This is a genomic window from Rhizobium sp. SRI_017, from assembly GCF_057586295.1.
The window spans coordinates 55317-110229 of record NZ_JBYCZP010000001.1; the positions used below are offsets into that span (position 1 = coordinate 55317).

Annotated in this window: 58 protein-coding genes and 1 riboswitch (2 of these 59 only partly in view); of the genes, 28 read left to right on the forward strand and 30 right to left on the reverse strand. The window is 61.5% G+C overall.

All coding sequences use genetic code 11. From position 1 onward, the window contains the following. Positions 1-1590 carry the 5' portion of a 1-deoxy-D-xylulose-5-phosphate synthase gene (gene dxs / locus AC2YI2_RS00300; RefSeq protein WP_487384416.1) on the reverse strand. The gene continues 330 nt to the left of window position 1, outside the view, so the window shows 1590 of its 1920 coding nt (coding positions 1-1590); its start codon is at positions 1588-1590; its stop codon lies off the left edge, out of view. 218 nt (positions 1591-1808) lie between these two features. Here dxs and AC2YI2_RS00305 point away from each other — a divergent pair, with 218 nt between their 5' ends. Beyond that, on the forward strand, positions 1809-2696 hold the full coding sequence (locus tag AC2YI2_RS00305; protein WP_487384417.1) for an alpha/beta fold hydrolase: 888 nt from the start codon (positions 1809-1811) through the stop codon (positions 2694-2696). On the opposite strand, the gene AC2YI2_RS00310 is transcribed toward AC2YI2_RS00305, so the two are convergent. Together AC2YI2_RS00310 and AC2YI2_RS00315 are read right to left on the reverse strand one after the other, a co-directional pair. Continuing rightward, a complete protein-coding gene (locus AC2YI2_RS00310) occupies positions 2688-3869 on the reverse strand; it encodes a serine hydrolase domain-containing protein (protein ID WP_487384418.1) in 1182 nt (393 codons plus the stop codon). The two genes, AC2YI2_RS00305 and AC2YI2_RS00310, sit on opposite strands and share 9 nt — an antisense overlap. 20 nt (positions 3870-3889) lie before the next feature. After that, positions 3890-4813, reverse strand: coding sequence for a pirin family protein (locus AC2YI2_RS00315; RefSeq protein ID WP_487384419.1), 924 nt, complete (start codon positions 4811-4813; stop codon positions 3890-3892). Positions 4814-4902: 89 nt separating this feature from the next. On the opposite strand from AC2YI2_RS00315, the gene AC2YI2_RS00320 reads away from it, so the two are divergent. Together AC2YI2_RS00320 and AC2YI2_RS00325 are read left to right on the forward strand one after the other, a co-directional pair. After that, on the forward strand, positions 4903-5640 hold the full coding sequence (locus AC2YI2_RS00320; RefSeq protein WP_487384420.1) for a TlyA family RNA methyltransferase: 738 nt from the start codon (positions 4903-4905) through the stop codon (positions 5638-5640). Beyond that, positions 5637-6887, forward strand: coding sequence for a class I SAM-dependent RNA methyltransferase (locus AC2YI2_RS00325; protein WP_487384421.1), 1251 nt, complete (start codon positions 5637-5639; stop codon positions 6885-6887). Before AC2YI2_RS00320 ends, AC2YI2_RS00325 begins: the two co-directional genes overlap by 4 nt. Positions 6888-6944: 57 nt before the next feature. Here AC2YI2_RS00325 and AC2YI2_RS00330 read toward each other — a convergent pair whose 3' ends face one another. Further along, positions 6945-7904: an AraC family transcriptional regulator gene (locus AC2YI2_RS00330; RefSeq protein ID WP_487384422.1), complete on the reverse strand. Its 960-nt coding sequence runs from the start codon at positions 7902-7904 to the stop codon at positions 6945-6947. Positions 7905-7988: 84 nt separating this feature from the next. Between AC2YI2_RS00330 and AC2YI2_RS00335 the strand changes: the two genes are divergently transcribed. Further along, entirely contained in the window at positions 7989-8843 is an 855-nt protein-coding gene (locus AC2YI2_RS00335; RefSeq protein ID WP_487384423.1) for an alpha/beta fold hydrolase, read from the forward strand. On the opposite strand, the gene AC2YI2_RS00340 is transcribed toward AC2YI2_RS00335, so the two are convergent. Together AC2YI2_RS00340 and AC2YI2_RS00345 are read right to left on the reverse strand one after the other, a co-directional pair. Continuing rightward, positions 8840-9598, reverse strand: coding sequence for a crotonase/enoyl-CoA hydratase family protein (locus AC2YI2_RS00340; protein ID WP_487384424.1), 759 nt, complete (start codon positions 9596-9598; stop codon positions 8840-8842). The two genes, AC2YI2_RS00335 and AC2YI2_RS00340, sit on opposite strands and share 4 nt — an antisense overlap. Before the next feature lie 8 nt (positions 9599-9606). After that, complete coding sequence (locus tag AC2YI2_RS00345) at positions 9607-11391, reverse strand: acyl-CoA dehydrogenase family protein (RefSeq protein ID WP_487384425.1); 1785 nt, start codon at positions 11389-11391, stop codon at positions 9607-9609. Positions 11392-11564: 173 nt separating this feature from the next. Here AC2YI2_RS00345 and AC2YI2_RS00350 point away from each other — a divergent pair, with 173 nt between their 5' ends. Further along, positions 11565-12557, forward strand: coding sequence for a transporter (locus AC2YI2_RS00350; protein WP_487384426.1), 993 nt, complete (start codon positions 11565-11567; stop codon positions 12555-12557). A gap of 19 nt (positions 12558-12576) precedes the next feature. On the opposite strand, the gene AC2YI2_RS00355 is transcribed toward AC2YI2_RS00350, so the two are convergent. Then, on the reverse strand, positions 12577-13071 hold the full coding sequence (locus AC2YI2_RS00355; RefSeq protein WP_487384427.1) for an SH3 domain-containing protein: 495 nt from the start codon (positions 13069-13071) through the stop codon (positions 12577-12579). A 312-nt stretch (positions 13072-13383) separates the two neighbouring features. On the opposite strand from AC2YI2_RS00355, the gene AC2YI2_RS00360 reads away from it, so the two are divergent. The 3 genes from AC2YI2_RS00360 (at position 13384) to AC2YI2_RS00370 (ending at position 15651) form a co-directional block, all read left to right on the forward strand. After that, positions 13384-13881, forward strand: a complete 498-nt coding sequence (locus tag AC2YI2_RS00360) for a cupin domain-containing protein (protein ID WP_487384428.1) — start codon at positions 13384-13386, stop codon at positions 13879-13881. Positions 13882-13977: 96 nt separating this feature from the next. Then, entirely contained in the window at positions 13978-14943 is a 966-nt protein-coding gene (locus AC2YI2_RS00365) for a glycoside hydrolase family 25 protein (protein WP_487384429.1), read from the forward strand. Positions 14944-15060: 117 nt separating this feature from the next. Beyond that, a complete protein-coding gene (locus AC2YI2_RS00370; protein WP_487384430.1) occupies positions 15061-15651 on the forward strand; it encodes a DUF6656 family protein in 591 nt (196 codons plus the stop codon). Between the two features lie 5 nt (positions 15652-15656). Here AC2YI2_RS00370 and AC2YI2_RS00375 read toward each other — a convergent pair whose 3' ends face one another. Together AC2YI2_RS00375 and AC2YI2_RS00380 are read right to left on the reverse strand one after the other, a co-directional pair. Continuing rightward, complete coding sequence (locus AC2YI2_RS00375) at positions 15657-15971, reverse strand: HigA family addiction module antitoxin (RefSeq protein WP_487384431.1); 315 nt, start codon at positions 15969-15971, stop codon at positions 15657-15659. A gap of 9 nt (positions 15972-15980) precedes the next feature. Then, entirely contained in the window at positions 15981-16253 is a 273-nt protein-coding gene (locus AC2YI2_RS00380; RefSeq protein ID WP_487384432.1) for a type II toxin-antitoxin system RelE/ParE family toxin, read from the reverse strand. A 136-nt stretch (positions 16254-16389) separates the two neighbouring features. On the opposite strand from AC2YI2_RS00380, the gene AC2YI2_RS00385 reads away from it, so the two are divergent. From AC2YI2_RS00385 to AC2YI2_RS00395, 3 genes are read left to right on the forward strand one after another with little or no spacing between them, the layout of a single operon-like run. Further along, positions 16390-17382: an L-threonylcarbamoyladenylate synthase gene (locus AC2YI2_RS00385; RefSeq protein WP_487384433.1), complete on the forward strand. Its 993-nt coding sequence runs from the start codon at positions 16390-16392 to the stop codon at positions 17380-17382. Next, positions 17372-18790, forward strand: a complete 1419-nt coding sequence (locus AC2YI2_RS00390; protein ID WP_487384434.1) for an FAD-binding oxidoreductase — start codon at positions 17372-17374, stop codon at positions 18788-18790. Before AC2YI2_RS00385 ends, AC2YI2_RS00390 begins: the two co-directional genes overlap by 11 nt. Further along, complete coding sequence (locus tag AC2YI2_RS00395; RefSeq protein ID WP_487384435.1) at positions 18787-19170, forward strand: winged helix-turn-helix domain-containing protein; 384 nt, start codon at positions 18787-18789, stop codon at positions 19168-19170. The genes AC2YI2_RS00390 and AC2YI2_RS00395 overlap by 4 nt, the downstream gene beginning before the upstream one ends. Here the strand turns inward: AC2YI2_RS00395 and modC are convergent. The 4 genes from modC to AC2YI2_RS00415 form a co-directional block, all read right to left on the reverse strand. Continuing rightward, complete coding sequence (gene modC, locus AC2YI2_RS00400) at positions 19131-20237, reverse strand: molybdenum ABC transporter ATP-binding protein (RefSeq protein WP_487384436.1); 1107 nt, start codon at positions 20235-20237, stop codon at positions 19131-19133. The two genes, AC2YI2_RS00395 and modC, sit on opposite strands and share 40 nt — an antisense overlap. Then, entirely contained in the window at positions 20234-20926 is a 693-nt protein-coding gene (gene modB / locus AC2YI2_RS00405; RefSeq protein WP_487384437.1) for a molybdate ABC transporter permease subunit, read from the reverse strand. Before modB ends, modC begins: the two co-directional genes overlap by 4 nt. Before the next feature lie 11 nt (positions 20927-20937). Then, entirely contained in the window at positions 20938-21717 is a 780-nt protein-coding gene (modA, locus tag AC2YI2_RS00410; RefSeq protein WP_487384438.1) for a molybdate ABC transporter substrate-binding protein, read from the reverse strand. 80 nt (positions 21718-21797) lie between these two features. After that, positions 21798-23957 carry a DUF1217 domain-containing protein gene (locus AC2YI2_RS00415; protein ID WP_487384439.1) on the reverse strand — a complete coding sequence of 720 codons (2160 nt, stop codon included), beginning with the start codon at positions 23955-23957 and terminating at the stop codon, positions 21798-21800. Positions 23958-24242: 285 nt separating this feature from the next. Between AC2YI2_RS00415 and AC2YI2_RS00420 the strand changes: the two genes are divergently transcribed. Continuing rightward, a complete protein-coding gene (locus AC2YI2_RS00420) occupies positions 24243-24809 on the forward strand; it encodes a DUF6101 family protein (RefSeq protein WP_487384440.1) in 567 nt (188 codons plus the stop codon). Between the two features lie 70 nt (positions 24810-24879). Here AC2YI2_RS00420 and AC2YI2_RS00425 read toward each other — a convergent pair whose 3' ends face one another. The 3 genes from AC2YI2_RS00425 to AC2YI2_RS00435 form a co-directional block, all read right to left on the reverse strand. Then, a complete protein-coding gene (locus AC2YI2_RS00425) occupies positions 24880-26739 on the reverse strand; it encodes a calcium-binding protein (RefSeq protein WP_487384441.1) in 1860 nt (619 codons plus the stop codon). Positions 26740-27051: 312 nt separating this feature from the next. Beyond that, positions 27052-28002, reverse strand: coding sequence for a 4-hydroxybenzoate octaprenyltransferase (gene ubiA / locus AC2YI2_RS00430; RefSeq protein WP_487384442.1), 951 nt, complete (start codon positions 28000-28002; stop codon positions 27052-27054). A gap of 66 nt (positions 28003-28068) precedes the next feature. Then, the gene (locus AC2YI2_RS00435) at positions 28069-28866 is read right to left on the reverse strand and encodes a MipA/OmpV family protein (protein WP_487384443.1); all 798 of its coding nucleotides are present in this window, start codon (positions 28864-28866) and stop codon (positions 28069-28071) included. A 219-nt stretch (positions 28867-29085) separates the two neighbouring features. On the opposite strand from AC2YI2_RS00435, the gene purD reads away from it, so the two are divergent. Further along, positions 29086-30363, forward strand: a complete 1278-nt coding sequence (gene purD, locus AC2YI2_RS00440) for a phosphoribosylamine--glycine ligase (RefSeq protein ID WP_487384444.1) — start codon at positions 29086-29088, stop codon at positions 30361-30363. Between the two features lie 83 nt (positions 30364-30446). Then, positions 30447-30959 carry a plant virulence effector HPE1-like domain-containing protein gene (locus AC2YI2_RS00445; protein ID WP_487384445.1) on the forward strand — a complete coding sequence of 171 codons (513 nt, stop codon included), beginning with the start codon at positions 30447-30449 and terminating at the stop codon, positions 30957-30959. On the opposite strand, the gene AC2YI2_RS00450 is transcribed toward AC2YI2_RS00445, so the two are convergent. The 5 genes from AC2YI2_RS00450 to AC2YI2_RS00470 all read right to left on the reverse strand — a co-directional run bounded on the left by AC2YI2_RS00450 (position 30946) and on the right by AC2YI2_RS00470 (position 36168). After that, entirely contained in the window at positions 30946-31455 is a 510-nt protein-coding gene (locus tag AC2YI2_RS00450; RefSeq protein ID WP_487384446.1) for a 2-thiouracil desulfurase family protein, read from the reverse strand. The two genes, AC2YI2_RS00445 and AC2YI2_RS00450, sit on opposite strands and share 14 nt — an antisense overlap. Then, the gene (gene moaB / locus AC2YI2_RS00455; protein ID WP_487384447.1) at positions 31452-32000 is read right to left on the reverse strand and encodes a molybdenum cofactor biosynthesis protein B; all 549 of its coding nucleotides are present in this window, start codon (positions 31998-32000) and stop codon (positions 31452-31454) included. Before moaB ends, AC2YI2_RS00450 begins: the two co-directional genes overlap by 4 nt. Positions 32001-32008: 8 nt before the next feature. Further along, a complete protein-coding gene (locus AC2YI2_RS00460) occupies positions 32009-32887 on the reverse strand; it encodes a 4-(cytidine 5'-diphospho)-2-C-methyl-D-erythritol kinase (RefSeq protein ID WP_487384448.1) in 879 nt (292 codons plus the stop codon). 28 nt (positions 32888-32915) lie between these two features. Then, positions 32916-35015, reverse strand: a complete 2100-nt coding sequence (locus tag AC2YI2_RS00465) for a tetratricopeptide repeat protein (protein ID WP_487384449.1) — start codon at positions 35013-35015, stop codon at positions 32916-32918. A gap of 136 nt (positions 35016-35151) precedes the next feature. After that, the gene (locus AC2YI2_RS00470; protein ID WP_487384450.1) at positions 35152-36168 is read right to left on the reverse strand and encodes a polyprenyl synthetase family protein; all 1017 of its coding nucleotides are present in this window, start codon (positions 36166-36168) and stop codon (positions 35152-35154) included. A gap of 108 nt (positions 36169-36276) precedes the next feature. Between AC2YI2_RS00470 and AC2YI2_RS00475 the strand changes: the two genes are divergently transcribed. Genes AC2YI2_RS00475 through AC2YI2_RS00490 form a run of 4 tightly spaced genes read left to right on the forward strand, consistent with a single transcriptional unit; the run spans position 36277 to position 38427 of the window. Continuing rightward, entirely contained in the window at positions 36277-36492 is a 216-nt protein-coding gene (locus AC2YI2_RS00475; protein ID WP_487385266.1) for a putative signal transducing protein, read from the forward strand. Beyond that, on the forward strand, positions 36493-37299 hold the full coding sequence (locus AC2YI2_RS00480; protein ID WP_487384451.1) for a tRNA1(Val) (adenine(37)-N6)-methyltransferase: 807 nt from the start codon (positions 36493-36495) through the stop codon (positions 37297-37299). Positions 37300-37346: 47 nt separating this feature from the next. Then, a complete protein-coding gene (locus tag AC2YI2_RS00485) occupies positions 37347-38201 on the forward strand; it encodes a S49 family peptidase (protein ID WP_487384452.1) in 855 nt (284 codons plus the stop codon). 25 nt (positions 38202-38226) lie between these two features. Next, a complete protein-coding gene (locus tag AC2YI2_RS00490) occupies positions 38227-38427 on the forward strand; it encodes a hypothetical protein (RefSeq protein ID WP_487384453.1) in 201 nt (66 codons plus the stop codon). 14 nt (positions 38428-38441) lie between these two features. Here the strand turns inward: AC2YI2_RS00490 and AC2YI2_RS00495 are convergent, their stop codons facing one another. Further along, complete coding sequence (locus tag AC2YI2_RS00495) at positions 38442-39080, reverse strand: hypothetical protein (protein ID WP_487384454.1); 639 nt, start codon at positions 39078-39080, stop codon at positions 38442-38444. Between the two features lie 144 nt (positions 39081-39224). Between AC2YI2_RS00495 and AC2YI2_RS00500 the strand changes: the two genes are divergently transcribed. Together AC2YI2_RS00500 and AC2YI2_RS00505 are read left to right on the forward strand one after the other, a co-directional pair. Then, complete coding sequence (locus AC2YI2_RS00500) at positions 39225-40178, forward strand: glycine--tRNA ligase subunit alpha (RefSeq protein ID WP_487384455.1); 954 nt, start codon at positions 39225-39227, stop codon at positions 40176-40178. Positions 40179-40247: 69 nt separating this feature from the next. Continuing rightward, a complete protein-coding gene (locus tag AC2YI2_RS00505; RefSeq protein ID WP_487384456.1) occupies positions 40248-40961 on the forward strand; it encodes a DUF4328 domain-containing protein in 714 nt (237 codons plus the stop codon). Here the strand turns inward: AC2YI2_RS00505 and AC2YI2_RS00510 are convergent. Continuing rightward, entirely contained in the window at positions 40943-41140 is a 198-nt protein-coding gene (locus tag AC2YI2_RS00510; protein WP_487384457.1) for a hypothetical protein, read from the reverse strand. The two genes, AC2YI2_RS00505 and AC2YI2_RS00510, sit on opposite strands and share 19 nt — an antisense overlap. 296 nt (positions 41141-41436) lie before the next feature. Between AC2YI2_RS00510 and AC2YI2_RS00515 the strand changes: the two genes are divergently transcribed. The 5 genes from AC2YI2_RS00515 to AC2YI2_RS00535 all read left to right on the forward strand — a co-directional run bounded on the left by AC2YI2_RS00515 (position 41437) and on the right by AC2YI2_RS00535 (position 47567). Beyond that, on the forward strand, positions 41437-41991 hold the full coding sequence (locus AC2YI2_RS00515; protein ID WP_487384458.1) for a LemA family protein: 555 nt from the start codon (positions 41437-41439) through the stop codon (positions 41989-41991). Positions 41992-42001: 10 nt separating this feature from the next. Further along, complete coding sequence (locus AC2YI2_RS00520; protein WP_487384459.1) at positions 42002-42664, forward strand: DUF2207 domain-containing protein; 663 nt, start codon at positions 42002-42004, stop codon at positions 42662-42664. Positions 42665-42677: 13 nt separating this feature from the next. Beyond that, a complete protein-coding gene (locus tag AC2YI2_RS00525) occupies positions 42678-44651 on the forward strand; it encodes a DUF2207 domain-containing protein (RefSeq protein ID WP_487384460.1) in 1974 nt (657 codons plus the stop codon). Positions 44652-44752: 101 nt separating this feature from the next. After that, positions 44753-47056 carry a glycine--tRNA ligase subunit beta gene (gene glyS / locus AC2YI2_RS00530; protein WP_487384461.1) on the forward strand — a complete coding sequence of 768 codons (2304 nt, stop codon included), beginning with the start codon at positions 44753-44755 and terminating at the stop codon, positions 47054-47056. Positions 47057-47186: 130 nt separating this feature from the next. Then, positions 47187-47567 (forward strand): hypothetical protein, encoded by a 381-nt coding sequence (locus AC2YI2_RS00535; RefSeq protein ID WP_487384462.1) that lies wholly within the window; start codon positions 47187-47189, stop codon positions 47565-47567. On the opposite strand, the gene AC2YI2_RS00540 is transcribed toward AC2YI2_RS00535, so the two are convergent. Beyond that, complete coding sequence (locus AC2YI2_RS00540; protein ID WP_487384463.1) at positions 47568-48083, reverse strand: glycosyl transferase; 516 nt, start codon at positions 48081-48083, stop codon at positions 47568-47570. Positions 48084-48205: 122 nt separating this feature from the next. Between AC2YI2_RS00540 and AC2YI2_RS00545 the strand changes: the two genes are divergently transcribed. The 3 genes from AC2YI2_RS00545 to bluB all read left to right on the forward strand — a co-directional run bounded on the left by AC2YI2_RS00545 (position 48206) and on the right by bluB (position 51397). Next, a complete protein-coding gene (locus AC2YI2_RS00545) occupies positions 48206-49363 on the forward strand; it encodes a PA0069 family radical SAM protein (RefSeq protein ID WP_487384464.1) in 1158 nt (385 codons plus the stop codon). A gap of 183 nt (positions 49364-49546) precedes the next feature. Beyond that, positions 49547-50200 carry a ribonuclease HII gene (gene rnhB / locus AC2YI2_RS00550; RefSeq protein WP_487384465.1) on the forward strand — a complete coding sequence of 218 codons (654 nt, stop codon included), beginning with the start codon at positions 49547-49549 and terminating at the stop codon, positions 50198-50200. 184 nt (positions 50201-50384) lie between these two features. Further along, a riboswitch (cobalamin riboswitch) is annotated at positions 50385-50558 on the forward strand. A 44-nt stretch (positions 50559-50602) separates the two neighbouring features. Continuing rightward, on the forward strand, positions 50603-51397 hold the full coding sequence (bluB, locus tag AC2YI2_RS00555; protein ID WP_487384466.1) for a 5,6-dimethylbenzimidazole synthase: 795 nt from the start codon (positions 50603-50605) through the stop codon (positions 51395-51397). 217 nt (positions 51398-51614) lie between these two features. Here bluB and AC2YI2_RS00560 read toward each other — a convergent pair whose 3' ends face one another. The 6 genes from AC2YI2_RS00560 to AC2YI2_RS00585 all read right to left on the reverse strand — a co-directional run. After that, positions 51615-52106, reverse strand: coding sequence for a F0F1 ATP synthase subunit B (locus AC2YI2_RS00560; RefSeq protein WP_487384467.1), 492 nt, complete (start codon positions 52104-52106; stop codon positions 51615-51617). A gap of 12 nt (positions 52107-52118) precedes the next feature. After that, a complete protein-coding gene (locus AC2YI2_RS00565) occupies positions 52119-52724 on the reverse strand; it encodes a F0F1 ATP synthase subunit B (RefSeq protein ID WP_487384468.1) in 606 nt (201 codons plus the stop codon). Positions 52725-52807: 83 nt separating this feature from the next. Continuing rightward, entirely contained in the window at positions 52808-53032 is a 225-nt protein-coding gene (locus AC2YI2_RS00570) for a F0F1 ATP synthase subunit C (RefSeq protein WP_487384469.1), read from the reverse strand. Between the two features lie 78 nt (positions 53033-53110). After that, positions 53111-53860 carry a F0F1 ATP synthase subunit A gene (locus AC2YI2_RS00575; RefSeq protein ID WP_487384470.1) on the reverse strand — a complete coding sequence of 250 codons (750 nt, stop codon included), beginning with the start codon at positions 53858-53860 and terminating at the stop codon, positions 53111-53113. Positions 53861-53904: 44 nt separating this feature from the next. Next, positions 53905-54255 carry an AtpZ/AtpI family protein gene (locus AC2YI2_RS00580; protein ID WP_487384471.1) on the reverse strand — a complete coding sequence of 117 codons (351 nt, stop codon included), beginning with the start codon at positions 54253-54255 and terminating at the stop codon, positions 53905-53907. Positions 54256-54516: 261 nt separating this feature from the next. After that, on the reverse strand, positions 54517-54913 hold the final stretch of the coding sequence (locus AC2YI2_RS00585) for a cell wall hydrolase (protein WP_487384472.1). 737 nt of this gene lie beyond the right edge of the window; only the last 397 of its 1134 coding nucleotides appear in the window; its start codon lies beyond the right edge, outside the window; it ends in the stop codon at positions 54517-54519.

Below are 54913 nucleotides of genomic sequence, written 5' to 3' on the forward strand. Positions count from 1 at the left end.
TGCGGCGTCGAGGTCTTCTGCAGCTAGCAGCGAATCCGCAAGCCGCGTGCCAAAGGACAGGATCGCGACCTTTGAACCCTGCTTGACGATGCGGCCCTTGCCGATTTCAAGGATCGAGCCGCGAGCCGGCATTTCGACGCCGACGCCCTCGCCGCGCGGATAGCGGAATGAGATCGGGCCTTCGTCATAAGCGGCAGCGGTACGGACCATGTGCTTGAGCTCGGCCTCGTCGGCCGCGGCCATTACAACGAAGCCTGGAAGCGTCGCGAGATAGGTCGTGTCGAAGGCGCCGGCATGGGTCGGGCCGTCGGCGCCGACATAGCCGGCACGGTCGATGGGAAAGCGAACCGGCAGCTTCTGGATTGCCACATCGTGGACGACCTGATCATAAGCGCGCTGGAGGAAGGTGGAGTAGATCGCCGCGAAGGGTTTGAATCCCTGGGACGCGAGGCCCGCGGCAAAAGTTACCGCGTGCTGCTCGGCGATGCCGACATCGAATGTGCGTTCGGGAAAGACGCTCGCGAGCTTGCTGAGGCCGGTACCGTCAGGCATGGCAGCCGTGATGCCGATGATCTTCTCGTCGTGGCGGGCTTCCTCAAGCAGCGCCTCTGCGAAGACTGACGTGTAGGCCGGGGCATTCGGTTTCGCCTTGGCCTGCGTGCCGGTGATGACATCGAACTTGTTGACGCCGTGATACTTGTCGGCAGCAGCCTCGGCGGGCGCGTAGCCCTTGCCCTTCTGGGTCACGACATGGATCAGAACAGGGCCGTTACCGTTGTCGCGGACATTGCGCAGCACCGGCAGCAGATGGTCGAAGGAGTGACCGTCAATCGGGCCGATATGGTAGAAGCCGAGTTCCTCGAACAGTGTGCCGCCTGTCACATAACCGCGGGCATGTTCGACAGCGCGGGTGATGGCACGGTCGATGTTCTTGCCGAGATAGGCTGTCAATTTCTTGCCGATCTCGCGGAAGCCGAGATAGGTGCGACCGGAGGCAAGGCGCGCCAGATAGGCGCTCATCGCGCCCGTCGGCGGGGCGATCGACATATCGTTGTCATTGAGGATGACGATCAGTCGCGCATCGAGCGAGCCGGCATTGTTGAGCGCCTCATAGGCCATGCCGCCCGACATGGCGCCGTCGCCGATGACGGCGATGACGTTGCGCTTGGAGCCATCGAGTTCGGTGGCCACAGCCATGCCGAGACCGGCGGAGATCGAGGTCGAGGAATGGGCAGCACCGAAAGGATCGTATTCGCTCTCGGCACGGCGGGTGAAGCCGGAGAGTCCGTCTTCCTGGCGCAGCGTTCGTATACGGTCCCGGCGGCCGGTCAGGATCTTATGCGGATAACACTGGTGGCCGACATCGAAGATCAGCCGGTCATGCGGCGTGTTGAACACCTTGTGGATGGCGATCGTCAGTTCAACGACGCCGAGGCCGGCGCCGAGATGGCCGCCGGTCTTGGAGACCGCATCGATCATTTCCTCGCGCAGTTCGGCCGCAAGCTGCGGCATGTCCTTGTCGTCGAGCCCGCGCAGGTCTTCCGGCAGATGGACCTTGTCGAGGAGAGGAGTGGTCGATGTCTCTTTCACGATGCTTCCTGTTCGCCCCGGGCAAGGGAAACCCGAAGGACTTGAGCCCGCGGTTCTTAACTCTTCGCGGACATTTTGCAATCTGACAACGCGCAATTTATGACGTTGGCTCCGAAAGTACAAACTCTACATCGCCTTCCGCTGCAATTTGCCGCGACCTCGAATTGCCACCTTCAAACGTCCCATGTTCAAAGCCATTTCGAAATGACGGTGTAACCATGAGTACCGAGATAGACCCCCTGCTCTCCTTGCCGGCGAAAATAACCGAGACGCGCCTGGGACCTGTGGAGCATGTATCCCTCGGCGATGGCGAGCCGCTCCTCGCACTGCATGGCGGCATGGGAGGACGAGACCAGAGCCTGATCCTCGCCCGTGCCATTCTCACTGACCTCTCGGGCTATCGCGTGATCGCTGCCTCGCGTCCGGGCTATCTCGGCACGCCGCAGGCTTCTGGCGTAACGCCCGAGGCGCAGGCGGACCTCTATGCCACGCTGCTGGATGCCCTCGGGATCGAGCGGGCGGTGGTGGCCGCAGTGTCGGCCGGCGGGCCGAGCGCTGTCCAGTTCGCGCTTCGCTACCCCGAACGCTGCAAGGCCCTGATCCTGGTGTCCTGCTGCACGGGACATCTCGCATTCCCGGAACAGATGAAGCGGCGGCTGCCTGTTATGCGCTGGTTTGCACGGCTCGGCTGGCTGGCGGCGCTGATGCGCTGGAGGATACGGCGCAACCCGATCAAGGCGGCGAGCCGTGCCATCCCCGATCCGACGCCGCGCGAGCAGACACTCGCCCATCCGGTTGCCGGGCCGCTGTTGAAGGCGCTGCAGCAAAGCCCGTTCACGGAACTCGGCCGCCGCCTGCCGGGCACGCTGAACGACATTGAGCAGTTCGAGCGCATTGCTGCGCTGCCTTTCGACAGGATTACGGTGCCGGTGCTCGGCATCCATGGCATGGCCGACCGCGTCGTGCCCTTCGAGCACGGCGACCGTGCGCGCCTCGCACCGAGGGGCGAGTTGATGGCGATACAGCACGGTGAGCATGTGGCCATCTTCACCCACCTCGATGCCATCAGGGAGCGAGTCGCTGGCTTCCTGAATCGACTAGCCTAAGGCCGCGCGAATGGCGCGGATCGCGGCAAGCGCTGTCCGCGTACGCCGGGGGTTGGTGAAATCCGGCCAGGTCGAGAGCTTGACCGCGACGAAGTCGGCTTCACTGTCGATATAGATCAGCTGCCCGAAGACACCGCGGCACATCACGACCGGCTTGCCTGCCTCCTCGATCCAGAACTGGTTGTGATAGGCGCCTTTGGGCAGGACGATGCGATAATCGCTGCCGAAGAGCGCATGGTCGCCGTGCGGCAGGCTCTCGATGAAGCGCCAGGGCACGATCTGCTGGCCATGGGCGGTGCCGCCATTTGATATCAGCTGGCCGAAACGAGCATAATCCCTGAGTGTCGCGTTGAAGCCGCCGTCGGCCAGGCCGTAACCCGACCGGTCTACGGTGAAATAGGCATCTTCCTCCGCGCCCATCGGTGCCCAGAGCTCGCGGCTGACGAGGTCGGACAGAGCGAGCCCCGAGACGCTTTGAAGAATGAAGCCTATGACATCGGTCTCGATCGAGCGGTAACGGAAGGACTCGCCATGCACGGCTTCGGACTCGGTCAGTTCCATTATCATCTGCCACATCGTCTGCGGCCAGCCCTCGACCGGATCCTTCCAGCCGCAGGCTCGGTCGACCTTGGCGATGTGAGAATCGGGCGACGTGTAGGTCTCGTCGAAAAGGACGCCTGATGTCATATTCATGACCTGCTGCACCGTCGCGCCGCGATAGGCAGTCTTGGCAAGGTCCGGCAGGTATTCGGTGACAGGTGCTTTGAAGTCCAGTTCACCGCGACCGTTCAGGATAGCCGCGACAGTGCCGACGATCGATTTCGCAACCGATTGCGACAGATGCGTCGTGCGTCGCTGCATGCCGTTCATGTAGATTTCCATAACGACCGCACCCTTGCTGAGCACGAGGAAACCGTCCGTGAAGCTGGCTTCGAGGAACTGGCCGATCGACTGCGTATTGCCGTCAATCTCGAAGTCGAGTTCCAGCAGGTGCTGCGGCGCTGCGGGAAGCGGCATGGCCGGCCCGGGCCCGCGCCAGACTTCCGCGGTCGGCACCATCTGCCGGACATTCTGGAACGCCCATCGGTTATAGGGGGCGGCATCCCAGTCGCTGCGGGGAATGAGCGGCCCGCCCGGATTGCGCGGGTCGCGGTACTGGCTGAGTTCGGTCATGCTGGGATTCCTCGGGCGGATCAATCAGCGGGAAGCGGGATGAATTCTTCCTCATCGCCGGGCACGATGTCAAACTTCCCGCTGCGCCATTCTTCCTTGGCCTGCTCGATGCGCTCTTTCGAGGAGGAGACGAAGTTCCACCAGATATAGCGCTGCGATTCCATCGTCTCGCCGCCGAACAGCATGACATGGCAGGGCTCGTTGCCGGTGACGAGATCGACCGTGTCCCCCGGCCGGAACACCAGAAGCTGGTCGGCCTCATAGCGGGTTCCAGAAACGCTGAGCGAGCCGGAGAGGATATAGGCCGCACGCTCCTCCGCGCCGGCATGGAAGGGACAGGCCGAGTTCGGCTCGATGCGGAGATCGACATAGAGCGTATCGGTCGGCGTCGGCACGGGAGATGTCAGGCCCTGGAAACGGCCTATGATCACGCGGCCCGAATAGCCGCGATCGGCAAATTCGGGCATCGTCTCGACCTCCTGATGCAGGAAGGCCGGGTCCATCTCTTCATGGCTGTCGGGGAGTGCCAACCAGGTCTGCAGGCCGGACAGCGCATATTCCTTGCCGCGCAGATCGTCTGGCGTGCGCTCGGAATGGACGATGCCGCGGCCCGCCGTCATGAGGTTGAGGTCGCCCGGGCGGATCACCATGCCAGTGCCGAGGCTGTCGCGATGGCTCATCTCGCCGTCGAAGAGATAGGTGACGGTGGAGAGCCCGATATGCGGATGCGGCCGCACATCGACGGCCTGCCCCGCCTTCAGCACCGCCGGCCCCATTCGGTCGAAGAAGATGAACGGCCCGACGAGCCGGCGCTTGGCGGTGGGCAATGCGCGCCGGACCTCGAAATTGCCGATATCGGAGGTGCGCGGGATGATCAGCATCTCGACCTGATCGGCGGCAGCATGGTCGCCGGGTTCTGGGTCTTGGCCGGGGAAGAAGGACATGAGAATCTCCTGCTCAGAACGGAAATGTCTGATATAGGCGCGGTCAAACGCATATCCATCCATTCCTGCACCCCGCCCCGGAAATTGCAATGCCCCAACAACGCCTCGACCAGCTCCTCGTCCAACGCGGCCTCTTCGAAAGCCGGTCGCGGGCGCGCGATGCGATTGAGCGAGGGACAGTGACCGTTGCCGGCGGCGTAGCTGTCAAGGCCGGGCAGATAGTCGACGAGGCGATCGAGATCACGGTCGACGATCCGGCTCAGCACTATGTCTCGCGGGCGGCGCTGAAGCTGATTGCGGCGCTCGATCATTTCGGGCTCTCGCCCGAAGGCCTGTTCTGCCTGGATGTCGGCGCTTCGACCGGTGGCTTCACGCAGGTGTTGCTCGAACGCGGCGCGGCTCACGTCACGGCGCTCGATGTCGGGCACGCCCAGCTCGATCAAAAGCTGCGAAACGATCCACGCGTTACTGATATCGAGGGACTCAACGCGAGGAATCTGACTCAGGGTGACCTGTCGACACTTACGCAAGCCATCGTCTCCGACGTCTCCTTCATCTCGTTGAAACTCGCACTTCCGCCGGCGTTGACTCTCGCCGAAGCGGGCGCATGGGTCGTCATGCTGGTGAAGCCTCAGTTCGAAGCGGGACGCGAGAATGTCGGCAAGGGCGGCATGCTCAAGGACCCGTCGAGCGGACCTCAAATCGCCGCCGATCTTGAGACCTGGCTGAATTCGCTTGGTGGATGGCAGAGCTTCGGTGTAATCCCCTCGCCCATCGCGGGCGGCGACGGAACCCAGGAATATCTGCTCGCCGGAAGGAAAGCATGAGCACCGAGACTTTGGACATTGCGGCTGTTGGCGCCGAGGGCGACGGCATAGCGCGGACGCCGGCGGGGCCGGTCTTCGTGCCTTTCACGCTGCCGGGCGAGCAGGTCGCGGTGGCGCGGGTCAAGAGCCACGGCATGCCGATGTCCTGGTCGAAAACATCGCCGGAGCGGGTCGCGCCTCGCTGTCGGCATTTTGGGCCGGAGGGCAAGGGCGGCGCCTGCGGCGGTTGTTCGGTGCAGCACTGGGCGGATGCGCCCTATCAGGACTTCAAGCGTCAACTGGTGATCGATGCGCTGAGAGCACAGGGCATCGATATCGACGTCGCGCCTATCGTTGCCTGCGCTCCCGGCGAGCGGCGGCGGGTGACCATGACCGCACGGCTGACCGACAAGGGCGTCGCGCTAGGCTTCCTGCAGGCCGATACCCACACCATCGTGCCGATCGAGGAATGTCCCATCTCCACGCCCGCCATCGTCGACCGTCTTGACATGATCAGGCGGCTGGTGTCGGCGCTCGGCTCCGGGTCCGAACCCTTCCGCATCGCCATCGGTGCGACGCTGTCGGGCCTTGACGTCAACATGCTCGACATGAAGAAGCCGGACGCCAAGAAGCGCCAGGCCGCCACCGACATCATGCTGCGCGAGAAAGGCATTTCCCGCGTTTCCATCGACGGCGAGATCGTCGTCGAGCCGCACAAGCCTCTGCTCGACATCGGCGGCGTCTCGGTGGTCCTGCCGCCAGGCAGTTTCACCCAGGCCACGGTTCGCGCCGAGGAGGCCATGGCGGCGCTGGTGACAGCGCATCTCGGCAGGTCCAAACGGGTGGTCGATCTCTTCTCCGGCATCGGCACCTTCGCGCTCAGGCTTGCGCGGAAAAGCGCAGTCCATGCCGTCGAGTTCGATGCGCCGGCACTGGCCGCGCTCGATCATGCCGCGCGGCATGCGCAGGGGCTGAAGCCTGTGGGCATCGAGCGGCGCGACCTCTTCCGCCGGCCGATGTTGCCGCTGGATCTCAAGTATTTCGATGGCGTCTGCTTCGACCCGCCGCGGGCGGGCGCCGAGCAGCAGTGTCGCGAGCTTGCCAAATCCAAGGTGCAGAAGATCGCGGCCGTGTCGTGCAATCCAACGACACTGGCGCGTGATCTCCGCATCCTGATCGATGGCGGCTACAAGCTGAAAAGCGTCACGCCGATCGACCAGTTCCTGTGGTCGAGCCATGTCGAGGCGGTGGCGCTGCTGGAGCGGTGACAGCGTTTGACCAGAGCAGCATTTCGGCGCTGAGCGCCGGACACCAAAAGCTCGTGCTCAGTGGCGGACCTGCCCGGGCGGCAGGCCGAAGCGGCGCTTGAAGGCGCGATGGAAATGAGCGGCATCGCGAAAGCCCGATGCATAGGCGACGGCCTCGATGCTCCGGCCGGCGAAATTCGGCATGGTCAGTCGGTCGCGGGCGAGATCGAGGCGCGTGTCGAGCAGCCATTGGCCGAAGGTCGTGTCGTCGGCGGCAAAGCGCGACTGGATGGTGCGGGCGCTGCAATTCAACAGCCTTGCGAGCTGCTCGACGCCAAAGCCGCTATCCGTGAGATGCTGGCGGGCGAGCGCCTTGATCGTCGAGAGGTCAAGGCGTTCGGCGTCAGCGCTGCCTGTTGTGACAGTTTCTCCGATAAGCGAGAGGAGCGCGATCACCGGCCGGCTCATCATGCCGGCGACATGTATTTCGCCTGATCGCATAGAGCGGCACATCAGCCGCATCTGGAGTTCGAGATGGTGGCCAAGCTCGGTCGTAGCGATCGCGCGGTTGATGGCGGCGAGCGCGGACGGCGCCGGGTCGATGCCGAGCGTCGCCCGGTCGAAACGCAGCGAATAGAGCAGCATGCGGCGGCGGGGATCGAAATCGAGGTGGAAAGGCTTGTCGTTGTCGAGCAGGTAAGGACGGCCGGCGGCGAGTTGCCAGTCGTGCCCCGCATGGGTCGCCCCGTAACCCGAGAATTCGCTGAGATTGAGAAACAGGTTCTCATCCGGTCGGCGGCGGAGTTCGCGCGCTCCGCGATCGGCGATGTGGCCGGGTGAGGCAATCGACGCAAGGACGCCGCCGGCGACGGAGATCGCCCGGAACTCAGCGTTGAACACGATATTGTCAGGCTCGACCGGCTGGATGCCGGCATAGACGTCGCAGATCGCATCGCAGAAGAAGTCGAATTTTCTCGCGTCGTTGATCGCAGCTGTCGAGACATTGGCGATCTCAGCGGCTGTTTCGCCTGCGGTCATGACTTTTCGCCTCCAGCCAGAGCCCTCCCCCGGCAGTTGCGCTATGTTGCGCATCCGGGAGCATCTGATCAAGGGGAGGAATTCATGTCCAAGGACAAGCCGGCTTTCGTTTTCATTCATGGCGCCTGGCACGGGGCGGCGAGCTGGGACAAGGTCGTGCCGCTGCTGGAGGCGACCGGACATCATAGCGTGGCGATTGATCTGCCGGGGTCGGGGAGCAATGCGGCATCGCCTGCATCTTTCACCAGACGGCCATTCGATCCGGCCGCTTTCGGCGCAGAACCGTCACCTAATGCCGGCGTCGGCCAGGCGGTGCGCACCGCCGCGGCCATAGACGCCGTGCAGTCGGCTGTCGCGAGAGGCAATGGCAAGGTGGTGCTCGTCGGCCATTCGCTCGGAGGGATCACGGTTTCGCCGGTGGCCGAGGCGGTACCGGAATTGTTGCATGCGACCGTCTATGTCACAGCTTTCATGCTGCCTCCGGGCATGCCGGCCATCGCAATGATCCAGCATGAGAGCATGGCCGCGGCGCTGGTACCGGGGCTTTTCATGGCCGATCCGGCTGGCGTCGGTGCGCTGCGCATCAATGTCGCGAGCGACAATGCGGATTATGTCGGTCGTCTCAAAGCGGCCTTCTTCGGCGATGTTGGTCAGGGCGAGTTCGAGACCTTCCGGAAGACACTGCATTGCGACGAGCCGGCACAGGTTGCCGTTGTGCCGTCGGGAGTGACCAAGGAGCGATTTGGCAGCGTGGCGCGACACTACATCCACTGCGATGCCGACCAGGCGATCACGCCGGCGGGACAGGCGTTGATGGTGGCCATGGTCGATGAGGCCATGGGGAACGCGACCAACATCCACCGGCTATCGGCCAGCCATTCACCCTTCCTCTCGCAGCCCGCCAAGTTGGCGGATCTGCTGCTGGCGGCGGCTGCCTAGCGCTTCTTTTCGAGGAAGGACCTGTAGAGCGCGGTCGCCTCGTCGGAGCGCAGCCGCTCAAGGAAGAGCTTCATCTCCTCGTCCATCCGGGCGAGGATTTCGAGGCTGTCACCCCGCACGAGTTGGCGGGAGAGCTTCAGCGCCTGTTTCGGGCGATTGACGATCTGGCTCGCTGCGTCGAGGGTCGCCTTTTCAAGCTCCTCCTCGTCCACCACGCTCCAGATGAGGCCAGCCTCGCGCGCCTGCTCCGCAGTGAAGCCGATGCCGGCGACGAGCATGGCGAAGGCACGCTGGTGACCCATCAGACGCGGCACGATCAGGCTCGATGCGGCCTCCGGCACCACGGCGAGGTCAGTAAAGGGGGTGCGGAAGACCGTGCGCGGCGTGGCAAAGGTCATGTCGCAATGCATGTTCATCGTCGTGCCAATGCCGATGGCGACGCCATCGACGCCCGACAGCAGTGGCTTTTCGAAAGAGGCAAGCTGGTGCAGGAAGGCCTTGACGTTCCGGGCTTCGTCCGTGTCCTCGGCGATCGACAAGAAATCCGTGAGATCGTTGCCCGAGGAAAAGCAGCCTGGCACGCCGAAGAACACGACGGCTTGAACGGTGTCATCGCCATTGGCATCGCCGAGCGCCACGGCCATCGCGCCATACATGTCGCGGGTGATGGCATTCTTCTTGTCCGGCCGCGTCATGCGGATGACGAGGATGCCGGGATGGGTCGTGGGCCGTTCGAGCGTGATATCCTGGGTCATGGCAATCCTCAGCCGAGAGCAAGGCGGGCGGCGGCAAGGCTGTCGGCGCCGTTGATGACGCGGTCCTTGAGTGCCGAGGTTTCAGAGATCAGATTCTCGGCGGCGAAACGCGCCAACGCGATCCTTGTTTCATCGCGGCCATCGCCCCCCTCGGCCAGGCCGCCCTTGGCGAGATAGCAGCCGGTGAGCGTCAGACCGAAGAGCCGCTGATAGGCGGTCGCCCCCGACAGCGCCTCGACCATGCGGCCCTCGCCCGTGGAGGCGATCATCCATTCGGTTGCTCCTTCCAGATCGGCGATCGAATCGGCGAGTTTTTCCGCGGTGCGGCCGAAGCCATCGCGGTTCGAGCCACGCACCGCGTCGACGATCGCCTTGAGTTCGCCAATGAAGCCACGGATATGGGCGCCACCGGATTGCGGCAGCTTGCGGCCGACCAGATCGATTGCCTGGATGCCGTTGGTGCCTTCGTAGATCGGGGCGATGCGGGCGTCGCGATAGAGCCTGGCCGCGCCGGTTTCCTCGATGAAGCCCATGCCGCCATGAACCTGGACGCCGAGCGAGGAGACTTCGACGCCGGCATCGGTGGGAATGCTTTTGGCAAGCGGCGTCAGCAGATTGGCGCGCTCCTGCCAAAAGCGCCTCTCATCGCCTTCCGTGCGGTCCGTCATGTCGACCGCATGTGCACAGGCATAGGCGATGGCGCGCGCGCCCTGGGTCACGACCTTCATCGTCGTCAGCATTCTGACAACATCGGGGTGCTCGATGATCGGGCTCATGCCCTGACCCTGCCAGCCGGGCGCACGGCCCTGCAAGCGCTCCTTCGCGTAGGATATGGCCTTCTGCGTCGCGGCCTCAGCGATCGCCACGCCCTGCATTCCGACCATAAGCCGGGCATTGTTCATCATCGTGAACATGCAGGCGAGGCCCTTGTTCTCTTCGCCGACCAGCCAGCCGATCGCTCCGGGCTCGTTGCCGAACTTGCCGTCGCCATAGATCATGGTGCAGGTCGGCGAGCCATGGATGCCGAGCTTATGCTCGATCGAATGGACATGGACATCGTTGCGTGCGCCGAGCGAGCCGTCGTCGTTGACGAGGAATTTCGGCACGACGAAGAGCGAGATGCCCTTCGATCCGGGCGGCGCATCGGGCAGACGCGCCAGTACGAGATGGACGATGTTGTCGGTAAAATCGTGCTCGCCATAGGTGATGAATATCTTCTGGCCGAAGATGCGATAGGTGCCGTCAGGTCGGCGCTCGGCGCGGGTCTTCATCACGCCGAGATCGGAGCCGGCACCCGGCTCGGTGAGGTTCATCGAGCCCATCCACTCGCCCGATACCATCTTGGCGAGGTATTTCTGCTGGATCTCGCCGGAGGCATGGGCGTTGAGCGCCTCGATCGCGCCGATCGTCAGTGTCGGGCCTATGGCAAAGGCCATGGCGCAGGAGTTCCACATTTCGAAGGTCGCGACGAGCAGCATGTGCGGCAGGCCCTGCCCGCCGAAATCCTCTGGTCCAGTCAGCGAATTCCAGCCACCTTCGGCCCAGGCGCGGTAGAGGTCGGCCCAACCGTCCGGCGATTTCACCTTGTGGCCGTCGATGAGCCGCGCGCCCTGCTTGTCGCCGATCTCGCCGAGCGGTGCGACCTCCTCGGAGGCGAAGCGGCCGGCTTCGGTGATGATGGCATCGACGACATCCTCCGTCAGGTCGCCAAGCTTACCGGCGGCAAGTGCATCACCGAGTCCCGCGACGTGCTTGAGTGTGAACAGGATCTCTTCGACCGGTGCCTTGTACATCGATTCCTCCACATCAATCCCCGGGCAGGATAGGCATTCGCCGCCAAGAATCCAGCGGGCGATCCCTGCTCACGGCTACATACTTTTTACGTAAACGTCAATCAGCTGCATAGGCCGTTACACAACTGTCACAAAAGCTGCCTAAGGCTGGCGCGATCACATGATGGTGCCAGATGGAACTACCGCAAGCCAGCATTCCCGGCCTCGTCTGGGCCCATCGCTTCGATCGCGAAAGCGGTCTCTGCAGCCGGGTCCCTTCCGATATTCAACTCGATCGACTGACTTCCCATGACGGCTTCGTCTGGCTGCATCTCGGCCTTGCGGATATCAGGGTTCCCAGTCTGGTCGCAGGCCTGCCCGGCATGACACCGGAGGCAGAGCAGGCGCTGGTCAGCCGCGACGCCCATGCGACGCTCCATGTCACGCCCGACGTCGTCTGCGGCACGCTGGTCGATTTCCAGCGGGAGTTCGACGAGATGTCGTCGGAGATCGGATGGCTGCATTTTGCCGTAACCGACCGGCTGATCATCACGACGCGACTGCATCCGCTGCGCAGTATCGACCGCGCCCGAGCCGTCATCGAAAAGAGCGCCCGGATCAAGGGGCCGCTCGATGTGCTTGCCGCCCTCGTCACCGAATTCCAGCGCACCGTCGTCACCCTCGTCCACGAGATCAACGACGAACTGAACCTGATCGAGGACTATGTCTACGAAGACGCCGAGCGCGACGAAACCCGCAGGCTCGCGCCCGCCCGCCGGACGATCGTCAAGCTGCATCGTCACTTGCGGACCGAGCTCGCGCTGCTGCGGCGGGTGACGACAGCCGATGAAGAGGATGTGCCGGAGCAGTTTCAAGAGCTCGCCCGGCAGCTGAGTGACCGGATCGAAACTGTGGAGCGCGATGTCTATTCCTTGCAGGAACGGGCCCGGCTGCTGCACGAAGATATCGATTCAAAGGCGACGCGCCAGACGAACCGGCACCTCTACATCCTGTCGATCCTGACCGCATTCCTCATGCCGCCGACGCTGGTGACCGGCTTCTTCGGCATGAATACGGAAAACCTGCCCTTCGCCCACACGGACGGAGGGACGGTATTTGCCGCGATCATCATCCTGTTCTCGATCGCCTTTGCGTGGTGGCTGCTGCGGCGCTTCCGGATACTTTAGGCAACCGAACTGCCGGGGATTACCGGCAGTTGGAGAAGACCCCGGCGGGTGCTGTGTCGCTCGGAATGCATATACGGCCACCCCAATGGTAGCCCACGCCCTGCGGCGCGCGGACTTTCAGCCACTTATAGCCGTCAAGCCAGACGTTCGGATCCTCGATAATTTCCACCGAATCCCCCTCATAGGCGGTGCCGACCTGGGCATAATTGGCGCCCGGACCTTCGCGCAACGCGCCGCCATAGGACTGACCATAGAGATTGACCACGCTGTAATTGTTGTCCTGCTGCTGCATTGCCTCGCGTTCATTCTCGATGATCGTTTGCACTGTCGCGGTACAGGACGGATCGAGGTTGCGCCACATCGCCTGATCCTCGAAGCATTGGCTGATCGTCTGGTTGCCGCCGCAAATTTGCTGCGCGTGCTGGTTACAATATTCATCCTGCGCATAAGCGCCTGACGCGCAGACGAAAAAAGCCGACGCCATCGCCAGCAGCATGCCCGACACTTTGGTCATGATCGATCTCTTGTTGAAAAAAGCGCCAGCCGGCCTGGCCCCACCCTGCCCCCAACCACCCGACGCGTGTTAAGCATCACACTTCCGCGCCGTGGTGGAAAGCACGCTGATCCTGCCCAAGCGCCTTGAACTCGGCAAGAAGAATCGCGCTGCAATATCAAAGCACCCAAGAATAGTCGCATGCTCCGCGGCGACGGCGGCATGGCCGAAAATGCCTGATAATCAAAGCGATCGCTAAACTTCTACTTGTCGAAGTAAACGGCCCGAAATCTCCTTCTGGTAGGACGTCTTCCAGAGAAGGGGGAATCTGCCATGTCCATGCCGCAGACGGCGATCAGGCCTGACGTCAATCCGCTGTTCATTGCCAGCCGGCCGGAAGAGATCGTGCTCGCCGACGCGCCGATCAACCCCGACTGGATCGTATCAGGCGCGCCGCGCGCTCGCGCTGGGCTTCATTCGCCGAGCATCGATGGCCGCGCCTCGACCCATATCTGGGACTGCACAACGGGCAGCTTCTGGTGGACATTCGGCGATGACGAAACGGTTGTGATCCTCGAAGGCCAAGTCCGCGTCACCACCGAACAGGGTGAAAGCCGGACGCTTTGCCACGGCGACATCGCCTATTTCGCAGGCGGTACGCGTGCCCTGTGGGAGGTTGAAACCTATGTCCGCAAAATCGCATTCTGCCGCCAATTGGTCACTCCATCACGGATGCTCCGCGCCATGCTGGGTCGCCTGCGGCGCGCCGCATCCGGCCAGGTCACAACGGTTCCGGCGCTCGGAACGCTCGCGGCAGTGATCCCTGTCTGATCTCGGTGCCAGGTTGCGACATCGCGCCACCGCCAATTAAGGATTTGCTAACCATATTGCCACAGGATCGTCATAGAACGTCCGGATACGGTGGCAATGTTCAGAGTTGTACTATCAGCCCTAGCGGCAGTCGCGCTTTTTGCCTGCGGCGCTGCCCATGCCGCCGACGACGAGCCGTGGAAGGATACCTCGACGGCGCTCGTCATCGACGCCTACGAACTCAACACGATCGAGTGGGACAAGCTGGTTGCCAACAAGCGGATCGCCGGCTTCATCTCCAAGGCTTCGGATGGCCTGCCTGAGGTTTATGACTGCCGCAAGCCGCACCGCGGCGACAGCGCCAAACATTGCAAAACGATCTGGCGTAAATATGCGGTGAGCCGCGAACTCTACCAGACCCGTCGATTGCTGGCGAAGGCGCATGGCATGTTGTGGGGTGCCTATCACCTCGCGCGGCCCGGCAACCCGATCGACCAAGCCAACCACTTCCTCGACTATGCCGAACCCGCTGCAGACGAGATGATGGTCCTCGACCTCGAGGGACTCGATACGTCTGAATTCATGTCGCTCGAAGATGCAGAGATCTTCGCCGGTCACATCAAGACGCGGACGGGTCGCTATCCGGTGCTCTACACCAACCACATCACGGCGCGCCATATCGCCACGAACCGCCAGGAATATCGGGTGCTGTCGCGGCTGCCGCTCTGGTATGCGCGCTACAAGCCCGAGATCAAGGGCGTCTTCCCGATGGGCAACTGGAATAACTACCTGCTGTGGCAGTTTTCATCGGCGACGAATTGCGGCGAGAAGACCTGTCCGATGCGCATCGAGGGTACGTTGCGCGACATCGACGTCAACACCGTGCCGATGACCGCCAAGGCGCTTGCGGCGATCTGGCCGCAGGGCGGACTGATCGAAGAGCGCGCGCCTGAACTGCAGCATCTCGTGATTGCCTCGGTCTCGCTGGGCACCAGCACTCTGCCCTCGAAAGCGGCAGAAGCGCGTGCCTCGATCAAGCGGAGGCCGACGGAGGTGACCGCGCTCAACTATCAAGATTTCTGATCCGATTTCGCAAGTGCGGTAAGCCTCGCGAAACCTCGGAAATCTAGCGTCTGGCCAGTACTATTCTGCGTACCGGTCATTGTGATGCAAGCCCTTTTGACAGACCTACAGACAGCCATGAGCAAGATGCAATATGTCGAAGATATCAAGGTAGCGACCCCCAAACAGGCGATCCAGTCGGAATTCCTGCGGACGGGCCGAATTGACCGCAACCGCCCAAGCTGGTCGGATACAGAAAAGCGTTATCTGACCTATGAAGAAGTTGCCGCGCGCACGGGAAAGATCCTGACCGCGGCAGGCGGCCGCACCCATGAGCGGCTGAACGGCTTTCACCGGTCGATCCAGTTTCCAAAACTCGTCTTCCACCGCACGCTGTCGGGCACGCCGCATCTCGGCTACTGTCATGTCACGGCGTCGAAATCGAAATTCGCCGAATTCGACGACGTCAAATGGGCCTTCTACATCGCCAATTTCTTCGCCGACATCGGCGCGGACGACCTTCGCTTCGAAAGAGTGAACATGCGCGCTGAGCGCATGTATTTCGCGGTCGCCGTCGAGCATGACGACAACAAAAAGCTCGCGATCAACCGCAAGATCCGCGGCAATGGGCTGCTGTTCAGGACGGATGATCCGAAGACGGCGCTGAAGAACGTGCTGCTGCTGGGCGCGAAGCACGAGGCCCTGCGGAAGATCATCCGGGCGATCTGATAAAGCTAGGGTGCGCTTGGCACCGAATATGGCAGAACGTCGATCTCGTCGGCGCGCTTGCGGGCCTGCGCGATATCGTAGCTGTTCTGCATGCGCATCAGAGTGTCCATGGACACGCCGAATGCCTTTTCCAGCCGCAACGCCATTTCAGGCGACAGTTGCGCCCGCTCGTTGAGGAGCGCCGAAAGTGCAGGACGGGATACACCCAGCGCCTCGGCCGCACCTGTTACGGACAGGCCGAAACCTTCGATGATCTCGCCCTTCACAAATCCGCCGGGGTGGACGGGGTTCTTCATACGAATGCCCTGAATGGAACTCATCGGCAACTCCTAATGATAATCCTCATAGTCGAGGTCGATGATTTCGATCTCGGTCTTGTCGATGCGAAACGTGATACGCCAGTTTCGCGTCACGAACAGGCTCCATGTTCCCTTGCGGCTTCCGGTCAGTTGATGCGCCTTCCAGGTCGGAATTGATCGCAACTCCTCTTCGAACTCCATATCCTGCAGGAACGAGACGATGCGCCTCAACTTCGGTACGGCATCGGCCGGAACACCAGATGTATCGTCATCGACGATCAGCCGGCGTAGGCCCTTGTGCAAGACGTTCCCGATCTTCATAACTTAAGATAGGAAGACGGCCGTAAAGTGTCAAGCAACACATTACGCGCCTTCTGAAGGGGCTTGGCAATTTCGGCTCTGACCGATAACAGTCCGCGATCACTATCGCGAACCCATCATGGCTGAAATCATCGACATCATACAGGACCACGCCTTGGCACTCAGCCGGGGCTGCCAGGTTCTGGCCGATGGCCAGCCGGTGGCGATGCCGACGGAAACGGTCTACGGACTGGCCGCAGACGCGACCAATCCCGATGCGATCGCGCGGATCTACGAGGTCAAAGGGCGGCCGCGGTTCAATCCGTTGATTGCGCATATGTCCGGCTACGCAATGGCGGAACGCTATGCGCGCTTCGATCCGATTTCCAGGGCGTTGGCAGAGGCATTCTGGCCGGGGCCGCTGACGCTTGTCTTGCCGCTGATCGAGGAGAGTGCGATCCATCCGCTCTGCACGGCGGGCCTCGATACGGTTGGCGTGCGGGTGCCGATGGGCTTTGCCGGCGAATTGATCGAGGCTTTCGGCAAGCCCTTGGCGGCGCCGAGCGCAAATACATCAGGCAAGGTGAGTCCAACGTCGGCGGAACATGTCCAAGCGGATCTCGGCGACAGGATCGAACTGATCCTCGATGGCGGGTCGTCCGGCGTGGGGGTCGAGAGCACGATCATCAAGGTCGAGGGTAATGCGGTTCGTCTTTTGCGGCCCGGCGGGCTCGCGGTCGAGGAAATCGAGGCGTGGATCGGCCGTCCAGTGACGAGGCTGGAGACATCAGGGGCGACGATCGAGGCGCCTGGTATGCTTGCCTCGCATTATGCGCCGACAGCGGCCGTGCGACTGAATGCGCAACAGGTTGGCGCGGGCGAAGTGCTCATCAACTTCGGCAATCAGCGGGTTGCGGGCGCCAAGCGTGCCGCCGCTCTCTTCGACCTCAGCGCCGAGGGCTCGCTGCGCGAGGCAGCTGCTAATCTCTTTGCCATCATGAAAATGGCCGACCAGGTGCCGTCGAAGGGCATTGTCTTTGCGACGATTCCCAATCGCGGTCTCGGCGAGGCGATCAATGACCGTATCGCGCGGGCCGCCGCGCCGCGACCGGAGGAGAGCGATGCAAGCTGAGCTGATCGAACGCTTCGCGCAAATCGTTGGCGCGAATAACGCCATCACGGATCAGGCGACGATCGCGCCCCGGCTAAAGGAAACGCGTGGACTTTATCACGGTGCCTCTCCGCTGCTGCTCAGGCCGGGCAGCACCTCGGAAGTGTCTGAAATCCTCAAACTCGCGACAGAAAGCGGGACGGCGATCGTACCGCAATCGGGCAATACCGGCCATGTCGGCGGCCAGACGCCCCGCGAGGGCCGCGAGGATGTACTGCTGTCGCTGGAGCGCATGAACCGCGTGCGTGAGGTCGATCTCGCGGCCGGCACGATGACCGTGGACGCCGGCTGCGTTCTCGACAACGTGCATCGTGTCGCGGAGGAGAATGGGCGCCTCTTCCCGCTGTCGCTCGGCTCGCAGGGAAGCTGCCAGATCGGCGGCAATCTCTCCACCAATGCCGGCGGAACACAGGTGCTGGCCTATGGCAATGCGCGCCAGCTCTGCCTTGGACTGGAAGTCGTCTTGCCGACGGGCGAAATCTGGGAGGGACTCCGGAAGCTCAAGAAGGACAATACCGGCTACGACCTGCGTGATCTCTTCATCGGCGCCGAGGGGACGCTGGGCGTCATCACCGCTGCCGTTCTCAAGCTGTTTCCCATGCCGCGGGGACATCAGGTCGCCTTTGCGGGACTTGAAAGTGCCGCGAATGCTCTCGCCTATTTCAAGCTGGCGCAGGAAATCTGCGGCAATGCGCTGACCGGCTTCGAGCTGATGGTGCGGCTTGGGGTCGAGTTCACCACGCGACACATTCCCGGCGTGCGCGATCCGCTGTCGTCTCCTTATCCCTGGTACGTGCTGGCCGAGGTATCGACGACGGATGACGAGGAGAGCGCCGTCCGAATGATGGAGTCCCTACTCTCGCAGGCGCTGGAACAGGGGCTGGTGCAGGACGCCACGATCGCAGGGTCGACATCCCAGGCCCGCGCCTTGTGGCATCTCCGAGAGAGTATGTCGGAGGCGCAGAAGCCGGAAGGCGGCTCAATCAAGCACGACGTTTCGGTGCCCGTCTCGGACATTCCTGCTTTCATGGAGCAGGCGGGAAGGGCCGTGACAGCGTTCATTCCCGGTGCGCGGGTTTGCGCATTCGGCCATCTTGGCGATGGCAATATCCATTACAACATCTCTCAGCCCATCGGGGCCGACAAGCAGGCCTTCATTGGCCGCTGGCGTGAAGTGAACGAAATTGTTCATGGGCTGGTGCTCAAATTCAACGGCTCGATCTCGGCGGAGCATGGCATCGGACAATTGAAGCGTGACGAGCTCGCCGCGATCCGCTCACCCATCGAGATCGACCTCATGCGCCGCATCAAGCGCGCCTTCGATCCCGCCAATATCATGAATCCCGACAAGGTGCTGAGCCTCTCATGACAAGCCCGATCAGGCTCAATCTCCGCCTTACCTTTCCCGGCGGCGTGCCGCTCAGCCACGGCAAGGCGGAACTGCTGGAGTTGATCCGCGAAACCGGTTCGATCCGGCAGGCGGCCGCGAAGATGGACATGTCCTATCGCCGTGCATGGCTGCTGGTCGATGAGTTGAACCACCTCTTTCGCGAGCCGGCGATCGAGACGAAGCAGGGTGGCAAGAGCGGCGGCGGTGCAGCCCTGACAGCCTTCGGCGAGGAACTGCTCAAGCGTTTTCGCGCCATGGAAACGCGGACGATGAAAACACTGGCGGCCGACCTCGACTGGCTCGCCAGCCATCGATCCGATCAGGACGCTTCGTCGCCCGAAACGCCGGGCGCGCGATAGACCGAGCCACCATCCACGCTGACCGCCTTGAAGAGGGCATAGACCCGCAATCCCGGCCTCAACCCCAGCCGTTCGGCCGACAGCAAGGTAATGCGCGCCAGCAGCCGCTGACCATGGCAATCGACGGAAACCATCACGTGATGACCATCCCGCTCGAGGGCGGCGATGGCGCCGTCGAGCTGATTGAGCGCGCTGAGATCGTCATGGCGCTCAAGCGCAATCATGACATCCGTGGCCGGGACACGGATGCGGACGGACGTGCCCTCAGGAAGGTCGACAGGCTGAAGCGTGACAATACTGTCGCCGATCGCGGCCATGCTGAGACCGAAATGCGTCTCATGGCCGACGACTCGTGCTTCGAGAATCGATTGCGGGGCGATGCCGTCCTGCGCCGAGGAAAGCTCCGGAAAAACTTCCCGCGGCTCGCCCTCCGCCCGCACCTTGCCGTCTTCGAGAAGCACCACGCGACTGGCAAGCCGCGCCACCTCGTCGAGAGCATGGCTGACATAGATGACCGGGATTTTCACCTCGTCGCGGATGCGCTCGATATAGGGCAGGATTTCCTGGCGTCGTGCCCGATCGAGGGCCGACAGCGGTTCGTCCATCAGGATCAGGCGCGGCGCCGAAAGCAATGCGCGGCCGATCGCGACACGCTGCTTTTCGCCGCCGGACAATGTTGCCGGGCGCTGTGAAAGCAGCTTTTCAATCCCGAGCAGCGCGACGACCTCGTCCTCAGAAATTTGGCGATCGCCTCGCGGGGCGAAGAACCGGCCGTAGAGCAGGTTCTGACGCGCGGTGAGATGCGGAAAGAGCCGGCCTTCCTGAAAGACATAGCCGATGCGGCGGCGATGGGGTGGCACGAAGATGCGCCTGGCGGTGTCGTTCCAAACCGTTTCACCGAAGGTTATGACGGCATCGTTCGGTTTGGTCAGGCCTGCGATCATCTGCACCAGCGAGGTCTTGCCTGAACCCGACGGGCCGAAAAGCGCGGTGACGCCGCTGCCTGCCTCGAAGGCCGCATCCAGCACGAAATCGCCCTGGCGATGTCTGACCCGGGCGGAGATCATGACGCGGCTCCGATGCGCCGGGCGACCCAGCGCGAAACGAAACTGGCGAGCATGATTGCTGCGAGCGAAATCATAACGGAAAAGAGTGTGAGCCGGTAGGCCATCGGTTCGCCGTCAGGGTCCTGAAGCGCGGCATGGATGGCGGAAGCGAGCGTCTGCGTCTCCCCGGGAATGGCCGAGACGAAGGTGATCGTTGCGCCGAATTCACCCAGCGATCGGGCGAAGCAGAGCACCATGCCGGCGATGATGCCAGGCAGGCTGAGCGGCAGGGTGACGGTGAGGAAAACCATCAGCGGGTTGGCGCCGAGCGTGCCGGCGGCCTGTTCGAGTCTGCGGTCGATCGCTTCCATGGAGAGCTGGATGGCCTGCACCAGAAGCGGAAAGCCCATTACGGCCGCCGCGACAGCGGCGCCTGTCCAGCGGAAGGACAAGACGATGCCGATGCTTTCCAGCGCGCCGCCGAACAGGCCCTTGCGACCGAACGCCATCAGCAGGAGATAGCCGGTGACAACAGGCGGCAGGATCAAGGGCGAGGCGACGATTCCGCTCAACAGTGCCTTGCCATAGAACTGGCCGCGCGCCAGAAGCCACGCAACCAGTATTCCGAAAGGAAGACTCCAGGCGACGGCAAGGGACGCCACCTCGATGCTCAGCCGGATGGCCGTCCACTCTTCCTCACTGAAATTCATCTACCAAGCATTCACGAAGATGCGAGTGTCGTAAAGCCCGCATCCTTGAAGATCTTGGTGGCTTCCGGGCCAAGCAGGAACTTCACGAACGCGTCCTTGTCGGCATTGTTTGAGCTTTCGATCGGCGCAACCGGATAGACGATCGGCGAATGGCTGTTCTCGCCGAAGAAATCAATCACCTTGACTTCCTTGTCAGCCTTCGCGTCGGTCTCGTATGCGATGCCGAGCGGCGCTTCGCCGGAAGAAACCAGCTTGAGTGCCGCGCGAACGTTTTCGGCGCCAGCGACCTTCGACTCGACGTCCTTCCAGACGCCGTAGAACTTCAACGCCTCCTGGCCGTATTTGCCAGCGGGCACGCTCTTCGGCTCGCCCATGGCAATGCGGTTGTTGCCGAGCGTTGCGGCGAGCGGGAAGTCCTTCGCGATTTTCAGAGAGACAGTCGAATCCTTGGCTGCGACGAGCACCAGCCTGTTGCCGAGGAAATTGACGGCGGCTTCCTTCTTCACCGCGCCCTTCTCGACGAGATAGTCCATCCATTTGGTGTCGGCCGAAACGAAGACGTCGGCCGGAGCGGCCGCCTCGATCTGCTTGGCGAGCTGTGAGCTCGATGCATAGGAAATCGCAACCTTCGATCCGCCACCGGCTTCGAAAGCCTCGGCTACCTTGTCGAGCGAGCCCTTCATGCTGGCTGCCGCGAAAACCACCAGGTCCGCAGCGGCAGCCGGCATCGCTGTGCCGACCGTGATCGCGGCGGTAGCAATGAATGAAAGCAACAGGTTCCGGCGCTTCATGGATATGATCTCCCGATTCCGTTATATCTCGACGGATATAGCGACGGCCGCGCAAAAGCAAGCCCTCGGGGCTTGCTCGTTCAGCGCTTCAGCTGGGCGATGGAAAGGAGCGTGTCGGCGCTGATCGTGGTGCTGCCGGAGAACAGGCTCAACGTGGGATCGCTGTTGCTTTCGTTGGCGAGGTCATACATCGCCGTAAAGCGGCTAATGAACTTTTCGAGCTTGTCAGGGTTCTGCAGTTCTTCGAGATCGAGATTCTTCTCGATGAGCGCTGCCTGCTTTTCAATGGCCATCGAGGATATTTCACTCGGCAAGCTGAACGCGGTTCGGAAGACTTCGAGCAGAGCCGTGTCGCCCAGAATGTCGTAGGGATTGTTGATGTCGGGCATCATGCGCTTGAAATAGAGCGCGAGGCGAGCGCCGGCGCTATCCTCGCCGACGTCCTCCTCCAGCGTCTGCTGGAGATAGAGATAGTCCGTCATCTCCATGCCGTAACGGCCCTGGATGCCGCTATCCTTGACCGCGATGTCGCCGTTCTTGTCGAAATTGAACGAGGACAGGATCTGGGCGTAGCGGTGGTCGCTCTGCTGGTTCACGAAGCTCTCGGGGTCATCGAGATCCGATGAGAAGACCTGTCCCATGAAGTCGTCCGTCACGTCTTCCGAGTCGATGCCGTTCGCTTCCAGCACGAAATCCACAAGGCGACGGTCCGCCAGGAATTCCTTCGCGGTCTGAATGTTCTGGATGGTCTCTGTGTAGTATTCTGCTTCCTTGTCGGCGTCCTCGCGGTTTTCGTCATTGCCGAAGCGCGTCTTGATGATGATGTAGTCCTTGGCGGTCTGGGTCAGCAGCAGCTGCGACTGCGCGAGTTGCGGCGCTTCCTTCTGACCCTCGGCATCGAAGTTGAAGGCGGCGGCCAGGTCGCGGTAGCGCGTGTCCTTCTGCTTGTTGGCAAAGCTGGTCGGATCCGAGAGGTCGCTGGTCAGCACCTGCGCAATGACCTTGTCCTTGACCTCATCCGGATCGAAGCCAAAGGCGGTCAGCACGAAATCATAAAGCTTCGGTGTTTTCTGCAGTTCCTCGACGCTGTCCATCGAGCCGATGAAGTTCTTGTAGTATTCAAAGAGCTCGGCGTCCTTAGCTTCCTGCTTGTCGTCATAGCGCGTCAGGTACTGCGCGGATGTCTGCGTCGTCTGTGCGGCGGTCTGGGCCGTCGCGCCGGTGAGTGTGCCATCCGCCGCGAAGCCAAATGCCTTCGTTAACGTTTCATAGGCTTCGCCGCCCATGGTTGTCGCATAATTGTTCGGATCGGTGAGGTCGCTGGTCAGGATATTCTTGATCGTGCTCTTGAGTGTGATGTCCTCGAGCCCGAATGCTGTCTTGACATAGGACAGCATCCGGCTGTCGTCGACGAGATCATCGACATTGGTGATGGAGCCGATCTTGCTCTCGTAATAGGCCTTGTTGGCCTCCGCCTCGGCCGGAACCATCCTGTCCGGCACATAGAACATGTAGGCGCCGACGACCTCGTCGGTCTGTGCCGCATCCTGCGCCACATCGCCCAGGTCGAGCGTGCCCGTCGCATTGAAATTGAAATGGGCGTTCAATTGCTGCAGCACCGTCTTGTTGCTTGCAGTCGTCGTGTTGACATAGCTTGCGGGATCGTTGAGGTCGCTGGTCAACACCTGTGTGAGATGATCCCGACTCCAGTATTTCGTATCCATATCGAAGGACTTGAGGACGTAGTTCCGCAGCCGCTCATTATTGAGAAGCTGATCGACTGTGGTCACCGAGCCGATATTGGACTTGTAGTAGGTCGTCTCACTCGCGACCGATGTCGCTTCGGCCGCGACCGTGCCTTTGAACTTGTCGATCACGGTGTCCACCTGCCGAGACGTCTGCGCCAGGGCGGTGCCGGACGAAAACTGAAAGGCCGTGGCGAACTGGCGATAGCGCTGGTCGGTCAGCTTGTTGGCGAAGGAATTCTCGTCGCTCAGATCGCTCTCGAGCACCTTCTTCATGAAGGCCTTGGCATAGGTCATGTCTTCGAGACCATGCGCTTTCATGGCATAGGAATAGAGCCGGTAGTCATCAAGGAAATCGTCGAGATTGGTGATGCTGCCGATCTTGTCACTGTAATAGGCACGCTCGCGCTCGACCTGCGACGACGTTGAAATCCGCTCCAGGTTTCCCTTGATGTCACGATTGACCAGATCATAGCTGAGATAGGTGGAGATCATTTTTGCTCAATCCTCTGCTCTCCCATTTTGCCAGAAATGTCTTATCCGAACCTTACTTTGAGCAATCGCGATTTCCGCCCAAATCTATTCAAAGTCGATCCTCCATGTTCATCTTTCGAAAACCCAGTCTTGTTTCCAATTGCTAACCATTTGGCCAAGCAAAGTTTTCTTAACCGAGAATATTAAGCCGCATCTCAGGTCGGCCGGCTAGTGTCAGGCCATAAGAGGACGGAATGTCCCGCAAAACCGAAGAGATGATCTCTCGCGAAAACAGGGTCGAAATCGATGCAGAATACTGTCTACAAACCGGCTTGGGCGACGAGCATTTTGAGGCTCGATCCAGGCCTCTTCCCCCAGCATCTGCGCTACGAAATCGAAGACACCGATGAGAAGGTGTCGATCACGCTCGATGAACGCGGCGCCGTCATGCGCCGCACGCTGCCGGCAAGCGGCCTGCCGCTGACGGTCGCCCTCCCCTACCGCGTGTTCAAGGGCGTTGCCGCCCGTGCCATCGACCATGGCAACGGCGATGTGACCGTGACGCTCGAACTGCACCACACCGATCCGAGCCTCTGCATTCCGCTGCTCGTGGCGCACGATCTCTATGACATTGCCGCCGATTGGCGCTCCTGGTCGGAAGCTTATGGCGTACCCATGCTGATGGTCGAAGCCGACGGCGTTGCCCGCGAGCTCGACGAGCACCTGATCACCGCCGGCGCCAAGCCGCCGAAGCCGCGCCGCCGCCACTCCTACTTCGCCGACCGCCGTCCGCGTTTCCTCGTCCGCCGCAAGATGGGCGCTCTCGGCATCAGCATGAAGATCGGCGGACGCCAGGTTTTCCCGCGCGACTGAGCGGAAAGATCAACACCAAAGAAAAATGGCGCCCGATGAGGCGCCATTTTTGTTTCCGGAAGAGACAGGATCAGAGATTGAAGTTCCCAGCCGTGAGATCGACCGAGTCGTCGAGTTCAATCTTCATATCCGCCGTGCCGTTGCCGTCGACATCGATTTCGATGAACGTCTTGCCACCATCCTTGTCCCAGCGCACTTCCGCACCGGTGCCGGTGAAGGCGCCACCCTCGGCGGCAATGAAATCGAAGGTATCGCTCGCCAAAACGGCCGCTAGGTCGATCTTGTCGTTGGCGACGTCAAAGTCGGTGATGATATCGAACGTGTCCGCGGCCGTACCGCTGTCATCCTTGCTCAAGTAGATATAGGTGTCCACACCGGCGCCGCCGGTCAGCGTATCGGCGCCTGCACCGCCCGTAATCTTGTCGACTCCCGCACCGCCGTCGATCTTGTCCTTGCCGGCTCCGCCGAGAAGCGTGTCATCGCCGTCACCGCCGGTCAGGATGTCGTCGCCCTCGCCACCGTTGATTTCGTCGGCATCGGCGCCGCCGTCAATCGTGTCGTTGCCGGCATCGCCAAAGAGCTTGTCGGCGCCATCGTCACCCTTCAGGGTGTCGTTGCCGTCATTGCCGTGGATGGTGTCTTTGCCCTTGCCGCCTTCGACCGTGTCATTGCCGGCGTCGGCGTTCAGGATATCGTCGCCGTCGCCGCCGGTGATCTTGTCGTCGTCATCGCCGCCGTTGATCGTGTCGTTGCCGGCACCGCCATCGACGGTGTCCTTGCCAGCGTCAGCCTTGATCGTGTCGTTGTCCGCGCCGCCGGAAATCTCGTCGTCCCCGTCACCGCCGGTGATCGTGTCTGTGCCATCGCCACCATCGATCGTGTCCGCACCACTGCCCGCATCGATCGTATCGTTGCCGGTTCCGCCCGATACTTTGTCGCTGCCGCCGCCGGACTTGATGTTGTCGCTGCCTCCACCGCCGTCGATCACGTCAGCGGCGTTCCCGCCAGTGATCGTGTCATTGCCGGTTCCGCCGCTCAGGTTGTTCTCGCCGCCGCCGCCGGTGATCGTATCGTCGCCGCCGCCGCCCTCGATCTTGTCGTTGCCACCACGGCCCGCCAGCTTGTTGGCTCCGCCGCTACCGAAGATCGTGTCATTGCCGTCGGATCCGACGACATTTTCAACGCGGCGAAGGACGACCTTGCCGCCGAAGTTGCCGAAATCGCTGGTGCCGCCGAGATCGGCCTTCAGACCGCCCGTGGTCATGTAGAGCGTGTCGGAACCGTCGCCAGCATTGACGGTGGCATCGGTCTTGCCGTTGGAGGTGTAGATCTTGTCGTCGAAAGCCGTAAGCTTGAGGTCGCTATAGAGGCCATTGAGGCCGACGACGACCGATTCTTCAGCCTTGTGGGCCGAATAGCTGTTGTCCGGGCTGAACATCTCGAGCCACTGCCAGAGGTAACGGCGAATGGTTTCGCTGTTGTACTCAACCTGTGGCTCGTTTTCGCGCTCGGCATTGTCGAACTTCACTCCGCTGCCGGACTTCTCATCGGTCGCGTCAGAAGCCTCGGCGGCATCAGGGGTCTTTGCAGCCATGGCAGCGGCAGCCTGACGTGCGGCATTGTTGCTGCTTCCGGAATCATCATCGTCTTTGGCAGCGATCTTCTTTGCGGCGACAGTTGCTGTTGAGATCTCCGATGTCACCGGATCAGGCGTCTCGACATCGAGATCGGCGATATCGAGTTGGATGGCCTCATCGATGGAAAGCGCCACGCTCTCGGGGATGACGGGGTCGAATTGCGAAAAGTCGTAAGAGTCCGTCTCGAGCAGTTCGAAGATCGACTCGAGCCACTCTTCGCCATTCTGTTCAACGAGTTCTTTGAAATAAGGGATGTTCATAAGTGCAGCCAGGAATCCAGTATCTAATGCCATAATTTATCTATCCCGCCCAAGAGCCAGATCACGCTTCAGCGTTCTTTTTCATACACCGACTTCCAAGTCAATTTACAGCTTTTTGCGATTTCTGATGAACGAGGATCGGCACGGGTTTCGCCCAGTGCTGGTACTGCTGGCGCAAGTGCTGATTTTTAGGGCATCGGCTCAACGTTCGCCTGTTCCCGGGGGAACATCCCAGCGCCCTGGCCTGGGCTATCTTCAAATCAAGAATTCCAGCCTGAGGCACAAAAGTGCAACAGGCGGAAGAAAGCCCGGCTGAACTTGTCCCGCAGCCGGGCTTTTTTCGTTTCAGGCGAAGGGGATGGCGAGAAGCAGACCCGCGAAGAGCGCGGCGCCGACCACGTGGTTGAATTTGAAGAGCGCGAGGCACTGTGGTCCATCGTTGATATCGAGAACGAGGATCTGCCATCCGAGCAGCACGAAGGCGACGAGCAGTCCGATCCAGGCCGGCCATGCCGCGCCCCCTGCCCCAAATGCGATCGCAAAGGCCAAGAGCATCAGACCGTAGAACAACGTCAGCCAGATCTTGGTGTTCTTCCCGAAATAGAGCGCTGTGGAACGCACGCCGATTAACGTGTCGTCTTCCTTGTCCTGGTGGGCATAGATCGTGTCGTAGCCGATCGTCCAGGCGATGGAGCCGAGATAGATCATAATGGCTGCAAAGGAGAGGCTCGCGAATTCGGCGGCCCAGCCCATGAGCGCGCCCCAGGAAAAGGCGAGGCCGAGGAAGAACTGCGGCCAATCGGTGAAGCGCTTGGCGAAGGGATAGATCGCGACGATGCCGAGCGACAGTATGCCGAGCACGACCGAGAACCAGTTGAAGCTCAAGAGCACGGCGAGGCCGACCAGCGCCTGCAGCGCCATGAAGATCTTAGCCTGAAGCCGCGTCACCCTGCCTGACGGCAGCGGCCGCGAGCGCGTCCGTGCCACGGCCATATCGATCTCGTGGTCGACGAGGTCATTATAGGTGCAGCCGGCGCCACGCATGGCGACCGAGCCGGCGAAGAACAGGAAGAGGTGCCAGACGAATCGCGTGAACGAGAACTGACCCATCGTGGCGGCACTTCCGGCGGCGAGGGCCGCCGACCAGAAGCATGGCCACATCAGGAGCTGCCAGCCGATCGGCCGGTCCCAGCGTGCGAGCTGGGCATAGCCCCAGAGGCCCCGCGGCAGGGCGCGGTAGACCCAGTTGTTCGAGGGGGCGTCGATGACCCGGCCGTTGTCGAAGAAGAAGCTCATACGGCCAAGGCTGTAGCCAAACCGGCGCGCCAGTCAAGCAGCGATTCGACGCAACCCGCGGGTGCCTCAATCGATCTTGAAGTCGAAGCGATAGGTCGCGGAAACGCCGATCACGAACTGGTCCTTGTCGCCGCGCTCGCGCACCAGGCTCGAATCGGAAACTGGTCCAAGGAGCCGCGAATATTCGGCGAAAAGGCTGGTGTCGACCTTCTCGGTGGCCTTCCAGTTGATCGCGGCGCCGAGGCCGGCAGATTGCACGCCACCCTCGGGCTTGTATTTCTTGAGGCCGGACTTCGCCGACTCCTTGGCGTTGACGCCATAGTAGGCATCCATGTAGCCGTCGGTGGCGAAAGAAACACGCGGGCCAGCCGAGAGGCGGATCGTGTCGGTCACATCGGTGAAGGCATCAGCCGCAACGTCGGCCACGATACCGTCATGGCTGCGAATGCCGCGGCGGACTTCGGCGCGGATACGCATCCAGTCAGTGGGGTAGACTTCCGTGAATGCACCGGCTTCGACGCCGAGCTTCACCGGCGAAAGACCCTTGAGGTCGTCGGAAATGCTCTTGTCCCGCGGCAGGACGAGCTTGCCGACGATGCCGGCGCGGACCGCACCGCTGTCGTAGAGGGAGAGCGACGGATTGTCGTTGCGCGAGGTGAAGCGGACAGTCTGGTCGGCCTTGCCGAGCGAGAAGATCGGCTTGCCCTGGAACAGATAGGCATTGTCGCCCTGGTAGCGCGGCGCGACGAACGCCGAGCCGCCAATCTTGACATACCAGTCGCCCGACCACCAGGCATCCGCCAGGGCGGGCGTTGCGGAAAAGGCCAGAACTCCGGCCAAAGCGGTCAAAATGCCAATGCGCACTACAAACTCCCTCGAAGAATTCGCAAAGGCTATTCGGCTTTGGTTACCGGATCAACACCGGACGTGGTTATCAGAAACTTAAATACTGCCAGGCGTTGCGGAAATGCATATCTATTGCACCTCGTCTGCTACCGCATGGCTTGACCCGGAACCGCCCCCTCTTTAACCGGGTTTCCCGCGGGCAGATGCGCTTGCGACTGGAACAGTGGGAGAATTGCCATGAACGTCCTCCTGATCGGCTCCGGCGGCCGCGAACATGCGCTGGCCTGGAAACTTGCTCAATCGGCTACACTCGGCAGGCTCTATGTCGCGCCCGGCAATCCCGGTATCGAAAAGCATGCCTTCTGCGTCGATATCGACCCGATGGATGCCGGTGCGATCATCCGTTTCTGCAGCGACCGCAATGTGGAATTCGTGATCTTCGGGCCCGAGGCGCCGCTTGTCGCCGGCGTCGGCGACAAGGTGCGGGAGGCCGGCTTTCTGGTTTTCGGCCCTTCGCAGGCCGCCGCCCAGCTTGAGGGCTCCAAGGGTTTCACCAAAGACCTCTGCGCCCGCTTCAATATCCCGACAGGTGCCTACAAGCGCTTCACGAATGCCGCCGACGCGAAGGCCTATGTGACGGCACAGGGCGCGCCGATCGTCGTCAAGGCGGATGGGCTCGCCGCCGGCAAGGGCGTCACCGTGGCGATGACGGAAGCCGAGGCGCATGCGGCGATCGACGACTGTTTCTCGGGCTCATTCGGCGCGGCCGGCGCGGAAGTCGTGGTCGAGGCCTATCTCGACGGCGAGGAGGCAAGTTTCTTCGTGCTGAGCGACGGCAAATCCGCACTGGCGCTGACCTCGGCGCAGGACCACAAGCGCGTCGGCGACGGCGATACCGGCCCGAATACGGGCGGCATGGGCGCTTATTCCCCTGCCCCGGTGATGACCGACGAAATGGTGGCGCGCACCATGTCCGAAATCATCGAGCCGACGATCAGCGGCATGGCGGAGATGGGCCATCCCTTCTCCGGCGTCTTCTTTGCTGGATTGATGATCACCCAGAAGGGGCCGGAACTGATCGAATACAATGTCCGGTTCGGCGATCCCGAATGCCAGGTACTGGTGATGCGGCTGAAGTCGGATCTTCTCGACCTGCTGCTCGCGACCGCCAAGGGCGAGCTCGAAGGCGTCCAGGCGGAATGGACATCCGATCCGGCACTGACTGTCGTGATGGCATCGAAAGGCTATCCCGGCTCGTATCAGAAGGGCACCGCAATCGAATCCCTGCCCGAGGACAGCGAGGCACTTCGCATCTTCCATGCCGGCACAGCCATGCAGGAAGACGCATTGTTGGCAAACGGAGGGCGTGTTCTGAATGTCACAGCGGTGGGTGCCACAGTCTCGGAAGCGCGTGACCGGGTCTATGCAGCAATCGACGAGATCCGTTGGGAGAACGGCTTCTTCCGCAAGGACATCGGATGGCGCGCAGTCGCGCGGGAGCAGGTTGCGGATTAAGCTTTCCGTAACCAAGCTCCCTCAGTCAATCTTAAGGCTTTTTTCATACTCTCTGCAGGTTCGTCCCGCGGGAGTATTGCATCATGCGTCTCAACACCCTGGTCATCGCCCTTCTTTCCTCAGCCACAATGGCCCAGGCAGGATCAATCGATGTGATCACGACCGGCAAGGATGCATCCCGCAGCATCGAAAAGATCAGCTGCCCGTCTTGCGTCAAGAAGCCGAAGAAAGTCGATCTGTCAGTCGTTGAACTGACCCCGGGGACACAGAAGATCGAGATCCGCGAAGTCGCGGGCGTCAAGAAGATCTACCGCACCGAATCCTGGCTCGGTGGTTCGCCTGTCGTGATGGTTTCCAAGGCACTGCCCGACGACGCGCCTGTCGTGGCTGAGGCAAAGCCCGATGATGCCAACAAGGTCGCAACGGCGCCGGCTGCGGTTTCCGAACAGCCGGTCGTTTCCGCCGAGGCGAATATGATCGACGAGAAGTCCACCACGGCTGCCGTCACTGCCGATATGGGCGCAGCGGTCAAGGCGGAAGTCGCGCCGAAGGCCGCGATCTTCGATCCGAGCATACTTGAACTCAGATTGAACTGAGAGAAACCAGCCTCGAAAGCAACTCGCCGGAACGGGCCGGGGTGAAGACCTCGATGCCATGGCGCGCGAGCAATGCTGCGGTCACGCCGCTTCCCGCATGTTTCCGGCCGGCAAAATCACCATCATAGATCATGACCGAACCGCAAGACGGGCTGCCGTCGATCAATAGCGCATAACGACAGTCCCGCTCGCGCGCGAATGCCAGCGCCGCTTCGGCGCCTGCGATGAAGAGCGCGGTGACATCGCGCCCACCGAGCTCCAGCACTCGCGCTTGACCGTCGAGCACATCGTCGCCGGCTCGGCCGCCCTCGATTTCCGCCGGCGGACGGGGAACTTGGAAGCCGCCCGCCAGTTCGGGACAGAGCGGGACCAGCGTGCAATGCGATGAAAGTACCACCAACGTGTCGCTATCGATCGGCTTGCCCTTGCCATCATAGCGGACCGGCGCTCCCATCAGACAGGCGCTGATCAGGACTGAGGGATTGCGGGCAGTCATTTGCCGCCGCGCTTTAGATGTTCGTCAAGCCGCGGCATGATTTCCACGAAATTGCAGGGCATATGACGATAGTCGAGCTGGTCTTTGATGATGCCATCCCAGGCATCCTTGCAGGCGCCGGGCGAGCCGGGCAGGACGAAGATAAAGGTGGCATTGGCGACACCGCCGGTCGCACGCGACTGGATGGTCGAGGTACCGATCTTGTCGTAGGAAATGCGATGGAAGATGGCCGAGAAACCGTCCATGACCTTCTCGAAAAGCGGCTGCAGCGCTTCCGGCGTCACATCCCGGCCCGTGAAGCCGGTGCCACCGGTGGAGATCACCACGTCGATGTCGTCGCGCAGCGTCCAGTCACGAACGGTGCCGTAGATCGTCGCCTTGTCGTCCTTGACGATCGCACGGTCGACCAGCCTGTGGCCTGCTTCCGTTATGCGCGCCGCAAGCGTATCGCCGGACTTGTCATCGGCAAGCGTACGCGTGTCGGAGACGGTAAGCACCGCGATGCCGACCGGAATGAAGGAACGCATTTCGTCGAATTTCGGCATGGTCGGGGTCAGCCCCTATAGATTGTTACGCCCTGCAGATACCATTCAGGTCGCTCTGCCTCAAGCTTGGCCGAGGCCCGCTCGAGACTGACCTGCGTGCGGTAGACGCCGAAACAGGTTCCGCCGGAGCCCGACATGCGCGCCAGCATCGGATCGACCTGGCGCAACAATTCCAGCGCTTCGGTGACTTTCGGCTCGATGCGTTCGGCGGTCGTCTGCAGGTCGTTGCGCGAGGCGGCCAAGGTGCCCAGCCATTGTTCGACGGGTGCGCCCTCCATTGGCAGGTCGAGGCCGAGATTGTCGCGATTGGTGAGCTGGCGAAAGACCTCGGGTGTCGAGACCCCGACCAGCGGATTGACGAGAAGCAGGAAGAGCTCTGGGAAATCCTCGATCAGAACCATGCGTTCGCCGATGCCGCGGGCCACGAGCGGCCGGCTTTCGATACACATCGGCACATCAGCGCCAAGCGCGAGCCCCAGCGAGAGCAGTTGAGGACGCGGCACGCCCAATTGCCAGTGGCGGTTGAGGCCGCGCAGCGTCGCAGCCGCGTCCGCCGAACCGCCTCCGATGCCGGATGCCACGGGAAGGTTCTTTTCGAGATGGATATGCACCGGCGGCGTCGGGGCACCGGCACGGACCGCCCAGTCGCGCAGCGTGTCGCGGGCACGGATGACGAGATTGTCCGAACCTGGCGCCGCATCATCCGAAAGGGTCGCAGCGAAGCGGCCGGAGATTGTCAGGCGGTCCGCTTCGGCCTGCGAAAATGTCAGCCGGTCGCCCGCGTCTGCAAAGACGACCAGTGAATCGAGAAGATGATAGCCATCGGCGCGGCGGCCGGTGACATGCAGCGCCAGATTGACCTTGGCGGGCGCGAATTCCTCGATCATGTCGGAATCCCGATGCCCCGCTGGTCGATCAATTCTTGGCAGCCGGCAGCTTCAGCACCTGGCCAGGCTGCAGCCGATTGGGAAAGCGCTTGAGTTCGGGGTTGAGATCGATGATCTCCTGGAAGCGCTGGCCATCGCCCAGAACCTCGCGGGCGATGTTCCAGAGTGACTGGCCCTTGTTGACCGTGTAGACGGCAGGCTGAACTTGCTTGGGCTCGGCCTTGGGGTCCTCGGCCGTCTTCTCGACATCTGGCTTCGGTTGCTCGGCGCCGAGCTTGAGATTTGTGCGCGGCAGGGCAGCGGCGATGGCGACGCTGCGCGTGGTGTCGCCGTCCACTTTCTCGCCCTGCTCGGCCTTCTTGACCTCGAGTTCCGGCAGGCCGGATTTGATCTTTGCCTTGATTTTGACGATCTCAACATCCTCGGGCTTCATTGCCAAGGCAGTGCGCCACTGGAAGATCGCCTCCAGCTTGCGGCCGGTGCGCCAATAGGCATCGCCAAGATGGTCGTTGATGGTCGCATCGGAGGCGCGCAGTTCGACCGCGCGTTCGAGCTCGCTCACCGCGTCCTCGAAGCGGCCAAGGCGGAAATAGGCCCAGCCGAGCGAGTCGACGATGTAGCCATCGTCAGGGCGCAGATCGACGGCCTTGCGGATCATGCCGAGGCCTTCCTCGAGCTTGATGTTCATGTCGACCCAGGAATAGCCGAGATAGTTCAGCACCTGCGGCTGTTCGGGGAACAGTTCCAGCGCCTTCTTGAAGTTCGGCTCAGCCAGCTCCCATTTCTCCAGCCGCTCATAGGCGATCCCCCGCTGGAAGAAGATCGACCAGTCACCGCGCCTCGGCATCGGGCCGATGATTTCGACGGCCTTGTCGTAGGTCTTGGCCATTTCAGCATATTCCTTCTGGTCGGACAGAAGGCTGCCATAGGCGAGATAGCCGCGGATATCTCCGGGCTCGGTCTTAATCGATTCCTTGAGATGCGCGCGCGCCTCCTCGATCTTGCCCGTATTGGCGAGGTTGAGGCCGAGCTGCAGTTCCGACACACGACGCAGCGGCGAATCCGCCGGCACGCGCTTGTACCACTCGATCGCTCGCTCTGGCTTGTCGATGCCTTCAGCTAGGCCGCCAAGCAGGACGGCAGCGTCGGCAGAAGGGGCCAGCGCATAGGAGGTCACGAGGTAGAAAGCGACGATGTCCTGTGCGCTTTCGCGGTCCGGCGCATTGGCGACGGACTGATTGAGCGCGCCGCCGACGGAGAAGAGCACGGAAGCCATGCCTTCGGCAGCGGATTTGACTGGGAAATCCGGCTTGGCGCCCGTTTCGATCGTCTTGCGGAATGCCTGCAGCGGCAGATAGCCGGGCGCGAATTCTTCGCCGACGGAAATGGCGTCGAGCGCCTTCTGCTGGTTGCCAGCTTTCGCCTCCAGCGCCGCAAGCGCAAAGACTGCGCGCATATAGCTGTCGGTGGCCGAGGCACCTTCATCGCGGTTGGAAATCGTTTCGCTCAGCTTGCGGCGGGCAGTATCGATATCGCCCGAGGCGGCAGCGATCAGGCCGGCGCTGTAATTCTTGAAGATGCCGTACCATTCGGGGCCGTTCAGTTTCTCGATCGTCTTGAGCGCCTCGGCGCCCTTGCCTTCGGACTGCAGGCTCCAGGCCAGGAGCAGCGTGTTGACCATACGGTCGAGTTCATTGGGGCCGTCATATTTGAGCAGCGTATTGGCCTGGGTGTAATCCTTCTTGCGGATCGCCTCGATGCCGCGGGCGATCGTGGCGATTCGCTCGACGGCCGGATCGTCCTTCAGTCGCTCCGCTTCCGCCACGCCATGATCAAAATCGCCGTTCATGAACAGGCAGATCATCAGCCGTTCGCGGACTTCGACATTGCCGGGGTCATATTTCAACGCCGTGCGATAGAGCTCGATCGCGGTCGCATAGTCGTAATCGTTGTCGGCCGTTCGAGCAGCCAGGAAGGCGCCGGCAAAGGTATCGACCGATGCAGCGTCGAAGGTCACTTGCGGTGCCGCAGCAGCGGGCGCGTCTTCAGCCCGAACGGTGCCCGTCAGCGTCATCAGCAACGCAAGAGCGGAGCCGGCCACGAGCCTGCGGTTGTACTTCAGTCCCATCCTTAAAAGCCTTTCGAAGGGGCGCAAATCGAGCGCTCTAGAAATCATAAATCCGATTCCGCCACAAGACAGCCGCGATATTGTGGCAGCGCGATCACATTTGCTTGCAGTGTTTCACGGGCGGACGATACGCCCTTTAGTTGACCCGGCCAATGCAGAAGTCGATGACCTCCATCAGCGCCGCTTTCCAGGGCGAGGCCGGAAGCGCTTCGATCGCGTCGCGGGCGATCGTGCCATAGTGGTTGGCACGGGCGATCGTGTCGGATAGCGAGCCATATTTGGTGATCAGGCCCATGGCGCGTTCAAGGCTGGCATCGTCATTCTGGCCGTTCTCGATCGCCTCACGCCAGAACTGGCGTTCCTCGCCCGTGCCGCGGCGCCAGGCAAGGATGACAGGCAGTGTGATCTTTCCTTCGCGGAAATCGTCGCCGGTGTTCTTGCCGAGCTCGGCCGCCTTGCCGCCATAGTCGAGCGCGTCGTCGACCATCTGGAAGGCGTAGCCGAGATTCATGCCGAAGGAGCGCAGCGCCGCACGATCGGCCTTGCTGGCGCGGGCAACGATCGGTCCGACTTCGGCGGCGGCGGCGAACAGCGCGGCCGTCTTGGCCTTGATGACCTGGAGATAGTCGTCTTCTGTCGTCTCCATGTTCTTGGCGACGGACAGCTGCAGCACCTCACCCTCGGCGATGACGGTCGCGGCAGTCGATAGAACGTCGAGCGCTTCCAGCGAGCCGACCTCGACCATCATCTTGAAGGCCTGTCCGAGCAGGAAATCGCCGACCAGCACGCTTGCCTGGTTGCCCCAGAGGATGCGGGCGGTCTTCTTGCCGCGACGCATATCACTTTCGTCAACGACGTCGTCGTGCAGCAGCGTCGCCGTATGCATGAATTCGACGCTGGCAGCGAGCTTCACATGGTGTTCGCCGTTGTAGCCGAACACGCTGGCCGAAGCGATCGTCAGCATCGGACGCAGGCGCTTGCCGCCCGAGGAGATCAGGTGGTTGGCGATCTCAGGGATCATCTGCACATCCGACCCGGCCTTCGACAGGATCAACTGGTTGACGCGCTCCATATCCGCCCTGGTCAAGTCGACAAGCGGCTTGATCGACGCCTGTTTGTTTTTGCTTTCGTCAAGCGGTATGACTACGCCCAAGGGACCGGCTCCTGTTGAATTCCGGCCGGACAATAAAAACCGGGGGCGCTGCCAGCAAGAGGCGAATTGTCCCGCTTTATGAAAAATGGGTGAAAAGTGATCGAAATCATGCGCACCAACGACCCGGTGGCGCTCAGTTTCGCCGAAAGCCTGATGAAGGACGCCGGCATCTTCGCCATGATCGCCGATCAGGGCATGAGCATACTCGAAGGGTCCCTCGGTATTCTGCAGCGCCGGCTGCTCGTCGATAGCGATCGAGTGGACGAGGCGCGACGGCTCCTGATCGATGCAGGACTTGGGGCGGAACTTCGGGACCTGAAGTAAGTGACCGCCACCGAGACCGTCGACGCCTTCCATTTCGGCAGGTTCTATATCGTGCAGCCCAAAGGCCGCGGCCATCGCTCCGGCATGGATGCGATGTTGCTGGCCGCGCTCGTCGCCGGCCGGGGTCCTCTGCGGGTGGCCGACCTTGGTGCAGGCGCCGGGGCCGCGGGGATGAGCGTGGCCTCGCGCATAGAGAACGCCGGGGTGGTGCTGTTCGAACGCTCGACCGAGATGGCGGAATACGCCCGCAAAAGCATCGCCCATCCCGACAATGCAAGGATTGCGCCGCGGCTCTCGCTTGTTGAGGCCGATGTGACGCTGAAAGGCAAGGCACGACTGGCGGCGGGGCTTTTAGATGATGTCTTCGACCATGTGATCATGAACCCGCCGTTCAACGACGCAGGCGACCGGCGGGCGCCCGATGGGTTGAAGGCCGAGGCGCATGCCATGGAAGGCAACCTCTTCGAGGACTGGATCAGGACGGCGGGCGCCATCCTGAAGCCGGGCGGACAGTTGTCGTTGATCGCTCGGCCGGAATCAATTGCGGATATCATTGCCGCTTGCGGCAAACGCTTCGGTGGCATCGAGATCACCATGCTGCATGCGCGGGAGGGCGAGAGCGCCATCCGACTGCTGGCGACGGCGATCAAGGGCTCGCGTGCCCGGCTGATCATCCGTGCGCCACTCTTCATGCATGGCGACGGCTCGCATCGCTTCCTGCCCTTCATCGACGACCTCAACAACGGTCGAACCGCCTATCCGAGACTTGGAAAGACCCGCAGAACTGCGCCAGCCATTGCCTTTTGAGCAATGCCCATTACATCTGCGAACAAGACCAATCGAACGGAGACCTGATGTTCGCCTCCCTCAAGCGCCTGATCCCGAAGAAATTCCGCAAGCAGAAGACCGTTATTCCCGTGGTTCGGCTGCAGGGGGTGATCCAGGCAGGCGGCAGCCAGTTCCGCCCAGCGCTGAATGTGGCAAGTGTCGAGGATCTCCTGGAAAAGGCGTTTGGCATGAAGGCGGCTCCGGCCGTGGCGATTTCGATCAATTCGCCTGGCGGTTCGCCGGTACAGTCGCGGGCGATCTTTCATCGCATCCGCGACCTCGCTAGAGAGAAAGAGAAGAAGGTCCTGGTCTTCGTCGAGGACGTTGCGGCATCTGGTGGTTACCTGATTTCGCTGGCGGGTGACGAGATCATCGCCGACCCGACCTCGATCGTCGGCTCGATCGGCGTGATCTCCGGCGGCTTCGGCTTTCCTGAACTGCTCAAGAAGATCGGCGTCGAACGGCGCGTCTATACGTCCGGCACGAACAAATCGGTGCTTGACCCGTTCCAGCCCGAGAAGCAGAGCGATATCGATCATCTCAAATCGCTGCAGCAGGAAGTGCATCGCGTCTTCATCGAGATGGTCAAGGAACGGCGCGGCGCAAAGCTCTCCGACAGCCCAGATCTCTTCACTGGGCTCTTCTGGACCGGCGAGACGGCGCTGGCCCTTGGACTTATCGATGGCGTCGGTGATATGATGGCGGAATTGCGCAAGCGCTACGGCGACAAGGTCGAGGTCGAAAAGATCGAGGCGCCGCGCGGTTTCCTCGGCCGGTTCATATCGAGCCACAAGGGAGGCGCAGGCATCGGCGCGGGTTTTGCGGCAGGGATTGCCGAAACCGCCGAGGAGCGCGCATGGTGGAGCCGCTATGGCTTATAGGTCTATAGGCGAGGAGTGAACCGGGGTGGGCCTGTCTAAGATTATCTTCGTCCTGCTGATCGCGCTGATCGGCTGGATGTTCTACAAGAAATTCGTCTCCGACGCCCAACGCCTGGCGAAGGCCACCGAGCGCAAGCGCAAGGCGGCGGCCAACAATGCCAAGGGCACGCTGGTGCTCGACCCGAAGACCGGCGAGTATCGGTTGAAGAAGGAAGCTGAAGAATAGTCTACCGCATCGTTCTATTGCTCGATGGGCCTGTCCCAGACGATGAAGAGCCCGTCCACGGTCGGTCTGCGTTTCATGAGATCAGGGTCGTTGGAAAGGATTTCGTCGCGGCCGTAGAGCGGATCACCCGCCTTTAGCGCCACAGGGGATGCGAGGGAGACGGCCAGGCGGCAACCGCCGTCGAGCCGCCCGGGCTTGAAGTCGCCGAACACCGAGTAACTGCCATCGGGATATTGCCAGAAGCCGGTCAACTTCAATGGCTCGCCATTGGCGGCGGTCGCTTCTTCCAAGGTCATGCCGATCTTCATGCCGAAGATCGTCCAGCGGCTGTCCTTCTGGGTGAGGTTGATACCTGCGATATTCCCCCTGATGTTCGCGTATGGCACGATTTCTATTCGAAGACGCGGGTCATCGGGGTAGAGCGCAACGCCGCCGAACGGCTCACTCTCGGTGTCCGCCAATTCCTCGATCCGTGCCTGGCTGCCATATCGGCTGAGCAACTGATCTGCATTCTCACCTGGCGATGTCAGGTTCGTGCAGTTGATGTCGTTGCCCGGTCGCAGCACTTCGTCGGCAAAGGCAACCCCTGCTTGGAGCGTCGAAACGAATGCGGCTGCCGAAAGGGCGACCGCGAGAACATACGTCGTCTGCACTATTATCGCTCGCAGTTGTTGCGTGTTGCGCTCAAGACGCCGGAAGGGGCGATTTCATTCGCGGCAAACCCATCGCGCTTGACGCTCACGGCGTGCCATGGCAACTGTCCGGCCACTTGAAAATCAATCTGCAAAGCCGACGCCATGACCGAATTGCCGCCCCATATGAACCCGAAGCGCTCGTTCCAGGCGCTGATCCTGACGCTCCATAACTACTGGGCGGACAAGGGTTGCGCGGTGCTGCAGCCCTATGACATGGAAGTCGGTGCCGGTACGTTCCATCCGGCAACGACGCTGCGCGCGCTCGGCCCCAAGCCCTGGCGAGCGGCGTATGTGCAGCCGTCGCGCCGCCCGTCCGACGGTCGCTATGGCGAGAACCCCAACCGCCTGCAGCATTACTATCAGTATCAGGTCATCCTGAAGCCGAACCCGTCGAACCTGCAGGAGCTCTATCTCGGCTCGCTCGAGGCGATTGGCCTCGACCCGCTGTTGCACGATGTCCGCTTCGTCGAGGATGACTGGGAAAGCCCGACGCTCGGCGCCTGGGGGCTGGGCTGGGAATGCTGGTGCGACGGCATGGAAGTCAGCCAGTTCACCTATTTCCAGCAGGTCTGCGGCATCGAATGCTCGCCGGTTTCGGGCGAGCTGACCTATGGTCTCGAGCGCCTCGCCATGTATGTGCAGGGCGTCGACAATGTCTATGACCTGAACTTCAACGGCCGCGAGGGCGACGAGAAGATCAGCTATGGCGACGTCTTCCTGCAGGCCGAGCAGGAATATTCGCGGCATAATTTCGAATATGCCAATACCGAGATGCTGCATCGGCACTTCATCGACGCCGAGCGCGAATGCCAGGCGCTGCTCAACGCCGGCGCGCCCGGCGACAATGCCAACCTGATGCTGCACAAATGCGTGTTCCCGGCCTATGACCAGTGCATCAAGGCCAGCCACGTGTTCAACCTGCTCGATGCCCGCGGCGTGATCTCGGTGACGGAACGCCAGAGCTACATCCTGCGCGTCCGCACGCTGGCCAAGGCTTGTGGCGAAGCCTTCCTGATGACGGAAGCCGGTGGGGTGAATTTCAGGAGCGCGGCGTAGAGCAAACGCTCCCTTGCACATCTTAGCGACCGCATCTAATGGTTGCCTTGGTGCATGGGAGGTTGAGCAGTGAACGATGCGACAGGAAAACTCTCTGTGCTGAAGTGGACCGGAATCGTCTTCCGGATCCTCGCTGTATGTTGGACAACACTCGCGGCGCTCGACATCTGGCTGAGCACTGATCTCTTTCTTTCCGCGCGTGTGTTGCTCGGCGAGAACGCTGTCAACAACCCGACACTCTGGGACGAGGTCGAGAGTAAAGAGGCACTCATCGCCCGCCTTGAGACTCCGAACCTAATCATCGGCCTTGTGGTGATGGCGGTCTGGCTCGCATGGGTGTATGGCTCGGTTCGCTGGCTCCGCCTCGCGCAACGGACTGGGTTGGAATACTCGCCCACAATGATCGTGATCTGGCATTTCATTCCGGTCATGCAGCTCTGGAAACCGTTGCATGCCTACATCGAACTTGCCAGTGCATCGAGCGACGACCCGGATTGGAAAGCTCTGCCACCGCCCCATATCGCTGTATTGACTGCCTTACTGTTGACCATCAGCGGATTGGCGAATGTCGGCTATATGAGGCTACTTCATCGTGCCGACGAGATTTCTGACGTGGTTAATCTCATCGGCTTTCGAATCGTCATCGACGTGCTGACGATCGCGGCGCTTGGCGCCATGATCCTGTTCACGTTGAAAGTCTACCGGAACTTGTTGAACTTGGGCGAGGCGCGGAGAGAGCCTATATCACAGGCAATGCCCGATTCTCAGACCACATCTGTCTGACGATATCCCATTTCCCAGACCGGCTTCAGCGTGGGATATGTGCCGGTGGGAAGCTGGCCAGCGTAGATCTGGAGGGTGCGGCGCATGCCGGCCGGAGCGACCTGTTCCATGGCGACCGCATAATCAAAGAACAACACTGCGAAAGCGAAGATGTTGATGAGGGTTGCGGTCGTCTTCATGGCGGTGGCTCTAAGGTTGCCGGTTGATCTTGAACTTGAACTTGATGATCACACGCAAGACGCAAGTTCGCAGTTTCCCAAGTGACATGGGAACCAAGGTTTTGAACTTGTCCGAAGCAGTTGATTCAGAATACGAATTTCAGATTCTTGCGGTATCGCAACTTTTCCCTAGCAAGAAGTTGGGATTTGGGGCCGATGGAGCGACCGCATCGAAAAGCCGGGCAAATTTTCGCCGATGACTTGGCGCCGCTGAAACGTTACCTTCCGGCAATCGAGAAGAGGGGAGAAGTGCCTCAATGACTTATGTGATCGTGCTCGTCGTCGCAGCCGTCGCGCTCTTCGGCGTCGTGCTCTACAACAGCCTGGTGAAATCGCGGCAGATGGCGGAGGAAGCCTGGTCTGGCATCGATGTCCAGCTGAAGCGCCGCGCCGACCTGATCCCCAACCTGATCGAGACGGTGAAGGGCTATGCCGCGCATGAGAAGACGACGCTTGAAGGGGTCATCGAGCTACGCAACAAGGCGCAGGCGATACCGGCCGGCGATGTCGCGACGCGCGGCGTGGCGGAAAACCTGCTCGGCCAGGCGCTCGGCCGGGTGATGGCAATCGCCGAGGCCTATCCCGATCTCAAGGCGAACACCAATTTCCTTGAGATGCAGCGCGCGCTCGATGGCATCGAGGGCGAGATCCAGATGGCGCGGCGCTATTACAATGGCTCGGCGCGCGAGCTCAACATCAAGGTCGAGAGTTTTCCGTCCAATCTCGTCGCCAATCCCTTCGGCTTTGCCAAGAAGGAGTATTTCGAGATCACCAACGAGGCAGACCGCGCGCTGCCGCAGGTCAAATTCTGAGACGCGACCGATGTGGTTCCGGACGTTCCTTCTCGCCATACTGCTTGCCGCGACTGGTCCCGCTGCGCGCGCCGAGGAATATGTCAAGACCTTCCGGAGCGACATCGAGATAGCCCGCACCGGCAAGCTCAAGGTGACCGAGACGATTACGATCGTTTCGGAGGGCAAGGAATTCAAGCACGGGATCTTCCGCGATTTCCCGATGGGTTACATGACATCGGACGGCATGACGCCGGTCATGCTCGACATCATCGAGGTGACGCGCGACGGTGCGCCCGAAGGTCATCATCCGGGTTTCCTCGCCGGCGGCAGACGGGTCTATATCGGCAAGAAGGACGTGTTGCTACCTGACGGCGAGCACACCTACCGGATCACCTATCGCACGGATAACAGGATTCGACCGGCCGGCGAGAACGATATGCTGCCATGGAACGTCACCGGCACGTGGCCCCTGCGGATCGAGCACGCCGAAGCACGCGTGAGGCTGCCCAATGGCACCAAGGTGCTCAGCACCCAGGCGACTGCCGGCACGCCCGAAATGTCCTATGACAATACCAGCGTGACCGTTGAGGGCAGCACGCTGGTCTTCAGTTCCGTGCTTCCGGTGCAGCCGCGCGGCTCCCTGCAGTTCACGATCCTCATCCCCAAAGATTTCATCGAACGCCCGCATTAGGATGCCGGAAGCCATGTCCAAGACAAAGCCACTCGCCTTCCTGCTGCCAGGACTCGCGCGCCCACTGATCGGGTTCCTGCTGCTCTTCGTCACGCTGGCCCTTCCGGCCATGGCCGACGAGACCATCGAGTCCTTCCACGCCGCGATCGACCTGACGAAATCCGGCCGCATGACGGTGACCGAGACGATCCGCGTCAAGGCCGAAGGCTACAAGATCAAGCGCGGCATCTATCGCGATTTCCCGCTGACCTTCACCGGCGAGGACGGCGCATTGCATCGCGTCGACTTCTCGATCGAGAGGATCGAGCGCAACGGCCAGCCTGAGGCCTATAAGACAGAGACGATCGACGGCGGCATTCGCATCTGGATCGGCGACGCCGACATCTTCATCCCGCGTGGCGAGCATACCTATTCGATCACCTATGAGACCGGCCGCCAGGTTCGCTACCGCAAGGATTTCGACGAACTGTTTTGGAATGTCACCGGCAACGGCTGGGAATTCTGGATCCGCGAGGCGAGCGCCACAATCAGGCTGCCCGAAGGCGCCAAGCCCGAGGCGACGACCTTCTTCACCGGGCCATCAGGCGCAACGGAGAAGGATGCCCGCGTCCTGGTCGAAGGCAACGAGGTCTTCTTTGCCACCACCGCACCGCTCAATCTGCGCGAAGGCCTTACCGTCGGCGTCAAGCTCGCCAAGGGCGTGATCGACCCGCCGAGCCAGAACGATCTCTTCTGGTGGCAAGTCAGCGACCGTATGAACTCGATCATCGCCATCATCGCCTTCGGCATCGTGCTTCTCTATTTCGCCTGGAATTGGGTACGGGTCGGACGCGATCCCTCGCACGGCCTTGTCATCCCGCGTTGGGATGCTCCCATGGGTCTGTCCCCGGCATTGGTCAACTATATCGCCAATCGCGGCTTTACCGGCAATGGCTGGCCCGCCTTCTCCGCCTCGGCCATCAATCTTGCAGTGAAGGGTCTCGTGATCCTCGACGACCTCAAGGGCACCGTCAGCTTCAAGCCGACGGGCAAGAAGCCGGAAAAGGCTTTGCCGCTGGGTGAGGACGTGATCTTCAAGGCGGTCCAGGGTGTCGCGGTGCTGCCGATCGACAAGATGAATGGCCGCAAGTTCCAGAAGATGGGCGACGATTTCCGCGCCTCGATCGACAAGGAACATACCGGCAAATACTACCGCTACAATCTCGGCGCCATCACCTGGGGCATCATCCTCTCCATCGTCGCCTATCTCGCGATCATCTTCGGCGGAACCTTCGGTGACAACATGCTTGGCATGCTGATCGTGCCCGGCGTGATCTTCGTCTTCGTTTCGATCTTCTCGGCCGTGCTCAGCGCCGTCATCCGCTCCGCCCCCAACACCGCCATAAAGGTGATGGCCTGGATGTTCCTGGCCTTCTTCTGGCTGGCGATGGCTTTGGTGATCCTTGTCAGCGCCATCACATTGTTCGACGTCGCCCAGTCCTTCGACGACAAGGTGGCGCTTGCCTGTTGCGGCGGCATCCTTATCAGCGCGGTTTTCTTCACCACCTTCATGGGCGCCGCCACGCCGCTCGGCCGCGAACTGATGGACGGCATCGAAGGTCTCAGGCTCTACCTCACCGTTGCCGAGAAGGACCGGATGAACATGGCAGGCGTGCCAGAAATGTCGCCGCAGCATTATGAGAAACTGCTGCCCTATGCCGTGGCGCTCGGCGTCGAAAAACAATGGTCGACGCATTTCCAGCAATGGCTGGACGCCGCGGGCGCAAACGCGAACTACGACTACAAGCCTGGCTGGTATACCGGCCGCGATTTCGATTCCCGCCAGTTCGGCAATCGCATGTCGACGGTTTCGAGCACAATCTCGACGTCGATCGCATCCTCGCTGCCCCCGCCGCCGTCGAGTTCGTCGTCGGGCTTTTCATCGTCGTCATCCAGCGGCGGTTCATCCGGCGGCGGAGGAGGAGGTGGTGGCGGTGGCGGCTGGTAGCCCGAAAATCCGCCATTCGGTCGTGACATCCCGGTGAGAACTTGCTAGGTCCGGCACGCAATTTCCGCCGCCCGCACGCCTGACCGAAAGCCCGACCCGATATGCCCGATCTTCTGCTTGAACTCCGCTCCGAGGAAATCCCAGCCAGCATGCAGCGCAAGGCTGCCGGCGACCTCAGGAAGCTCTTGACCGATGCGCTGGTGGAGGCGGGCCTGACCTATGAGGGCGCGCGCGAATACTGGACGCCGCGCCGGCTGACGCTGGATATACGCGGCCTGACGGCCCATTCGGCCGAAGTGCGGGAAGAGAAGAAGGGCCCCAGCGTCAGCGCGCCGCAGCAGGCGATCGATGGCTTTCTCCGCGGTGCAGGCCTCACCTCGATCGACCAGGCCGAAACGCGCACCGACCCGAAGAAGGGCGACTTCTATGTCGCGATCATCGTCAAGCCCGGCCGCAAGGCGGAGGACATCATTGCCGATGTGATGCCCGGCATCATCAGGAATTTCCCCTGGCCGAAAAGCATGCGCTCCGGCGCCGCCTCGGCCAGGCCAGGCGCGCTGAAATGGGTGCGGCCGCTGCAGTCGATCGTCTGCATGTGGGGTACGGAGCATGACGAAACATCCGAGATCCCCTTCGAGGTCGACGGCATCACGGCGTCCAACGTCACGTACGGCCACCGTTTCCATGCGCCAGAGGCGATCACGGTCAAGCGCTTCTCGGACTATGTCTCGAGCCTCGAAAAGGCGAAGGTCGTGCTCGATGCCGAGCGCCGCAAGGACATCATCCGCACCGATGCCAAGAACATCACTTTTGCCTCGGGTCTCGATCTCGTCGAGGACGAAGCACTGCTCGAAGAGGTCTCCGGCCTCGTCGAATATCCGCATGTGCTGATGGGCACGTTCGAGGAAGCCTATCTGGCGATCCCCGCCGAGATCATCCGGCTGACCATCAAGACCAACCAGAAGTGCTTCGTCACCCGCAAGCAGGGCACGGAGGAGCTCTCCAACCGCTTCATCCTCGTCTCCAATATCGAGGCCAAGGACGGCGGCAAGGAAATCGTCCACGGCAACGGCAAGGTCGTGCGCGCGCGGCTCTCGGATGCGGCACATTTCTACAAGCGCGACCAGGCAGATATGCCCGACCTGCACGAGCTCGAAGCCTCTGCCGCCAAGTTCGGCCTCGACCTCAAGAAGCCGCTCGACCAGCGGATGGCGAAGCTCGACCATCTCAATGTGACCTTCCATGCCAAGCTAGGCACGCAGGGCGCGCGTGTCGAGCGTATCCGGACGCTGGCCGCCGAACTCGCCAAGGTGACCGGTGCCGACCCGATCAAGGTCGACCGCGCCGTCGTGCTCGCCAAGGCGGACCTGCGCACCGAGGCCGTGGGCGAATTCCCCGAACTTCAAGGCCTGATGGGCCGAAAATATGCGCTGCTGCAGGGCGAGGACGGCTCCGTGGCGGCAGCCGTCGAGGAACATTGGAAGCCGAACGGCCCGTCGGACCGCGTGCCGACAGATCCGGTTTCGGTGACGCTAGCGCTGGCCGACAAGCTGGATACGTTGATCGGCTTCTGGGCGATTGGCGAGAAGCCTACTGGTTCGAAGGACCCTTATGCGCTCCGCCGAGCGGCGCTCGGTGTGGTGCGCATCTTATTGGATAACAACATCCGCCTTAATCTGTCTTCAATGGTCAGCCGAAGAGTATTTTCTCTTCCTGCCCATATATTTGCAGAGTGGGCTCAGTTCCCGGAATGGGGCGTGGGGAAATTTGATTCAAGCAAAATAAGTCACGCTGAGTACATTGAGCAAACGCACCGGGTGAGCGAATTTGGTAGGAAAGGTGTCGTCTATCCCGACTCTACTCATGAGGCGCACACGCGCATCTCCGTCGACCTTCTCTCCTTCTTCCACGACCGCCTCAAGGTCTATCTCCGCGACGCCGGCCGTCGCCACGACATCGTCGATGCCGTGCTCACCGACGATGCTGACGATCTGCTGATGGTCGTGCGCCGGGCTGAGGCACTGGCCGCCTTCATCGACACCGAGGATGGCAAGAACCTGCTGGCAGGCACACGCCGCGCCACCCAGCTGCTCGCCGCCGAGGAGAAAAAGGGCACAAAGGTCGCCGACCGGATCGATCTATCGCTGCTCACGCTGCCCGCCGAGAAGGGCCTGCACGCCGCCATCGTCAATGCCTCGCAGGATGCGGCCTCGGCCGTGGCGCGCGAGGATTTTGGCGCGGCGATGGAAGCACTCTCCAAGCTCCGCGGCCCAGTCGACACCTTCTTCGACCAGGTGCTCGTCAATGACGAGAACCCCGATATTCGCGCCAATCGCCTTGCCCTCCTCGCCGCCATCCGCGCGGCGACGGCGACGGTTGCCGATTTCTCCAAGATCTCAGGCTAACCGACCCATCCATCGCCAAAGCGTCGCATCGCGGCAACAGCCGCCGTGCCGTCCTTTGGGTTTATCAAAATAAATTGATAGCTGGGCCGTGATTACGGCGCAGTCGTATCCATATCTGGTTGCGTGCCCGATGATGAACTCCGAAAAGAACATGACCGCCACCGTGACCGAGACCGCTTCCGCCGCCCAGCCCACGATGACGATCGACAGCGTGCGCGAACGGGTGAAATCCCGTATTCGCACCGACGACGCCTTTGGCGACGCGATCTTCACCGAGGCGATCGAGGTGCTGCTCGCCAATGACATGCCGACGGCGAAGAGCGTGCTGTTCGACTATATCGACGCCACGATCGGCTTCGAGGAACTTGGCCTCCAGGCGGGCATCACACCCGACATGCTACGCGGCATGTTCAGCCTATCGGGTGACCCTAGCGCCGGCGAGTTGTTTCGGGTGCTGGCCATCCTGCAGCAGCATCAGGGCATTCAGTTCGAGGTCAGCACGGCGGCGTAATCAACGGTTCTCGCGCATCACCCAGGCGGGAATAAGCTCGGAGTGCAGCCTGCGCACCGAGGGCGCCTTGGTCAGCGCCGAGAGATCCACGCCCGGGCCGGCGAGTGCAGCAGCCTGGCGCTTCGGCATCAGGAAGCCGAGCTCTAAGGCACCGAAACGTTTCCAGCGCTTGAAGAACGGGCGGCGGAAGCGGCTCGATGGCGTGAAACGCGCGGGCACTTTCGAAAGGCTGGCATGTTCCAGCACTTCCTCGATCCAGCCTGCCTGAGGCCGCGCGCCGGGTTCGAGCAGCATGATCCACTCGCCGCGCGCCATGCGCAGTACTTCGTTCAACTCCCACTTGTCGATGAAACGGCAGCCGGCCGCGTCCGCTACGCGCGCGGAACCGTCGCGCGAACCATGGTCCAGCACGATCACATCGCTCACCAGACCATCGACCGCACCTGACACGAGGACGGCGAGCGTATGGGCGAGTTCGGGTTCGTTGTCCCGGCACTCCAAGAGAACAGTCAGCATGGCGTACCCATAGTGGAAGGCTCTCGGAAATGCGAGTCCGCAAATTTGTTCTTGCAATGTTCTCTTTTTGGCGATAGGAAAATAGTCATGACGGGGCGGAGAGTCGCCCTCGGAGAACACCGATGATGAACATGCCGCTCTCGCGGCAGGCCGCTTTTGCGCCTGCCAACACGGCCGACATTGCCGATAGTTTGCTGAAGGAATCCGGCATCCGGATCGAGATCGACCGCCGCCGCGGCCGTGGTGCCGGGCTCAACCCATCCGGCCGCTTCGAGCCGATCGAGCGCGAGCAGGTCGATGACGGCTGGCAGACATTCGAAACGCTGGAGCCGTTCAGGACCGAGGTTCAGGTCGAAAAGCCGCGCGCCATCATTACCCGCAACGAGAGCCCGGACATTCCCTTCGACCGCTCGATCAACCCCTATCGCGGCTGCGAGCATGGCTGCATCTACTGCTTTGCCCGTCCGACCCATGCCTATATGGGCCTCTCTGCGGGGTTGGATTTCGAATCCAAGCTCTTTGCCAAGCCCGATGCGGCGAAGCTGCTGGAGCGGGAACTGTCGAAGCCGGGTTACAAGCCGCGGACCATCGCGATCGGCACCAATACCGATCCCTATCAGCCGATCGAGAAGGAATGGCGGATCATGCGCCAGATCCTCGAAGTGCTGGCGGCCGCCAATCATCCGGTGTCGATCGTGACAAAATCGTCGCTGATCATGCGTGACGTCGATATTCTCGCCGCAATGGCGGAGAAGGGGCTCGCGAGGGTGGCACTTTCCGTGACGACGCTCGACAGGAAGCTTGCCCGGCTGATGGAGCCGCGTGCTTCCACGCCGTCGAGGCGACTGGAGGCGCTCAAGGCACTCGGCGAAGCCGGTGTGCCGACGGCGATCCTCGCCTCGCCGATGATCCCGGCGCTCAACGACCACGAGCTCGAACGCATCCTCGATGCAGGCTCCGCGGCAGGCGTGAAGGAGGCGAGCTATATCCTGCTCCGCCTGCCGCTCGAAGTGAGCCCCCTCTTCCGCGACTGGTTGCTCAGGCACTACCCGGATCGCTACCGCCATGTGATGAGCCTGATCCGCTCGATGCGCGGCGGCAAGGACTACGATGCCGAGTTCGGCAAACGTATGAAGGGCGCAGGCCCCTATGCCTGGCAGATCGCCCGGCGCTTCGAGCTCGCTGCCAAGAAGTACGGCTTGACGCGCCGGTCGATCTCTTTGAATTCGAATCTCTTCGTGCCGCCCAGCGGCCATGGGGTCCAGCTCTCGCTGCTCTAGGCAGCCTTCGCTTTCGGCCGGGCTTGGCCCACTGCCCGCACGGGCCTGGCTGAATATGCACGATCGGGTTCTCCGCCAGTTCCCGATCGTGTCGAGCATGTTGAAACAACATGCTCGTGGTCCCGGTGCGCCGCCCTCGCGCCGGGACTTGCAGGGAATCGGATGAGATGCGAACTATCCCCCATGGCTCGACGTCCTTCATCCGGTTCCCTTCCCCTGCTCGAAGAGGAAATCGTCCCGACATTCCGCTTCGAGAAGGGGCTGATGCGCGATGGCTTCATGCCGGTCGCAGGCGTCGATGAAGCCGGACGCGGCCCGCTGGCCGGACCTGTGGTCGCCAGCGCCGTGATCCTCGATCCTAAGCGCATTCCGAAGGGGCTCAACGATTCCAAGCAACTGACGGCCGCACGGCGCGAGGAACTCTATGAGGAGATCCTGGCAACCGCGGAAGTCTCCATCGCTTCGCTCAGCCACACATCGATCGACCGCTTTAATATTCTCCGCGCTTCGCTCGAAGCCATGCGCCGCGCTGTCGCATCCCTGCCCAGGACCGCGCGTTTCGTGCTAGTGGACGGACGCGACGTACCGGCGGGCCTGTCATGCCACGCCAAGGCACTGATCAAGGGAGATGCACGGTCCTTTTCCATCGCCGCCGCCTCGATCGTGGCCAAGGTAACGCGCGACCGGATGATGTGCGCGGCCGGTATCAGCTATCCGCAATATGGGTTCGAGACCCATGCCGGCTATGCGACCGAGGTGCATCGGACCGCGATATCAGCACATGGACCATGTGCCATTCATCGGATGACGTTCAGTCCATTCAAGCCAATTTCCTAAGGAATTCATGGGATTGCCCCTCACCCTGGCCCTCTCCCCGCAGGCGGGGCGAGGGGACGCTAGAGACGCCGACGGTGCCACAGGTCCCTTCTCCCCGTCAAAACGGGGAGAAGGTGCCGACAGGCGGATGAGGGGCAGCGACAAACGACGTCGCCGCCGCACATTGCAAACGTGTGCGAAAATTGCTCAAACACCCTCGTCCGGTGCCCCTAGCGGGAGAATCGGGAAGCCGGTGTCAATCCGGCGCGTGCCCAACGCTGTGAGGGGGATGGAGTCGTCAGGTGCCACTGGGAGACCGGGAAGGCGGCGAAGCCAGTTGAACCCAAGCCAGAAGACCGGCCGGACACGATAGCTTCAAGGGCGAGGACGGCCCGGCGAGTGCCAGACCATGTGGGGGTACACATGCAGGCCGAACCGTCGCGCCATCAGGAGCAACTCCAGGAAAAGTGTGAAGCGGTTTTCCGTCCGGAGTTGCGCAACAGCTCAATCTCACAAGCGGGACCATTCTCCGAAGCCGAACGCGCTGCCGTCTATCGCGCCATCCACAGTCGCCGCGATGTGCGGAATGAATTCCTGCCGGATGCGATCCCGGTTGCCCTGCTGAGGCGGCTGCTGGAGGCCGCGCACGCGGCGCCATCGGTCGGCTACATGCAGCCCTGGAACTTCATCCTGATCCGCGAGGAGGAGAACCGGCGTGCGGTGCATCGCATCTTCCACGAGGCCAATGTCGAAGCCGCGGATAAACTGACAGGCGAGGTGAAGCTCAAATATATGAGCCTGAAGCTCGAAGGCATCCTCAAGGCACCGCTCAACATCTGCATTACTTGCGACCGCAAGCGCGGCGGTGACTTCGTGCTGGGGCGCACACACAATCCGGCGATGGATCTCTATTCGACTGTCTGCGCGGTGCAGAATTTCTGGCTCGCCGCCCGGGCCGAGGGCGTCGGCGTCGGCTGGGTATCGATCTTCGACCATGACCGGCTCTCTCGCCATCTCGGCCTGCCGGAGAGCGTCGAGATCATCGCCTATCTCTGCGTCGGCTATGTCGACCAACTCTATGTCCGGCCGGAACTGGCGGTGAAGGGATGGCGGGAGAAGCTGTCGCTCGACAAGCTGATCTATGAGGAGCGCTGGCCCGAGCATTCGCATGTTCTGGACTTCTATCGCGAGATCGAATGCCGGCGGCAGGCAGGCTAGTCTTTGAAGGAAGAGACGTGCGGCGCCCCCTCCCCTGACGTCGTCCTCGGGCTTGTCCCGAGGATCCGGGACGGAGCTTTATGCTCCGAGTCTCACGGCACTGCAGGGAAAACGCAAATCCTCGGGACAAGCCCGAGGATGACGTTCTGGATGCTGGCCGGCCAAACGAAAAGGCCCCGCCAGTGGCAGAGCCTTGAACTCGTCGAGAAGAACAGGCTCAGTTCAGCCGGCTCTTCACTTCGTTGACCGAATTCTTGAACAGCGTCGCGTCGGTGGCAACGTCGACCTTCGAAGCGATCAGCCTCTCGGCAGCGGCGATGGCGAGATCGACGGCAGCGGCGCGGACGGCGTTGACGGCGTCGGTTTCAGCGGCCTTGATCTTCTGCTCGGAGAGCGCGGTGCGGCGGGTGACATATTCTTCCGTCTTCGCCTTGGCGTCGGCGGCCATGGCGGAAGCCTCGCGCTTGGCGGCGGCGAGAATATGCTCGGCCTCCGCTTCGGCGTCCTTGCGCTTCTTCTGGTATTCGGCGAGCAGCGATTGAGCCTCTTCGCGGAGGTTCTTCGCGGCGTCGAGTTCAGCCTTGATCTTCGCAGCGCGATCGTCGAGGCTCTTGCCGATAATCTTCGGGGCGCCCATGTAGATCACCAACGCGAGGAAGAGAACCAGGGCGACCTGAGACCAAAGCTGGGCCCATGCAGTTGCGTCCATCGTGGATTCTCCTCAGCCCTTGGCCGCGCTGACCGCGGCGGTCACATCGGCCTTGCCGACAGAAACGCCCGTGAGCTGCGATACGATTTCGGATGCGACATCTTCGGCAACACCAGAGACTTCGGCCATGGCAGCCTGCTTGATGCCGGCAATGCTTGCCTCGGCGGCAGCGAGCTTCGACGCGAGTTCGCCTTCGATGCGGGCGCGCTCGGCGTCGGCTTCTGCCTTGGCCTTGTCGCGGGCCTCAGTAGCGATCGCGGCAGACTTGGCACGGGCTTCGGAAAGCTCCTGCTCATACTTCGCGACGGCGGCGTCAGCTTCGTTTTTCATGCGGCTGGCTTCGGCCAGGTCGCTGGCAATCCGGCTCTCGCGAGTCTGGATGATGCCTGCGATGCGCGGCGCAATCATCTTGGCGACGAGGTAATAGAACACCCCGAAGGTGATCGCCAGCCAGAGAATCTGGGACGGAAAATGGGTCGAGTCGAAAGGCGGAAACGCGCCATGCTCTTCAGCGGCGTGCGGTACACCCGTCTCGGTATTGTGCGTCTCGCTTTCAGCGGGCGCTGCTGCTTCCGTGGCAGCCGTGGCAGACAGTGCATATGCTGTCGTCACAAACATTCCAACCTCCAGGCCAAATGGCCGGTATCAAAAACGGGTCACGAGACTGATAGCCTCGCGACCCCAATTCTTGCCCGGGCTGATCAGCCGAAGAGGGCCAGAAGTGCTACGAGCAGCGAGAAGATGCCCAGAGCTTCAGTAACGGCGAAGCCGAAAATCAGGCGGCCGAACTGGCCGTCGGCTGCAGACGGGTTACGGAGCGCACCGGCAAGGTAGTTGCCGAAGATCGTGCCGAGGCCGATGCCTGCGCCACCCATGCCGAGGCATGCAATACCGGCGCCGATGTACTTTGCTGCTTCCGCGTCCATTGATAACTCCTTTAAGTCGTTTGTTGCGGCTACTCTCAGCGGAGCGGGTTCACCCAGCGCTCCGCAATTGGTGGATACTCAGTGCCCCGGATGGAGCGCGTCGTTGAGATACATGCAGGTCAGGACTGCAAACACATAGGCCTGCAGGAAGGCGACCAGGAATTCGAGGCCCGTCAGGCCGACCGCCATCAAGAGCGGCAGGACGGCGCCGGCGATGCCGAGCGGGCCGAGCATGCCGAGCGAGAAGACAAAGCCCGCGAAGACCTTGAGCGTGATGTGTCCCGCCAGAAGGTTGGCGAAAAGACGGACGGAAAGGCTGATCGGACGCGAGAGGAACGAGATGACCTCGATCAGCGTGACCAGCGGGATGAGAACCATCGGCACGCCCGACGGGACGAAGAGGCCGAAGAAATGCAAGCCGTGCTTGGCGATGCCGTAGATCACCACAGTGCCGATGACGAGCAGCGCCAGGCAGAAGGTGACGATGATCTGCGAGCCCACGGTAAAGAAGCCGGGGATCATGCCGAACAGGTTAGACACCAGCACGAACATGAAAAGCGAGAAGACAAGCGGGAAGAACTTCATGCCGCCATGGCCGGTCGAGTCCTTCAGCATTTTCGCCACAAACTCGTAGGAGAGTTCGGCAATCGACTGGATGCGGCCCGGAATGACGGCCTTCGGCGATGTGGCCCACATCAGGAAGAGCGTCGCGACGACCACCGTCAGAACCATGAAGAGGCCCGAATTGGTGAAGTCGTAATCACCGAGTTCCACAAGCGTATTGATGTGGAACTGGTGGATCGGATCTACCTTGTCTGGTGTCGCCACGTCTGATCTCTCTCGCTTCGCATTCTTTGGCCGCAGGCGAAAACCTACTGCCCGTCCTTATTCCTATGCATCCCGATCCGGTCAACCGGATGGGGCGAACTGACCTTGCCGGTCGTCCGCAGCACGTTGAGCACACCCGCACAGAACCCGAGGAGTACGAACACTATCAACCCCCACGGCTTCGTCGGAAGGAAGTAGTCCAGAAGATAGCCGAGGAGGCCGCCCACCACGATGGCGGAAATGAATTCGGAGGATATTTTCAAAGCCTGAGAGTAGCCCTTGCGGCTCACATCACTGGACTTTGTGGTCCCCTCGTCATCCTGCCTCACCTGCTCAAGCCTCGCCCCGAGGCTATTGCGGCGCTCTTCCAGACTGTCCTCGCGGTCGGTCGCCATTGTTCGCTCCGTTTGAAGCCAATGCCCGGCCGAGAAATTCCGCCCTGAAAGTCCGAAATCCATCGGCCCGGAAAGGTGGTGACCCCCGCCTTCAAGCCGCGTGCAACATAGTTACAGGGCGTGATTTCGTCAAGGCGAATAGGCCATGAATCTCACACGCAAATTGCACATGAGATTCAAAGACTTATGGGATAGTTGAGGAGAGCCGGCAAATGATTTTGCAGGCATTGTCGCCGCTTATGTCGGTTACCAGAGAATCCCCTACGACCAGCCGCCGTTGCGGGTACGGTAGAAGATGTGCAGGCCGATGCGACCGACCTTATACATGCTGCGGCCCCAGTTCGGGCGGACATAGGTCGCATGGTAGTGCGTGGAATCGCCGACTTCCTTGAGATAGATCTTGCCGGCGGTGACGGCGAGCGCGATGTCCTTGGCAACCTTGAACTTGGTCTTGTTGCTTATGCGGTCCGGAATGCGGTCGCAGGCGAAGGAGAACTGGCAGCGGTTACGCCAGTCTTCATTCTGATAGACGACGCCGCAGACCGTGTTTGGGAAGGTCGGGTTGCGGACGCGGTTGAGCACGACCTGCGCGACGGCGGCCTGGCCCTTGAGTGGCTCGGTCACGGATTCGAAGTAGATGGCTTCGGCCAGGCACTGC

Excerpts from the sequence above, each read along its gene's own strand:
- AC2YI2_RS00305 (WP_487384417.1), top strand. The coding sequence starts at position 1,809 with ATGAGTACCGAGATAGACCCCCTGCTCTCCTTGCCGGCGAAAATAACC.
- AC2YI2_RS00310 (WP_487384418.1), bottom strand. The coding sequence starts at position 3,869 with ATGACCGAACTCAGCCAGTACCGCGACCCGCGCAATCCGGGCGGGCCG.
- AC2YI2_RS00315 (WP_487384419.1), bottom strand. The coding sequence starts at position 4,813 with ATGTCCTTCTTCCCCGGCCAAGACCCAGAACCCGGCGACCATGCTGCC.
- AC2YI2_RS00320 (WP_487384420.1), top strand. The coding sequence starts at position 4,903 with ATGCCCCAACAACGCCTCGACCAGCTCCTCGTCCAACGCGGCCTCTTC.
- AC2YI2_RS00325 (WP_487384421.1), top strand. The coding sequence starts at position 5,637 with ATGAGCACCGAGACTTTGGACATTGCGGCTGTTGGCGCCGAGGGCGAC.
- AC2YI2_RS00330 (WP_487384422.1), bottom strand. The coding sequence starts at position 7,904 with ATGACCGCAGGCGAAACAGCCGCTGAGATCGCCAATGTCTCGACAGCT.
- AC2YI2_RS00335 (WP_487384423.1), top strand. The coding sequence starts at position 7,989 with ATGTCCAAGGACAAGCCGGCTTTCGTTTTCATTCATGGCGCCTGGCAC.
- AC2YI2_RS00340 (WP_487384424.1), bottom strand. The coding sequence starts at position 9,598 with ATGACCCAGGATATCACGCTCGAACGGCCCACGACCCATCCCGGCATC.
- AC2YI2_RS00345 (WP_487384425.1), bottom strand. The coding sequence starts at position 11,391 with ATGTACAAGGCACCGGTCGAAGAGATCCTGTTCACACTCAAGCACGTC.
- AC2YI2_RS00350 (WP_487384426.1), top strand. The coding sequence starts at position 11,565 with ATGGAACTACCGCAAGCCAGCATTCCCGGCCTCGTCTGGGCCCATCGC.
- AC2YI2_RS00355 (WP_487384427.1), bottom strand. The coding sequence starts at position 13,071 with ATGACCAAAGTGTCGGGCATGCTGCTGGCGATGGCGTCGGCTTTTTTC.
- AC2YI2_RS00360 (WP_487384428.1), top strand. The coding sequence starts at position 13,384 with ATGTCCATGCCGCAGACGGCGATCAGGCCTGACGTCAATCCGCTGTTC.
- AC2YI2_RS00365 (WP_487384429.1), top strand. The coding sequence starts at position 13,978 with ATGTTCAGAGTTGTACTATCAGCCCTAGCGGCAGTCGCGCTTTTTGCC.
- AC2YI2_RS00370 (WP_487384430.1), top strand. The coding sequence starts at position 15,061 with ATGAGCAAGATGCAATATGTCGAAGATATCAAGGTAGCGACCCCCAAA.
- AC2YI2_RS00375 (WP_487384431.1), bottom strand. The coding sequence starts at position 15,971 with ATGAGTTCCATTCAGGGCATTCGTATGAAGAACCCCGTCCACCCCGGC.
- AC2YI2_RS00385 (WP_487384433.1), top strand. The coding sequence starts at position 16,390 with ATGGCTGAAATCATCGACATCATACAGGACCACGCCTTGGCACTCAGC.
- AC2YI2_RS00390 (WP_487384434.1), top strand. The coding sequence starts at position 17,372 with ATGCAAGCTGAGCTGATCGAACGCTTCGCGCAAATCGTTGGCGCGAAT.
- AC2YI2_RS00395 (WP_487384435.1), top strand. The coding sequence starts at position 18,787 with ATGACAAGCCCGATCAGGCTCAATCTCCGCCTTACCTTTCCCGGCGGC.
- modC (WP_487384436.1), bottom strand. The coding sequence starts at position 20,237 with ATGATCTCCGCCCGGGTCAGACATCGCCAGGGCGATTTCGTGCTGGAT.
- modB (WP_487384437.1), bottom strand. The coding sequence starts at position 20,926 with ATGAATTTCAGTGAGGAAGAGTGGACGGCCATCCGGCTGAGCATCGAG.
- modA (WP_487384438.1), bottom strand. The coding sequence starts at position 21,717 with ATGAAGCGCCGGAACCTGTTGCTTTCATTCATTGCTACCGCCGCGATC.
- AC2YI2_RS00415 (WP_487384439.1), bottom strand. The coding sequence starts at position 23,957 with ATGATCTCCACCTATCTCAGCTATGATCTGGTCAATCGTGACATCAAG.
- AC2YI2_RS00420 (WP_487384440.1), top strand. The coding sequence starts at position 24,243 with ATGCAGAATACTGTCTACAAACCGGCTTGGGCGACGAGCATTTTGAGG.
- AC2YI2_RS00425 (WP_487384441.1), bottom strand. The coding sequence starts at position 26,739 with ATGGCATTAGATACTGGATTCCTGGCTGCACTTATGAACATCCCTTAT.
- ubiA (WP_487384442.1), bottom strand. The coding sequence starts at position 28,002 with ATGAGCTTCTTCTTCGACAACGGCCGGGTCATCGACGCCCCCTCGAAC.
- purD (WP_487384444.1), top strand. The coding sequence starts at position 29,086 with ATGAACGTCCTCCTGATCGGCTCCGGCGGCCGCGAACATGCGCTGGCC.
- AC2YI2_RS00445 (WP_487384445.1), top strand. The coding sequence starts at position 30,447 with ATGCGTCTCAACACCCTGGTCATCGCCCTTCTTTCCTCAGCCACAATG.
- AC2YI2_RS00450 (WP_487384446.1), bottom strand. The coding sequence starts at position 31,455 with ATGACTGCCCGCAATCCCTCAGTCCTGATCAGCGCCTGTCTGATGGGA.
- moaB (WP_487384447.1), bottom strand. The coding sequence starts at position 32,000 with ATGCCGAAATTCGACGAAATGCGTTCCTTCATTCCGGTCGGCATCGCG.
- AC2YI2_RS00460 (WP_487384448.1), bottom strand. The coding sequence starts at position 32,887 with ATGATCGAGGAATTCGCGCCCGCCAAGGTCAATCTGGCGCTGCATGTC.
- AC2YI2_RS00465 (WP_487384449.1), bottom strand. The coding sequence starts at position 35,015 with ATGGGACTGAAGTACAACCGCAGGCTCGTGGCCGGCTCCGCTCTTGCG.
- AC2YI2_RS00475 (WP_487385266.1), top strand. The coding sequence starts at position 36,277 with ATGCGCACCAACGACCCGGTGGCGCTCAGTTTCGCCGAAAGCCTGATG.
- AC2YI2_RS00485 (WP_487384452.1), top strand. The coding sequence starts at position 37,347 with ATGTTCGCCTCCCTCAAGCGCCTGATCCCGAAGAAATTCCGCAAGCAG.
- AC2YI2_RS00500 (WP_487384455.1), top strand. The coding sequence starts at position 39,225 with ATGACCGAATTGCCGCCCCATATGAACCCGAAGCGCTCGTTCCAGGCG.
- AC2YI2_RS00510 (WP_487384457.1), bottom strand. The coding sequence starts at position 41,140 with ATGAAGACGACCGCAACCCTCATCAACATCTTCGCTTTCGCAGTGTTG.
- AC2YI2_RS00515 (WP_487384458.1), top strand. The coding sequence starts at position 41,437 with ATGACTTATGTGATCGTGCTCGTCGTCGCAGCCGTCGCGCTCTTCGGC.
- AC2YI2_RS00520 (WP_487384459.1), top strand. The coding sequence starts at position 42,002 with ATGTGGTTCCGGACGTTCCTTCTCGCCATACTGCTTGCCGCGACTGGT.
- AC2YI2_RS00525 (WP_487384460.1), top strand. The coding sequence starts at position 42,678 with ATGTCCAAGACAAAGCCACTCGCCTTCCTGCTGCCAGGACTCGCGCGC.
- glyS (WP_487384461.1), top strand. The coding sequence starts at position 44,753 with ATGCCCGATCTTCTGCTTGAACTCCGCTCCGAGGAAATCCCAGCCAGC.
- AC2YI2_RS00535 (WP_487384462.1), top strand. The coding sequence starts at position 47,187 with ATGATGAACTCCGAAAAGAACATGACCGCCACCGTGACCGAGACCGCT.
- AC2YI2_RS00540 (WP_487384463.1), bottom strand. The coding sequence starts at position 48,083 with ATGCTGACTGTTCTCTTGGAGTGCCGGGACAACGAACCCGAACTCGCC.
- AC2YI2_RS00545 (WP_487384464.1), top strand. The coding sequence starts at position 48,206 with ATGATGAACATGCCGCTCTCGCGGCAGGCCGCTTTTGCGCCTGCCAAC.
- rnhB (WP_487384465.1), top strand. The coding sequence starts at position 49,547 with ATGGCTCGACGTCCTTCATCCGGTTCCCTTCCCCTGCTCGAAGAGGAA.
- bluB (WP_487384466.1), top strand. The coding sequence starts at position 50,603 with ATGCAGGCCGAACCGTCGCGCCATCAGGAGCAACTCCAGGAAAAGTGT.
- AC2YI2_RS00560 (WP_487384467.1), bottom strand. The coding sequence starts at position 52,106 with ATGGACGCAACTGCATGGGCCCAGCTTTGGTCTCAGGTCGCCCTGGTT.
- AC2YI2_RS00565 (WP_487384468.1), bottom strand. The coding sequence starts at position 52,724 with ATGTTTGTGACGACAGCATATGCACTGTCTGCCACGGCTGCCACGGAA.
- AC2YI2_RS00570 (WP_487384469.1), bottom strand. The coding sequence starts at position 53,032 with ATGGACGCGGAAGCAGCAAAGTACATCGGCGCCGGTATTGCATGCCTC.
- AC2YI2_RS00580 (WP_487384471.1), bottom strand. The coding sequence starts at position 54,255 with ATGGCGACCGACCGCGAGGACAGTCTGGAAGAGCGCCGCAATAGCCTC.